Source organism: Streptomyces sp. WMMC500, assembly GCF_027497195.1.
In the GTDB taxonomy this organism is placed as follows: Bacteria; Actinomycetota; Actinomycetes; order Streptomycetales; family Streptomycetaceae; genus Streptomyces.
The window spans coordinates 4,957,800-5,015,470 of the sequence record NZ_CP114905.1; the positions used below are offsets into that span (position 1 = coordinate 4,957,800).

The window sequence follows — 57,671 nt, forward strand, 5'->3', positions numbered from 1 at the left end:
TGGCTGCGCTACGCGGACGCCGCGGAGGGCACCGCCGTCGGGTACGTCTTCCTGGACGCGCCCCGCGTCCGGGTCGGGCTGGAGGACGTCACGCGCAGCCGCCGCGTCGTACGGACCGCCAACCCGGACACGGCGGTGACGCGCACCGTGTTCAGTGCGACCGTCGACCACGAACCGCGGCACGGGGTCGCGCGCCTGGCGTACGCCCTGGTGCCGCACGCCTCCGCCGCGCGGCTCGACGCGTACCGCCGCCGTGGCCCGCTCACCGTGACCGCCAACTCCCCGCGCCTCCAGGCCGTCCGCCACTCCGCGCTCCGCCTGACCGCCGCCAACTCCTTCACCCCCGGCCGCCACGACACCGCCGGGCTGAGCATCGAAGGACCCGCCTCGGTGCTCGTACGGACCGGGGACGACGGGCGCGTCGGCGTGGCCGTCGCGGACCCGACGATGGACCGCGACACGGTCACCGTGGTGCTGCGCGGGCGACCGCTGCGGAAGGCTGCGGGGGACGACGGGGTCCGGGTCGGCCGGGTGCCCGGCGGGACGAAGCTGGTGGTGGACACGCATCACGCGTACGGCCGGAGCCTGACGGTGACCCTGGAGAGGTAGGCGGCACTTCGTCCTGTTCGGGGGCATGTGCACGGGGGTCGGCGGGTCTACGCTGGGGGCACAGGGGCTCGGGCATGGGGCGGCCGGCCGGACCGGGGGAGGACGAGTGTCTGAGTTGTTCTTACGTGGCCTGAGCCGGTGGCAGGCGGACACGCAGCGCGAGGCCGTGGCGGACGTGTACGTCGCGTCGTACAACGGCGCGGCCGGCAGGGCGGCGCCGGAGCGGGAGAACTTCCTGCGGCGGCTGGAGGACCACGTGCAGCGGCCGGGGTTCGAGATGGTGCTGGCCGGGGGCGACCGCCCGGTGGGCTGCGCGTACGGGTTCCGGGCCGACCGCTCGGGCGTGTGGTGGCCGGACTTCCCGGAGGGGCCGCCGCAGGCGCTGGCGGAGATCACCTCGTCCCCGCGGGCGTTCGTGGTGGCGGAGCTGATGGTGGTGCCGGACCAGCGCCGCCGGCACGTCGCGACGCGGCTGCAGCAGCACCTGCTGGCCCGCTGGGCACCGTCCCCCGCGGTGGCGCTGCTGCCGCAGGGCAACGCGGCGGCGGGCGCGGCGTACCACGCCTGGGGCTGGACCAGAACCGGCAGCCTCCATCCCGTACCGCCGACGCCGCCGCTGGACCTCTGGGCGCACCGCCGCCCGCTCCCCTGAGACCCCCCGGGGAGACGGGACGGGAGAGGGAGCGGCGGGAGCGCGGTCCGGTCAGCGCTGCAGCAGCCATGCGGTGAGCGCTTCGGCGGCGCCGCCGCAGGCGGCGGGCGCGAGGAGACGCAGGGCGGTGAGGAGCACCCGGCGGCCCCGGGCGCCGGTGCCCGGGGACGGCTCCGGCTGCGAGGCCGGGCGGGAAGCCGGGGCCGGCTCCGGGCGCGCAGTCGGCTGCGCAGTCGCGCGGGGAGCCGCGTTCGGGTCCGGGGTGGGAGCGTCGGTCATGGCGATGCCTCTCCGGCGGGGTGCCGGCCGCGCGGATACGGCCGGGCGCTGGCGCCATGAGGGCGGTTCCGAGGGGTTTCCGGCGAAGGCGGCACTGCGCCGGGAGCCCGCCGATCCCCTGGGCGGCGGTAAGTTTGTGGTGGCTTCCGGGGGGTTTGCGGCCCGGAGGGCGTCGGAAGATTCCAGGGCACAGGGGGTTCCGGTTGGCCGGGCAGGCGCAGCGGTTCTGGGCGGAGCTGGCGGCGGCGTACGAGGCCGCAGGCCGGCCGACGCTGGACCGGCTCGTGCGCCTGGGCCGCGAGCAGCGCCCGCCCGCGGCGATCGCCGACTCGACGCTCAGCGGCTGGCTGAACGCGCGCACCGTGCCCGGTCCGGCGCACACGCGGTACTTCCTGGCGCTGACGGCCTTCCTGCAGAGCGAGGCCGGACGCGCAGGCCGCGCCGGACACCCCGTGCGGCCGGAGGCGTGGTGGGGGCAACTCCTCGCGCAGGCCCGCCGGGAGCGCAGCGCCAACCGCGGCGGCCGCCCCGCAGCCCACGGTTCGGCGAGCACGCTCGCCGAACCTCCCCTGCCGGCCGAAGCGCGGCCACCCGCTGCCGAATCGCCCCCGGCTCCGCCGGGGCCCTCCGCCGACCTGTCGGCCTTGCCGGCCCCCGGGCCCTCGTTCGTCGGCCGCGGCGACGAACTGGCCACCCTCCTCGACCTGTTACGTCCTACGCCGGAGGGGACCGCCCCGACCGCGTCCCCCGTGGCGGTCTCCGGCCTCGGCGGGGTGGGCAAGACGTCGCTGGCCCTCCACGCGGCGTACGAGGCGCGGCGGGCGGGTTGGTTCCCGGGCGGGGTTTACTTCGTCGACCTGCACGGAGCCGAGGAGAGCCCCGTCACCGCGGACGGTGCTCTCCAGGCGCTCCTCCGCGCCTTCGGCGTCGAGCCCGAGCACACCCCGCCGACCGCCGACGAGCGCGCCGGACTGTACCGGTCCGTGCTGGAGCGGGTCGCCGCCGACCGCGGCCCCGCGCTGCTGCTGGCGGACAACGCGGCGACCTCCTCCCAGGTGCGGCCCCTCCTGCCGGGCAGCCCGGCGCACCGCGTCCTGACCACCTCCCGGAACGTCCTCGCGCAACTCGGGGCACACCAGCTCCGCCTCGGCATGCTCGCGCCGGCCGCCGCGCTCGCGGCGCTGCACGAGGCGCTGACGGCCGCCGACCCCGAGGACCGGCGGCTGGAGCGGGAGGCCGGCGCGGCGGTCGAGTTGTGCCGGCGGTGCGGGCACCTCCCGCTCGCCCTTCAGATCGCCGCCGCCCTGCTGGTCGCCGATCCGGGCAAGCCCGTCGCCGAACTCGCCGACGAGCTGCGGGATATGTCGACGCGCATGCGCTACCTGGACGACGGCGAACGCGCCGTCCGGGCCGCCTTCGACCTGTCGTACCGCCTGCTGACCGACGAGCAGGCCCACCTCTTCAGGCTCCTCGCGCTGCACCCGGGCGCGGACGTGTCCGTGGCCGCGCTGACCGCGAGCTACGGCGGGCCCCTCCCGGTCCGCGGCGTCGACACGCTCGTCCGGGCCCACCTGGTGGAGCCGAGGGACGCGCGCGGGCGCTGGCGCATGCACGACCTCGTACGCGCCTACGCCGTGGCCGAAGTCCGCGCCGACCGGCGCCTGCACGAGCGGCACGAGGAGGCCAGGACCCGGTTGCTCGCCCACTACTGCGACCGGGCGACGGCGGCCAGAAGGCGCCTGCTGACGTCGTCGGCTCCCGCCCCCGCTGTTCCACCCCAGGACCCCGCGGGCTTCGCCGACCGCGATGCGGCCTTCGCCTGGCTCGACGCCGAGCGCGGCTCGCTCGTGGCGGCCGCCCGCTGGGCCGCGGAGCCCGCCCACGCGCGCGCGGCCGTGCGCCTGGCGCTGAACCTCGGCGAGTACTTCGCGCTGCGCCGCCGCTACGACGACGCGGTGACCGTGTACGAGCGCGCGCTGCAGGCCAGCCGCGGGCTGGGTGACCGGCTCAGCGAGGGCAAGTGCGCGAACAACCTCGGAGTCGCCCTGCGCTGGACGCAGCGGCTGGAGGAGGCCGTCGCCGCCTGCCGCACCGCGCTGCGCGCGTACGAGGACCTGCCGGACGCGCACGCCGTCAGCCGCGGGCGGAGCTGGCACAACCTCGCGAGCACCCTGACCCTCCTCCGGCTCTTCGACGAGGCCCTCGCCGCCGAGGACCAGGCGGCACGCATCGCCGCGGCAGCGGGCGACGTGGGTGCCCTCGCCCGTGCGGAGAACGGCCGGGGGCACGTGCTCCTGAAGCAGCAGCGGTACGACGAGGCCCTTGCGGCCCTGTACCGGGCGCGGGATCTGATGACGGACGTCGGCGACCCGCCGCTGGGGGGAATGGTCACCAACAACATCGGCCGCGTGCTGCGGGGGACGGGCCGGCTGGACGAGGCCGCGCAGGCGCACCGGAGCGCCCGGGCCGTCTTCGCCGCCCTCGGCGACCGTGAAGGCGAGGCCACGTGCCGCAACGAAGGCGCCCTCGTCCTTGCCGACCATGGGCTGTTCGCCGCGGCGGCCGGGGAACAGCGCGCCGTGCTCGCCGTCCTGCGGGGGATCGGCGCCAGGTACCGCGAGGCGATCGTCAGCCACGATCTCGGCCTCAGCCTCGAAGGGCTCGCGGAGCACGAGGAGGCCGCCGCGGCGTACGAGCACGCCGCGTCGATCTTCGCGGAGCTGGGGGCCGACTACCAGCGCGGGCTCTGCGACGAGCGGCTGGCCGCGATCCGCGCGCTCTCCGGTCCGCGAGGGCCGGGATGAGCGCCCCGACCGGGCCGAGCGCGCACGCGATGCCGCCCGCGCGGCTGTCGCCGACGGCCTCGCTGCTCTACGTCCAGCCCACGACCCTGTGCAATCTCGACTGCTCGTACTGCTACCTGCCCGACCGTGCGCGCGCCCGCCGCATGCCCCGGGAGGTGGCCGACGCCGTGGCCCGCGGCGTGTCCGCCTGGGCCGGCCGGCACCCGGTTCGCGTCGTGTGGCACGGCGGCGAACCCCTCGCGGCCGGGATCGGGCACTTCGAGGAGCTGCTGGGCGCGTTCCTGCCGGCCGGCAGCCGCCATCCGGTACGCCACGGCGTGCAGACCAACGCCACGCTCATCGACGACTCCTGGTGCGAACTGTTCGTCCGCAGGCGCGTCCACGTGTCGGTCAGCGTCGACGGCCCGGCCGGCCGGAACGGGGCACGCGCCGACCGTGCCGGGCGTGACAGCACCGAACGCACCCTGCGCGGCATCGGGCTCCTGCGCTCGTACGGCATCCCCTTCACCGCCGTCGCGGTGGTCCGCAACCCCTCGGCCGCGACGGCCGACGAGCTGTACGACTGGTTCTCCGGGCTGGGCTGCACCTCGCTCGGGCTCAACCTCGTGGAGCAGAAGGGGGCGTGGCGCGCGTCCGGGACGCCGGAGTACGGCCGGGTGGTGGAGTTCTGGGCGGCTCTCACGGCCCGGGTCCAGCACGACGGACGCCTGCGGGTACGGGACGTCGACGACGCCCTGCGCTGGGTCGGGGACCAACTGGCGGGAGGCGACGGACGAGCCGGGGACCGGCCCCATCAGCCGGTTCCGCTGGTCATGTGGAACGGCGACGTGATCCCCGTGGGGCCGGAGCTGGCGGGCTTCTCGTCCCCCGCGTACGGACGGTTCGCGGTGGGCAGCCTGCGCACGTCCGAACTGGACGAGGTGATGGCGCGTGCCGCCGCGGCCCCGTGGGTCGCGGAGGCGATGCGTGGCGTGTCGGCCTGCCGGGCGGCGTGCGACCACTTTGCGTACTGCCGCGGGGGCAACCCCGCGAACAAGTACTTCGAGACCGGTCGCTTCGACGTCACGGAGACCCGGTACTGCCGCAACAGTAGGAAGGCCCTGATGGACGGAGTGCTTCTCCATGCCGAACGGACATGACGACCCGGGCCGGAACGAGCCCCTGGCGGACCGTGTCGAGCGGCTTCGCGACCCGCTGGCCGCGCTCGCGCGGTCAGCTCCCGCCGCGGAGCGGCGCGACCCGCGCCCCAGCGCGTCGGCGGATCCCCTCGACTGGGAGGGGTGGGAGCCCTGGGAGGAACCGCACGTGACGGAGGAGCCGGAGGACGCCGAAGCACCGGGGGACGCCGAAGCGCCCGGAACACCGGCCGAGGCGTCGGACGCGACCGGGGCCGGCGACCGGGCCGACGGGACCGGAGGTCCGCGGGCCGGCGGCTGACCGCGCGCCGCGCCGCGGCCCGCCGCGGCGCCGCCGGTTCAGGCCGGGGCGCCCCCGGCGAAGAGGTCGACGCTCATGCCCGCCATCGTAGGGACCTCCACTGACACCGCCGCGGGCGCAGCGGTACGGCCGACCCTCGGTTGCCCGGCCGCGGTGGGCTTCCTACGCTGGCGGGATGAGCGACTCCGCGGACCCCGGGTGCCGCCTCTTTCCGGGCAGCGGACGAGGCGCGGGGGCAGGAGCCGGGCGGTGAGGGCCGAAGCCGGTCCGCCCCGCCGTGCGGCCCGGCCGTGACGGCCCGGCCGCCCCGCCGCCGGGCGCGGCGGGCCGCGGAGTCCGCCGAGTCGGGCGAGCCCGTCGGGTTCGACCGTCGGCTGGTGCCGCCGATGGTCCTCGGCTCGATCCTCAACCCGATCAACTCGTCCATGCTCGCGGTGGCGCTCATCCCCATCGGCCGCGCCTTCGGCCAGCCGCCCTCGCAGACCGCCTGGCTGGTCTCCGGTCTCTACCTGGCCACCGCCGTCGGCCAGCCCGTGATCGGCCGCCTCGTCGACGCGTACGGGCCGCGGCTGCTGTACCTGTGGGGCACCGCGCTGGTCGGCCTCGCCGGTCTGGTGGGCGTGCTCGCGCCCAACCTGTGGGTGCTCGTCGTCTCCCGGGTGCTGCTCGGCATCGGCACCTCCGCCGCGTACCCCGCGTCGATGTCCGTGCTGCGTACCGAGTCCGAGCGCACGGGCGCGAAGAGCCCGACCGGCGTCCTGACGATCCTGTCGGCCTCCAACCAGGTGATCGCGGTCGTCGGGCCGACGCTCGGGGGGCTGCTCATCGGCGCGGGCGGCTGGCATCTGATCTTCGCCGTCAACGTGCCGCTGGCCGCCGCCTGTCTGCTCCTCGGCCTGCGGCTGCCCCGCGGCGGCACCATGCCTTCCGGTGCGCGCACCGACGTGCCCGGCATGGTGATGTTCGCCGTGTCGCTGACCGCGTTCGTGCTCTTTCTGATGGACCCGGCGGTCGTCCGCTGGTACCTGCCGGCGATCGGGGCCGTGCTGGGCGTGCTGTTCGTACGGCGCGAACTGGCCGCCGCCGAGCCGTTCATAGACCTGCGGGTGCTCGGCGGCAACGTGCCCCTGCTGGCCACGTACGCACGTCAGTTGCTGGCGTACACGACCGCGTACGCCTTCCTTTACGGCTACAGCCAGTGGCTCCAGGAGGGCCGCGGCATCGACGCCTCGCAGGCGGGTCTGCTGCAGTTGCCCACCGCCGTGGCGGCGCTCGGGGCCACCGCGCTGACCGGGCGGCACGCGCGGGTGCGGGGCAAGCTGGCGGCCGGGTCGCTGATCCAGGTCGGCGTCTGCGCCGCGCTGCTGCTGCTCACCCCGGACACCCCCGTGTGGGTGCTGGTCCTGCTGGCCGCCGGATTCGGGCTCCCGCAGGGTTTGAACGGTCTTGCCAACCAGAACGCCTTGTACGCGCAGGCCGAGCCGGCCCGGATGGGTGCCTCAGCCGGGCTGCTGCGCACGTTCATGTATCTGGGCGCGCTGCTCTCCTCCGCCGCGACCGCCGCGTTCTTCGAGGCGGGGGCCACGACCGCCGGGCTGCACGACCTGGCCTGGCTGATGACCGGTGTGGCGGCACTGAACCTGCTCTTCAGCCTCACCGACCGCTCCCTGGCCCGGATCGGCCGCGAGAGCTGAGTCAACCGAAATCCTCGATGTCGCACGAACGAGGGGGCACGGGGTGTGGGTGGGGCAGAAGTGGCTACGCTCTGTCGCGTGCCGGGTACCCACGCCGCCGTGCTGCGGCGACTCTGCCGCGCCGTGATCGCTCTTCTCGCGGGGCTGGCGATCGTCGTGCTGGCCCCGGTGTTCGCCTGCGCGGACGCCGGCACGCCCCATCACGGGGGCGGCGAGAGCCTGTGGGGGAGCGCGCTCGCGGTGGCGCCGGCACCGGCGGCGTACGCGGAGGTGACGCGGGACCGCCCGGCCGGCCGTCTCCCGGACGACCTCGACCTCCCGGACCACCTCGACGGCCTCGACCACCACGCCGGCCACGCCGACTGCCGCGAGCCGTGCTGCGAGCCCTCGGCCGCCCTCCTCCACCTGGCATGCGTCAGCCGTACGTGACGACACCCCGCGCGCCGCCGCGCGCCCGGCCCCTCACGTCCGTACGCGAACACCCGGCCCCGTACCCACGCGGCCGCGGAAGGACCCCCATGCACTCCGCCCTGCGCTCCGTCTCCCCCGGCGACCTCCGCGGCTTCACCGCCGCCCACCACCTCCCCGCCCCCGTCGACGGCGCCCGCAGCACCCCCGCGGGCCTCGTCGGCAACACCCCCGTCCTGTGGATCGGCGAACCCTTCAGCCCGGCGGGCCACGGCTTCTGGGCCAAGCTGGAGGGCGCCAACCCCGGCGGGCTCAAGGACCGTGCCGCGCTGCACATGGTCGCCGCCGTCCGCCGCCGCGGCGATCTGGCACCGGGCGCGACGATCGTCGAGTCGACCAGCGGCACCCTCGGCCTCGGCCTCGCGCTCGCCGGGATCACCTTCGGCCACCCGGTGACGCTCGTGACCGACCCGGGCCTCGAACCCCTGATGCGGCACCAGTTGGCGGCCTACGGGGCGCGCGTCGAGATCGTGCGCGCCCCGCACCCCTCCGGCGGCTGGCAGCAGGCCCGTCGCGACCGGGTCGCCGACCTGCTGGCCGCGCAGCCCGGCGCCTGGTGCCCGGACCAGTACCACAACGCCGACAACCCCGCCGCGTACGACGCCCTCGCCCTCGAACTCGCCGTCCAGCTCGGCCGCGTGGACATCCTGGTCACCGCGGTCGGCACCGGCGGCCACTCCGCGGGCGTCGCCCGCGCGCTGCGGGCGTTCTCGCCGGGGATGCGGCTGGTCGGGGTGGACTCGGTGCGCTCCACGGCCTTCGGCCAGCCGGCGGGCGAGCGGCTGATGCGCGGGCTCGGCAGCAGCATCCATCCGCGCAACGTCGACCACGCGGCGTTCGACGAGTGCCACTGGGTCGCGGCGCACGAGGCGGTGTGGGCGGCCCGGCGGCTGGTGCGGCACCACTACGCGGGGGGCGGCTGGAGCGTCGGCGCCGTGGCGCTTGTCGCGAGGTGGCTGGCGCGTACGCGGGGGCCGTCGGCGCGTATCGCGGCGGTCTTCCCCGACGGCGTGCAGCGGTACTGGAACACCGTCTTCAGCGACGCCCACTGCCGCGCCCACGACCTGCTCGACCGCCCGCCGGCCGCGGACCCCGACGAGATCGGGCACCCGGCGGAGCGGACCGTCGAGCGCTGGACGCGCTGCGGCAACGTCACCGCCCCGGCGGTGACGGCCGGATGACGGACCTGATGCGGGAGTTCCGCTCGTACGGCGTCGGGGTGCGGCTGTTGATGGTGCAGCAGTTCACCATCAACACCGCGTTCTACATGCTGATGCCCTACCTTGCCGCACATCTCGTCGACGGGCTCGGCATGGCGGCGTGGGCCGTGGGCCTGGTCCTGGGGGTACGGAACTTCTCCCAGCAGGGCATGTTCCTGGTCGGCGGCACGCTGGCGGACCGGCTGGGCTGCAAGCGCATGATCATCGCGGGGTGCCTGCTGCGGACGGCGGGCTTCGGGCTGCTGGGCGTCGTGCAGTCGCTCCCGGCGCTGGTCGCGGCGTCGGCGATGACGGGCTTCGCGGGGGCGCTGTTCAACCCCGCGGTGCGGACGTACCTCGCCGAGGCCGTCGGGGAGAAGCGGCGCGTGGGGGCGTTCGCGTTGTTCAACGTCTTCTACCAGACGGGGATGTTCGTCGGCCCGCTCGTCGGGCTGGCGCTCCTGGCCGCCGACTTCCGGCTGGTGTGCACCGTCGCGGCGCTGCTGTTCCTGGGCATGACGGTGGTACAGGTGCTGGCGCTGCCCGAGCGGGACACGGTACGGGCCGAACGCCCGGGAGCGCGCGGGGTGCTGGCCGACTGGCGCACGGTCGTCTCCAACCGACCCTTCATGCTCTTCTCCGCCGCGATGATCGGCTCGTACGTCCTGTCCTTCCAGGTGTTCCTGGCGTTCCCTCTCCAGGCCCACCGCGCCTTCCCGGCCGCCGGCGACGGCGTGACCACCGCGCTCTTCGCCGTCTCGGCGGGCGTGGCGGCGGTCGGCCAACTGCGCGTCACGGACTGGGCGAGGAAGCGCTGGCCGGGCGAGCGTGCCCTGGTGTACGGCATCGCCCTGATGGGCGGCGCCTTTCTGCCGCTGCTCCTCACCGGCGCCCCACCGGGCGGCGACGGCACGTTGGCACAGGCGGCGGCACTGGCCCCCCTGCTGCTCTCCGCGGCCGTGCTGGCGCTGGGCACGGCCATGGCGTACCCGTTCGAGATGGACATGGTGGCGTCCCTCTCCGGCGGCCGGCTCGTCGCCACGCACTACGGCTTCTACAACACCGTGTCCGGCCTCGGCATCACCCTGGGGAACCTGGCGACGGGAGCGCTGTGGGACGTGACGGAGAACCATCCGCGGCTGCCGTGGCTGGCGCTGACCGTGACGGGCGCGGCCTGCGCGGGTGCCCTGGCGGCACTCGCCCGCGGCGGGCGGCTGCGCGCGATGCGACCGGAGCCGGCGGCGGCGTAGTCCGGGGCGGCGACGGCCCCGGAGCGAGCCGCACCGCGTGCTCGTGGCCTCAGATGCCTGCGCCCTTCGCTCCCGCCCTCCCGGCCGTCAGCCGCCGCTCCAGCGGCCGTACCGCCGCGCTCGCGATCAGCGCCAGGAAGCCGACCACCACCCACGGCAGGACCCGCTCCACGCCGTACAGGAGCCCGAAGAGGCCCGGCGTGACCATGTCCGCCGTCGCGAACGAGTACTGGAACGCCGCCAGATACGTGCCCCGCGCCCCCTCCGGCGCGGCGTCCGCGGAGAGCGCGTTGGAGGCCGGACCGTGCAGCATCTCCGCGAGCGCCCAGAGCAGCATCACGATCGCCAGATAGCCGACCAGCACCGGGCCGCGCGGCAGCAGGACCGCGAGCGCGACGGCCCCGCACCACCCCGCCCACGCCACCCCGCCCCAGGCCATCGCGCCGCCGCGGGAGGTGCGGCGGCGGATGCGGCGGGTGACGGCGGCGGTGGAGGTGGCGACGACGGCGGTGGTGACGGTCAGAAAGGCGCCGACCGCCCAGCCGGGCGCGTCCAGGCCGCGGACGACGTAGACGGGGGTGGCCACGGCGAGCAGGACGGTGCAGATGTTGAACAGTACGTTGACGCCGATCAGCAACAGATAGGCGCGGTTGCGCAGCAGGTGCCGTACGCCGTCGGTGGGCCTGCCGGCGCCGTCGCCGGCGGCCGGCCGCGGGCGGCTCCGTACGAAGAAGGCGACCGCGCCGGCGGCGAGGACGAAGGACAGCGCGTTCGCCAGGATCATCCCCCGGTATGCGTTCTGCGAGGCGAGCCCCAGCAGTACGCCGGCGAGCACGGTCCCGGCACCGGTCCCGGCCGCGCGGATCATCGCGGTACGGGCGAACCACTGGTCCCGGGCGCTGTCGTCGGCCTGCTCGGCGATGAGCGCGAAGACCGACGACCAGTACACGCGCAGCCCGGCCGCCTCGACCAGCGCCGCGGTGAACAGCGACGCCGGCCCGTCCACCGCCAGGTACAGCAGGAACCCGCAGGCCTGCAGCAGTTGCCCCGCGATCACCACCGGGCGCGGGCCGATCCGGTCCACGACCCGCCCGACGAGCAGCGGAAGCAGGAGCGCGCAGGCGGTCGCCCCGGTCATGAGCAGGCCGACGCGCGCCTCGGAGAGGTCGGTGGCGGCGAGGAAGTAGACCATGGAAAGCGGCAGATAGAGCCCGCTCCCGACGGCGTCGACGCCCAGCGCCGCCGGAATCGCCCAGGCCGCCCCGTCCCGCCGCCGAACCTGCCCCCGCACCTGGCCGCCCGTCTGCACCGACTGCCCCCTTCCGCGCCCCGACAGTCGAATGCAACGTTGTAACCGCGCCGCTCGGCGAAGTCAACACGATTTACGGAGGCCGGTTAGCGTGTGCGGATGGCAGTGCTGGACGCGCTCGACCGCTTCAACAGGCGGCATCCCTGGAGCCACAACGACCACTACGGACCCTGGGTCGCCCGGCGGGTGGCCGGGGCCGGGGCGCGGGACGTCCTCGACGTCGGGTGCGGGGCGGGGAATCTGCTGGCGCTGCTCCGGCGGCGCGGGGGTGCCGTGACCGGGCTCGAACCCGACGCCGCCCTCGCCGCCGTCGCGGCCCGGCGGTTCGGCGGCGACCCCGCGGTCACCGTCGTGCGCACCGACTTCGCCGGCCGCGAACCGGGCCGGCGCTGGGACGCCGTCACGCTGGTCGCCGTCCTGCACCACATGCCGCTGGTGCCCACGCTGCGCGAGCTGCGGAGCTGCCTCGCGCCGGGCGGGCGGCTGGTCGTCGTGGGGTGCCACCGCGCGGCCGGGGCCGCCGACGCCGTCGCCTCCCTGCCGGCCGCGGTCGCGAACCCGCTCGTCGGGCTGGCCAGGCACCCGTCCCGCGCGGACACCCTGCCCGTGCACATGACCGCGCCCACCGCCGAGCCCCGGGAGACCCTGGCCGAGATCCGGGCCGCCGCGGCGGCGGAGTTGCCGGGCGCGCGGATACGCCGGCGGCTGTTCTGGCGCTACAGCCTCGTTTACGACGCACCGGCCTGAGGAGTCCGACCTACTCCGCCCAGCCCGCCGTCGCCGCCGCGCGGTCCTCCCACAGCCGCACGCCGGGACCGCCCGGCTCCCACCGCTCGCAGAACTCCCGCATCTCCGCGCACTTCGCGAGCATCGCCGCCCGGCGCTCCGGCCACGGCGGCACCTTCCCGCCGTACGCGCGGAAGAAGCCGCCCAGCGCGCGGAGGTGCCCGGGGTGGTGCGTCCGTACGAGCCATTCGCACCAGGCCAGGTCCTCGACGGGGGCACCGTGGCGGGCGAACTCCCAGTCCACGATCGCCGTCACCGCGAACGTTCCCGGGTCGAGCAGCAGGTTGTTGGGCCCGAAGTCGCCGTGGACGAGGACGGCGTCCGCGGCTCGCGCGCTCTCCGGGAGCACGTCCTGCGCGACCGAGTGGATCCGCCGCAGCACCTCCCCGCACGCCGCCAGCACCGCCGCCGCGTGCCCCCCGTCGAGCAACTCCTGGCCCGGTACGCCCGGTACGAAGCCGAGCGTCAGGGTGTCCGCGGACACGGCCCGTACCGGCGGCACGGGCAGCCGGTCGCGCAGCCCGGTGAGCAGCGCGCGCTCGCGCTGCAGCCGGAGTGCGGCGTCCGGTCCCTCGTACGTCTTCCGCACGACGGCGCCGTCCCCGAGGGTGCGGTTGGTGTAGCCGTGCTTCAAGGGGCGCATGCGCCGATGATCCCCGGTCGGGCCCGGTGCCCGCACGGCGATATTCGCTTGCCTGTCCGGTCGCCGATCAGCATCGTGTGTACGGTGAGTGACGACGACGCACCTGAGCGGTGGACCGAAGCCACCGTCTACCCCGACATGTGGGCGGACCCCGACAAGGACCCCCGGAACAACGACTCCAGCCCCGAAGGCGAGTTGGCCACACTGCAGGACTTCCTGGTCAACTACCGGCTCACGCTGCGGATGAAGTGCGACGGGTTGACCGCGGAGCAGATGGCCCGCCGGTCCGTACCGCCCTCGACCATGTCGCTGCTCGGGCTCATACGCCACCTCGCCGAAGTGGAGCGGGACTGGCGCAACTGGGTCGTGCCGGAGAACCCCGCCCCCAAGATCTACGGCGAGCGCGACGCCGACTTCCACGGCGCCGCCGCCGACCAGGCGCTCGTCGACGCCGCCTTCGACGACCTCGCCCGCGAACAGGCCGCCTGCGACGCGGTGCTGGACGAATACACCGACCTGGCCGCCAGGCTGCCCAAGGACGGCACATCGCTGCGCGAACTCTGGGTACACCGGGTGGAGGAGTACGCGCGGCACTGCGGCCACGCGGACCTGCTGCGCGAGTGCGTCGACGGCCGGGTGGGTCAGTAGCGTCACGCAGTAACAGGCGCGCAGTAACCGCAGTAACTGAAGGCGCGTGGCCGGGGCGAGGCAACCCGGCGCGGACCTCATCGCGTTCGACGAGTGTGCGACGTGAAGTGGGGACCGGATGGCAGGCGCAGGATGCTGAGGCGGGGCGCGGCGCAGCCGCCGGGGTTCGAGGAGTTCGTGGCGGCCCGGGGGCCGCGGCTGCTCCGCGTGGCCTGGCTGCTCACCGGGGACGCCCAGCTCGCCGAGGACCTGCTGCAGACCGTGCTGGCCAAGGTGTGGCCGAAGTGGGAGCAGATAGCGGACGGCAGCCCGGAGGCGTACGTCCGTACGGCCATGGTGCACACCAACATCTCCTGGTGGCGACGCCACTGGTGGGGCGAGGTGCCGCACGGCGAAGTGCCCGACACGGCCGCGCCGTCCGACGCGTTCGCACAGGTGGATCTGGAACAGGCGCTCGCCGGCGCGATACGGCGCCTCCCGCCGCGACAGCGCGCGGTGGTCGTCCTGCGCTTCTTCGAGGATCTGAGCGTCGAGGACACCGCGGCGACCCTCGGCTGCGCGCCGGGCACGGTCAAGAGCCAGTCCGCCAAGGCGCTGCGCACGCTGCGCGGGCTGCTGCCCGCGGCCGAACTGGTGGAGGGCGGTGAGCCGGGTGGCCGGGAACGCGGCTGAGCGGGCGGGGTCGTCGGGCTCCTGGGGGTCGGCGGGGCCCTCGGGGCACTCGGGGTCCTCGGGCGCGGCGTCCGTCGAGGAAGAGCGCGCGCTGCGCGCACTGCTGGAGCGGGCCGTACCGCGGCAGCCCGCACCCGCCGAGCGAATGGAGCGGATACGAGGACGGGTGCTGCGGCGCCGCCGCCGGCGGCGCGGGGTGTGGGGGGCGACCGTGACGGCCGCGGCCGTCGGCATGCTGCTAACGCAGGTGCTCCCCGCCGACGACCCCGCGCCCCGGCACGCGTCCCCGGCCGCCGGGACCGGGACGGCGGAGCAGCGGGAGGCCGAAACCAGGTTGCCGGAGCTGTCCGACCTCACGCTGCAGGTGCCCGCGGGCTGGAGCAGCCGCACGGTGCGTACGGACTCGCCGAAGGGCGAGTACGTCGGCTACGTCGCGAGCCTGGCGCTGCGCCCTTCCCCCGAGCCCTGCCCCACCGGCGCGGACGGCACCTGCACCACGCCGCCGCGGCAACTGCCCCGCCGCGGCACGCTGATCACGCTGCAACTGCTCTACGGGCCGGAGAAGTCCGCCCCCGGTCTGCGGGCGCGTGAGGTGGGCAAGGCGTGCGTCGTCGCGGGCGGCACCGAGGAACTGTGGGCCGTGCGCCGCCCGGCGGGCGCGGCGGAGGGGGTGTGGGTGCTGGCCACGGTCTGCCTCGCCACGCCGGCGACCGGAGACGTAGCCGAGGCCCGGACCGTACTCGGCTCGATGCGCTTCGACCCCGCGGCCCAGCCCACCCATCCCCGCCAGCCCCAGCGAAGCGAGCGCTGATGCTGAGCCGCCGCCACCTGCTGTACGCGGCCGGGCTCCCCGTGCTCGCGGCGACGGGCTGCACGCCCGCGGACCCGCCCCGTACGGGGAACGACGCGCCGCCGACACCCGCACCGACCCGTTCGCCCGTCACCGCGGCCCCCGCGCGCCTGCCGCGGGAGATACCCGGGCTGGGCCCGCGCATCCGCGCCCGCGTCCCCGCCGACGCCCGCCAGGCCCTCGTCGTCACCGGCACCTCCCGCCGCTCGTCCGCCTCCACCGCCGTGCTCTACGAACGCGGCCCCGACGGCTGGCGCGGCGGCCCACCCTGGCCCGCCCACAACGCCCTCCGCGGCTGGACCCACCACCACACCGCCGGCGACCTCCGCACCCCGACCGGCGTCTACGGCCTCAGCGACGCCGGCGGTCTCGACCCCGACCCGGGCACGAGGCTCCCGTACGACCACGGCCCCGCCTTCACCGCCACCGGCCGCGGCTACGAGGGCGAGCCCCTCGCCGGCTCCTTCGACTACGTCGTGGCGATCGACTACAACCGCAAGCCCGGCACCACCCCGCTCGACTGGACCCGCCCCCTCGGCGACGCCCGCGGCGGCGGCATCTGGGTCCACGTCGACCACGACGGCCCGACGAGCGGCTGCGTTTCCCTGGCCAAGCCCCACATGCGCACGCTGCTGCGGAGCCTGGACCCGCGCAAGCACCCGGTGACGGTGATGGGCCCGGAGGACTGGCTCGCCCGCTGACCGGGGCGGTGCCCCGGCCCGGACTCCGATGTCGGTGGCCCGCGTTACTCTTCGGAGTCGTACGGACTCGCTACGGCGCAGGGGGAGGGGTGTGATGACGGATCCGGTGTCGCTGGCCGCGATCTCCGGCGTGCTCGGCGCGATCGGCATGGGGATGGCCAACGAGGTGGGCAGGGCCGCGTGGGAGACCACCGGGGCGCTGGTGCGCAGGGCGGCGGGGCGGGAGGTGCCGGCGCCGCGGCGGTCCGCGGAGGTGGCGCGGGTGGCGGCGCTGCTGCGGGAGGGAGCCGAGCGCGATCCCGAACTCGCCCGGATGTGGGAGCGGTTCGCCTCGACTCTCCCCACAGGGCCCGGCCTCGGCTCCGTGGGTACGCCCCGGCTGCCCGCCGCGACGCGGCACTTCACCGACCGCCGCCCCGCGTTACGGCTGCTGGACCGCGAGGCGGACCGCAGGTTCGACGGCCGCCCGCGGGTGGCGCTGCTGTACGGGCCGGAGGGCATCGGGACCACCGCCACCGCGCTTCACTGGGGCAGCCGGCGCGCCGAAGACTTCCCCGACGGGCAGGTGCACGCCGACCTCCACGGCTGGTCGTCGCGGAGCGCCCGCGGCCCCGGCGTGGTCGCCGGCCGCCTGCTGCGGGATCTGGGGCTGCCCGCGGAGGCGACTCCGCACGCGGCGGACGAGCGGCTCGACCTGTGGCGGCGGCTCGTCGCCGACCTGCGGCTGCTGGTCGTGCTGGACCACACCTACTCCGCGGCTCAGGTGCGTCCCCTGCTGACCTCCGCTCCCGGGGTGTGCACGCTCGTGACGGCACGCCATCCGCTGCCGGGGCTGGACGCCGTGCCCGTGGCGCTGGGACCGCTGGCGGCCAGGGACGCCCGGCGGCTGCTTTCGCACTTCGCCGGGACGGAGGCCGTGGCCGCGGCGCCGGAGGTGGCGAAGGACCTGCTGGTGCGCTGCGCGGGGTCGCCCTACGCGCTGCGTACGGCGGCTCCGTTGCTGACGGCGCACGGCGGCGCGGGGCCGGGTGGGACGGCAGCGGACGGCACGGGGGCGGGCGCTGCGGGCGCCGCCGAACCCGTCGCCGCCCTGACCGAGTCCGCCTACCGCGCGCTCGACACCGACGCCGCCCGGCTGTACCGGCTGCTGGCTTTACGGGACTGGCCCCACGTCGACGCCAGGACCGCCGCATGGGCGACGCAGCAGGACCCGGACCCCGACCCGGATCCTGACCGGGCCCCCGCCCTTGACACGGATCCCGTCCCCGACCCGGGTCCCGTCCCCGACCTGGATCCCGGCCCCGGCCCCGCGCCCGCCGCGGCCCTCCTCGGCCTGCTTGCCGACCGAGGCCTGCTGGAGCCCGTGGGCCCGGGCTCCGACCGGTACCGCTTCCGGCCCGCCGTGCGCCGCCACGCCGAGCTGCTGGCCCGGCACGAGGACGGCCCGCGGGCGTGCGCCGAGTCAATCTCCCGTGTCGTACGCGGCTACGCCGGGCTCGCCGAGGACGCCGCCCGCCAGGCGCTGCCGGAGAGTTGGCGCGTACCGCAGCCGTCGAGGCCCGGCCCGCCCGTGAGCAAGGCCGAGGCCCTCGGCGTCCTCGTGCGGGAAGCGGCGAACCTCTCCGAGGCCGTGCAGGCCGCCGCGGACGCCGGCGACCGGGCCGCCGCCGTGCGCCTCGGGCGCTCCCTCTGGCCGCTGCAGCTCAAGGCCGGCCGGCACGCCGAGGCCGTGCCCGCGCTCCGCACGGTCATACGCCTCCTCGCAGCGGACCCCCGCCCGTCCGCCGCCGACCTCCGCGACCGCGCGGCCCTGCGCTTCCAACTGGCCATGAGCCTCACGGAGCTGGGCGAGCACGGGGAGGCCGAGACCGCGTTCCGGGCCGCGGCCGAGGACGAGCGGGCGGCCGGCCACATACGCGGGCGCGCCTCGGTGGCCGAGGCGCTGGGCCTGCTGCGGCTGCGGCAGTGGGAGTGGCCGGAGGCGCTGGCCTTCTTCGACGAGGCGCAGGCGCTGTACGGGACGATCGCCCCCGGCACCGAAGGGCACGCCGACCTGCCCCGCGCCCTGCCGCTGCTCCAGCGCCACCGTGGGCGCGCGCTGCGCGGCGCGGGCCGCTTCGAGGAGGCGGGCGCCCTGCTGCGTACGGCCGTGGCGTCCTTCGAGGACATCGGGGACGACTACAACCGCGCACGCGCCCTGACCGACCTCGCCGAGACCCACGTCCTCGCCGCCGCACCCGCCGAGGCGCTGCCGCTGGTCGAGGAAGCCATCGCCCTGCTGGATGCGCAGAGGGCGGAGTATCCGCTGGCCTACGCGCGGTCCGTACGGGCGCGCTGCGTCACGCCCTGAGCCGGGTGACGGTCACGCGGTGCTCGCTCGCGCCGGTACGGACCAGCAGGCCGTGCTCGGCGAGGCCGGCCGCGCTCCGCCCCGCCGCCAGCCAGGCGTGCAGGGCGGAGGCGTACGCCGCGGGGTCGGCGTCGGCCGCCCCCGGCGCGGCGGTGAGCACGAGCGTGTCGCCGGCGCGGGTGCGGACCGTGCAGTCGCCGGGGCCGGTGACGTACGCGGCCAGGGCACAGTGCGCATACCGCTCCAGGGTCTCCGCGCACCAGGCGGCGGGTGGGCCGAAGCGCCGGTCGTCGGGTGCGCCGTGGCGGAGGATCACGTCGGCCAGGTCGAGGCGGCCGGGGTCGCGGGTGTCCTCGGGTACGGCGGTGTGCACGGCGCCGTCGCCGCCGGGCTCGTACGCCGGATCGGCCCAGCGGCGCAGCACGACCTCGCCCGGATGCGCCCCGGCGGGCAGCCGGGTCAGTACGCGCATCGGCGCGCTGCGGTGGACCGGTTCGTACGCGGGCAGCGGCAGCGGTTCCAGCAGCGCAGGACGCTCGGGCTCGGGCAGTTCCATGAGCCCGTAGAACAGCTCGCGCAGTCGCCCGGCGGACGCGCCGGGCAGCGACGAGGTGTACCGCGCGGGCCCGGGCTGCGGACGGTGGGCGGCGAGCAGCGCGTCGAGCTGCGCGGGCAGCGGCGCGAACGGATCGAGTCGCGGCGAGTCGGTGAGGAAGCCGGCCAGCGGTGCGCGCGGATCGACGTGGTCGACGGGAGCCGCAGCCAGCGCCACGGGTACGCCGAGAGCCGCGGCGTAATATGTCACGGCCCCGTGATCGCCGATCACCGCGTCCGCCGCGAGCAGCGCCTGCCGCCAGGCGCCCAGCGGATCGACGAGCGCCAGCCCGCCGCGCCGCGCCCCGTCGAGCCAGGCCCGCACCTGCCCCGGGCCGTGTCCCTGCCAGATGTTGGGGTGCAGGACGGCCGCCACCCGGTACTCGTCGGCGGGCAACTCGCCGGTCAGTCGCGGCAGCAGGGCCGGCAGCACGTCACCCGCGCCACCGTCGCCGAACAGCCCCTCGGGGTTCCACGTGGCGGACACCACGACGAGCCGCTGCCCGTCGCGTACGCCGAACGCCCGCCGGAACCGGTCCCGGTGCCCGCGGGCGGCGAGCATCCGGTCGAAGCACGGGTCCCCGGCGAGGACCGCGGCCCCGGCGGCCTCGGGGCACGACTGCCGCAGGCGCGCCACCTGCTCGGGGTGGGAGAGCACGAGGGCGTCGGCCACGGGCCGGCCGTCCTGCAGCAGCCACTCCGGTGCCAGCCCGAAGACGGGTGCCCGGCGTCCGGCGTCCGGCGACCGGCGACCGGCGACCGGCGACCGGCGACCTGAGCCTCTTAGTGTATCCAACGCCGTGAGACAAAACAGCCAACTTGCCCTGCAATGCGCCTATTTGGCCACCCAGGCTTGCCGAGACGGCCAGGTCGACGGGCGTACGGACCGCCTGCTCCCACGGCAGCACCGGCACCCCCACCGCCGCCAGCAGTTCGCCGACGCCTCCCTGGAACGGCGACGACCCCGTGCACGTCGCCAGCATCTGCACCCGCAGGTCGTCGTCGAAAAGCGGCATCACGTCGAGCAGCCGGGTGGCCGAGGTGACGTTGTGCACGACGAACAGCACCCGCCGGCACCGCCCCCGGGAGGCCCACCGCCGAGCACCCTCCCCCACCGGAACCCGTACCCAGCCCTCCCGCGCCTCCGCCAATCCAACCCCCACAGCCTCACCGCCGGCTCCGACGTGACCCGTCACCCTAAACGGCGCGCGCGGCCGTCAGCGGCGGACGTGGCCGAAGAGGGCCATCGCCTCGTCGAGGCGGACGCGGGCCCAGTCGTACTGCTTGCTGTCGGTGTGCCCGCGGAAAACGGTCTCGATGACCATGATCAGCACCAGATAGAGGCAGTACAGGCGCCGGCGCACCTGCTGCGTCCCGGTCAGTTCCGGGTGGCCGTACCCGCGCATGAACGGCACCGCGTGGCCGAAGTCCGCCATCTGGGTGCCCGCGAAGCCGGACTCGATCAACGGGTCGCCGAAGAAGGCGCGTTCGTGGTCGATGACGGCGGCGATCCTGCCGTCGCGGACCATGACGTTGCCGGCCCACAGATCCCATTCCACGAGGCGCGGCTCGGTCACCTCATCGAGGCTGCCGGCGTGTGCGGCCAGGGTCGCGCGGACGGTGTCGTAGTCCCATCCGAGGTCGACGCCCCGGCGTTCGCCGTCGGCGAGGACGTCCTCGACCATGCCGGTGAACACCCGCCGCCAGCTCGGGTCACCGGGGCCGGCCAGCGGGCCGAAGCCCTGCCCGCGCACGGAGTTGATCTCCCGGTTCGCGGCCCCGACCTGTTCCATCAGGGCGTCCCGCTCGGCGGCGGGGAGCTGCTTCGCGATGACGCCGAGGTTGTCGCCGTCGATGTACGGCATGAAGAAGTAGTCGGCGTCGCACACTTCGCGGCTCCGGTCGGCGAAGTCGACGGCGGGCACCGGCACGGAGGTGTGCGTACGGAGGAGATCGAGGGTGCGCAGCTCGGTCGGCATGGCCTCGCGCTCGTACGTCATCACCTCCACCCGCGGCGGCGGCGCGACCTTCACCACGACCTCGGCGCCGTCCCGCAGCCGGATGCGGTACGCGACGTTGAACCAGCCGTTCCCCAGCTCGGCCGCCCACCCCTCCCCTTCGGGGATCCGGTCGGCCCCGTAGGCGCGCCCGATCATGGCGCGCAGCGCGGTGGCGGACTGCCTGTTCTTGGTGATGCTCTCCACACCCGATCCCTTCGGTCGCCGGCGGCCTGTGCGTCGGACGGGACGTGCCCGGCGCACGGTTCGCGGTCACGTGAGCGCGCGGACGAGCCCTAGGCGGCGAGCAGCGCCTGCGCGATCTTCCGCGCCCGCCGGGCCGGGGCCGGGCTGCGCTCCCGCAGCGAGCTGACGAGCGCGCCGTCGAACAGCAGCAGTAGCTGCTCGGGCAGTTCGGCGCCGGGCGGTGCGCCGAGGAGCGCGCGCAGCTCCCGGATCATGGCCTGCTTGTGCTCGACGGCGACCTTACGCGCGGGGTCGTCGGGATCCGCGATCTCGACCATGGTGTTGATCGAGGCGCAGCCGCGGAAGCCGGACGCCGCCATCCGGTCGGCGAGCCCGTCGAACATCGCCAGCGGGTCGCCGCCGGCGTCCTCGACGACCTGGCGCAGCCAGCTCCTGAGCTCCTCGTCGTAGCTGCGCAGCATGGTCGCGACCAGGTCGTCCTTGCTCGCGAAGTGGCGGTAGAACGACGCTCTGCCGACGCCGGACTCGCGCAGCAGCCGCTCCACGCCCACGGCGTGGATGCCCTCGGCGAAGAAGAGGTCTCTGGCCGCCTCGATCAGGCGCTCGCGGGCTCGTGTGGGCATGCGGCGATGGTAACCCGGGATTGACGCCATACGGAACCGATCGGTACCGTCCTCAAAACGGAACCGATCGGTGCCGAAATGAGGAGCGACGTGTCCCGCCCTTCCCGCAAAGCCCCGCCGCCCGCACCCGCCGACCCCGCGCCCCCCGGGGACACCGCAGCCGGCCCCGAGCCCGGCGTCTCCGCGCGCTGGCGCGCGCACGCGGCGGTGCTCGCCTTCGGTACGTTCGCCGTCGGCACCGACGCCTTCGTCATCGCCGGCGTGCTGCCGGACATCGCGGACTCGCTCGGGGTGAGCGTCGCCGCGGCCGGGCAGTTGGTGACGGTGTTCTCGCTGGCGTACGCCGCGAGCGCGCCCGTGCTCGGCGTGCTCACCGCCGGCTGGTCGCGGCGCACGGCCCTCGTCGTCGCGCTGGCGGTGCTGACCGCCGGCAACGTGCTGACCGCCGTTGCGCCGAACTACCCCCTGGTCCTCGGCGCGCGTGCGGTCGCCGCCATGGGTGCCGCGCTCTACACCGCGAGCGCCACGGCGGCGGCCGCGACGCTCGCCGGCCGGCGCCACCACGGCAAGGCGATCGCCGTGGTGATGCTCGGGCTGACGTCGTCCCTGGTGCTGGGCACGCCGATCGGCACGGTCATCGGCGGCGCCTTCGGCTGGCGCGCGACGCTGTGGTTCCTCGTGCTCGCGGGGGTCGCCGCGGCCGTCGTCGTCGCCGTCCGGCTGCCGCCCCTCGCCGGCGCCGCGAGCGCGGGGCTGCGGGTCCGGCTGACGCCGCTGACCGACCGCAGGGTGCTCGCCGCGCTGGGCAGAACCCTCCTCGTCTTCACCGGCGTCTACGTCCCGTACACCTACCTCAGCGCCGTCTACGAGCCCGCCACCGGCGGCGACAGCGGGATGCTCGCGATCTTCCTGCTGGTGTTCGGGGCCGCCGGCACCGCGGGCAACCTGGTCGCCGGAACCCTGGCCGACCGCCTCGGCGCGACCCGGGTGATCGTGGTCGCGACCTCGCTGCTGGCCGCGGCGTTGCTGACGGTCCCGGTGCTGCGGGGGAGCGCGGTGGCCGCGCTCCCCGCGGTCGTCGTGGTCGGGTTCCTCTCCTTCTCGATCACCACGCCCCAGCAGCAGGAGATCATCGCGCTGGCCCCGGCCGCGCGGTCCGTGGTCGCATCCCTCTACCAGTCGGCGCTGTACCTGGCGATCTCGCTGTCCGGCATCGTCGGCGGCCTCGCCTTGGCCCCCCTCGGCGCGGGCCCGCTGTCACCACTGGCCGCGATCCCGGTGCTGCTCACCGCCCTCACGACCCACCGCGCCGCCCGCCGCAGCACGCCGGGGCCGACGGCGAACCCGGCCGCCGGGCCGTAGCCGGGGAAACGGGGCGGAACTCCCGGCGGCTAACGGCGGTCGGGTCTGGTGTGCGGCGCGCCGCGCTCCGCGGACTCCGGAACGCGATCCGCTTCGGTCCGCACGAGCCAGGACAGCAGGGATGCCACCGTCACCCCGGCTTCCGCCGGATGGCGCAGCACCTTGCCGGGCTCGATCCGATACGCGTTGTTGCGACCCTCACGCGTGTGCGAGAGGTAGCCGTCCCTCTCCAGGTCCGCGATGATCTTCTGCACGGCACGCTCGGTGAGTTGGCAGTGCGCAGCCAGGTCGCGGATACGCGTGTGCTGATTGTCTGCAATGGCGGCCAGCACCCGTGCATGGTTCGTCAGAAACGTCCAACCGGTGTGGCCCTCTTCCACTCCCTCCATGTACCTACTCTACTGACTGGCCGTTCACGCATCAAAAAACACGTACTGGTATTCATGTAATGAGGAACGTACAGTGATGCGCAGACGAGCCGCCACCAGGGCTCCACGACGCCTCGCCCGGCACAGTGAGGGAGAGTCATGTCCGACGCGGAGGATCTTCACCTCGCCGCGGGTACGGATCCGGTGATCGTCCGCAGCGAGATGCAGCGCGACCAGGCGCTGCTCACGGCGTGGGGCGAACTGGTCTACGGGTCGGCCGAGATCCTGCTCGAAGCCATGGGGCAACTCCCGAAGCACACCCGCGCGGTGACCCTGGACATGTCGGGGGTGACCTTCATGGACTCCGCCGGGGTGTACGTGCTCTTCGCCCTCGACGACCAGGCCCGCAAGCAGATGATCCCGGTGGAGGTCGTCAACTGGGCGGGTCAGCCCCTGCGGGTGGTCGAACGGGTCGGACTTCACTTCGACGAGGACCACGGGCTGAAGATCTCCCTGGCCGCTCCCGAAGCCGACGAGAACGGGTCGTCGCCGCCGCACCGGCCCTCGCCTCCCGACGAGGTACCGGCACCGTCGGCGATCGCCCTGGAGCGAGCCGAGGCGGTGGAGCGGCTGAACGAGGAGGTCGAGCAGCTCAAGCGGGCGATCGACACACGACCGCTCATAGACCAGGCACGCGGCATCCTCATGGCCGCCCTGCACTGCTCGGACGAGGAGGCGTGGACTCTCCTGGTCGAGACCTCCCAGCGCACCAACACGAAACTGCGCGTCGTCGCCCAGGCGGTCATCGACAGTACGAGCGACGCGCCACTGCCCGAAGAGCTGCTCGCCCAGCTCCGGCAGTCCATCGGCCGGCACAGACACAGACACAGACACAGACACAGACCCCGATCCTGAGACCGCCCGCCGCTGCCGGGGAGCCGGGCGGCGCGCCGGCTCGTCATCGCCTTCCGCAACTCGTCCCGGGCCGCCCGGAGTTCGGGTCCGCTCTCCTCGCGTACGGTCCCGGCCCTCCGGCCCGGCGCGCGACCGCCCGCGCCTTCCGGGCGAAACCCGCCCGGAGCTGCGCAGTGTGTGCCGGTGCGGCCGGGGTACCCGCGGCCCCATGAAGCTCGCATTCCTTGATCCGCTGCTGCACACCCCGGGGCCCTGGGCGTCGGTGTACGCCGGCACGGCCCGGGCCGCCGAGGACGCCGCGGCGCGCCAGGCGCTCGACGCGCGCGCCGCCTGCGACCGGCTGGCGGCCCAGGGCGCCGACGAGGACACGTGCCGCGCCGTGCACACCGAGCTGGTGGCGCCCGCCGCCGGGCCGTCGGGCCGGGCGGTGTTCGCCGCCGGAGGCGAGGTGCGCCTCGTGGTACCGCTCGCCGATCCGCCGGTGCAACCGGAGAGCTGCTGGACCCCGCTGCCGCACACCGGCCCGCTGCTCGACTACGCCACGGCCGGTCCGGCCTGCCTGGTGGCGTACGTCGACCGCGTCGGCGCCGATCTGGAGTTGCGGGACATCGGTGGCCGGCACCCGCTCCGCCCCGTGGAGGGCCGTGACCGGCCGGTGCACCGCACAGCCTCAGCCGACTGGCCGGAACGGCAGTTCCGGCGCGGCGTGGAGGACACCTGGGAGGCCAACGCCGCCCGTACCGCCGAGGAGGTCGCGGCGACCGCCGAGCGCACCGGCGTGGAGCTGGTGGTACTCGCCGGGGATGACCGTGAGCGGCGGGCGGTGCGCGACCGGCTGCCGCAGCACGTGCGTGGCCGCACCGTCGAGTCGGGCCACGGAGGCCGGGCGTCCGGCACGGCGGCGGGCGACCGGCTCCTCGACGCCGAGATCGAGACCCGGCGTGCCGAGATGTCCCACGCCCACGTCGAAGCGGTGCTGGAGCGCTTCCGTGCCGGCCGGATCCCCACCGAGGGCCGCATCGACGCGGCCGAAGGCGTCCCGGCCCTGGTCGACGCGGCCTGCGAGCACCGCATCGACGCCCTGCTGGTCCGCTCCGGCGGGCGCGAGCTGTACCGCGACGTGTGGGTCGGCCCCGAACCGGACCAACTCGCGCTGCGCCGCGGCGACTCCCCGTACCTCGGCGCACCCCGCCCCTGGTCCGCCCGCGCCGACGACGCCCTGATGCGCGCCGCCGCAGCCAGCGATGCCGACGTGATCCCGCTGCCCGGACCGGACGACCGCGGGGCCGTCCCCGTCGGCGGCCTCGGGGCGCTGCTGCGCTGGCCGTACGAAGGCGGCATCCCGACCGGCGGGCTTGCCTCCGGGACTTGAGGACCCGGTGAAGCCCGGCGCCCCCCGCCGAACCGGCGGAGGCGGGGCGCCCGCGTTAACCGCGCCGCTGAGGGGTACTCGCGCGCCATGATGACGGACAAGCAGAGGACGCGCACGCAGCAGGACGAGCGCACCGGGCTCGAGCCCGAGCCGCTGCGCACGGCGGTACGGGAGGGAATCCGCGCCGCCCGCGAGGAGGTGCGCGACGACCTGCGAGCCGAGTTGTGGCGGCCGCCCATGCGGCGCACCGCCCGGCTCTACGCCGCCGCGGGCACCGTCGCGCTCTACGCGGGCGGGGCGGCGGTGGCCCTCCTGGTGCTGCTGCTCGCCCTCGTGATGCCCGCCTGGGCGGCGGCGCTCGTGATCACCGTGGCACTCACCGCCGCGGCCGCGACGCTCCGCAACCTCGCCCGGTCCCCACGACCGCACCACCGGCGGGGAGAGAGCGGCGGCGCAGACGCCGCGGAAGGCCGGGACGAGATGTGGCCGCCGACTCCGCGTATGCCGGACCCGCCGTCGTGACCTCCGTGTGATCCGGTCGCCGGGGTGGAGTGTGAGGGGGACGGTCTCGGCCGGGTCGTCGCAGGCAGCGGTCAGGCCGGACAGGCCCAGCGGTGGGGCGGGGGCGTCGAGCCCTGATCATCCGTCGTCCGCCCTACGCTGGTTGGCCCTCCGGCTCGGTGGGTTTCCCGTGTACTGCCTGAACTGCCGGCTGAAGTGTGCGACGTCCGTGTAGCCGAGTGTTGCCGCGACCTGCGCGACGGACATGTTCGTCTCGGCGAGCAACTGACGGGCGCGGTCGGTGCGGGCGCGGATGACGTAGCGGGCCGGGGGCATGCCGGTGTGGGCGAGGAAGCGGCGCGTGAACTGGGCGCGTGACAGGCCGGTGTGCGCGGCGAGTTCGGGAACGGTCCAGCGTCGGCTCGGGTTCTGCCGGATCTCGGCGGCGATCTCCGCGAGTGCGGCGTCGACGGGTTCGGGGACGGGGCGCGTCGCCTCGTCCCACAGGAGATGGTCCGGCACCGGCAAGGAGACGTTCGACCGGGACGGTTACCTGGTGGCACGCGGGATGTTCGGCACCGAGGAGGTCGGCCGGCTGCGGGAGCACTTCATGACGCTGCGTCGCAGCGGTGCCCGGCGGGACGACTTCGCGGGCACGGCGACGGCCGCGCGGGATCCGCTGCGCCGGTATCCGCGGATGGCGCAGATGCACCGGTGGGACGAGGTCAGCCTGCGGTGGCTCCTCGACCCCCGGCTCCGCGGGCTTCTCACCGTGCTCGCGGGCGAGGAACCGTACGCCGTCCAGACCATGCTGTACTTCAAGCCGGCGGGCTCCCGGGGCCAGGCCCTCCATCAGGACAACTTCTATCTGAAGTCGGAGCCCGGGACCTGCATCGCGGCCTGGATGGCGCTCGATGCCACCGACGAGGAGAACGGCTGTCTGATGGTGGTGCCCGGCAGCCAGCGGTGGCCGATCCTGTGCACGAGCAAGGCGGACACCGCGGTGAGTTTCACCGACGTCACCGTCCCCCTGCCGGACATCCACTCCGCACGGCCCGTGCGTATGAGCCCGGGGGACGTGCTGTTCTTCAACGGCTCCCTCGTCCACGGCAGCCTGCCCAACACCAGCGGTGACCGGTTCCGGCGGGCACTGATCGGCCACTACATCCAGGCCGAGGCCCGCCAGGTGGCCGAGTACTACCATCCGGCACTGCGCTTGGACGGCACGCCGCTGGAACTGGGCGTCAGCGAGGGCGGCGGCCCCTGCGGCGAGTGGACCGAGACAGATGGCACCCCCGTCATCGCCCTCACCGGTCAGCAGACCCTCACCCGCAAGCACGAGTAGTCGCCGCCCTCCCGTCCGCTGACGCACGTACGGCTCAGGGCCGGACGTGCACCTCGATCCCGGCCGGGGCCCGGACCGTGGGCGTGCCGTCGGGCGCGACCGCGATCTCCACGGGTGCCCCGCCGACTTCAAGGCCCGTGACGTGCGGGGGCGGAGGCTCCGGGGCAGCCGCGCCCGGTGCCCAGGAGATGCCCAAAGCCGGAGGTCACGGAGTCGACGGGGCGCTTGTCACGGTCCAGGGCGACGGCCGGGTACGGGCCGCGCGCGTCCTCGACCCAGAAGGCGGCGCGGAAGCGGGACTTCAGCCGCTCCGCCCACGCGGGCGCGGTCAAGGAGTGAGCCGGAGACCACGCACCCGTACTACCCCTGCTTCCCGCACCTCGGATGCGTCCGCATCGTGACGGCCGCGCAGAACCCCCGCTCAGCCGCCGTAGAGCACCGGGTTCCGCGGGGTGTCCGGCACCTCGCCGACGGCGGTGCCGGGCATCCAACCGCGGTCCGCCACCTGGTTGTCGTTGACGGGCTCGGCGACCCGGACGTCGGCGTCCATGTAGATCACGGTCATGACGCGCCGCGGCACGGTGCCGCGGTTCGGCCCGGCGTGGTGGAAGGTCCAGCCGCGGTGGAAGCTCGCGTCGCCCAGCGCGAACGGCTCCACGACGTCCTCGAAGCCCTGCTCGGCCACGGCTTGCCGGAGCCGGGCCTCCGACTCGTCGGAGATGGGCAGGTCGCGCCCGTAGGAGAAGGTGTGGCTGCCGCGCGCGAAAGCCAGCGGGCCCATCTCCAGCGGCGTCTCCTGCAGCGGCAGCCAGACCGTCAGGCACCGGTCCGAGGACAGTGGCCAGTAGTACTGATCGGCGTGCCAGGGGGTGATGCCGCCGCCCGGCTCCTTGTAGAGCGCCTGGTCGTGGTACAGCCGCACCGCGTGCACGCCGAGCAGCCGGGCCGCGATGCCGGCGAGGCGCCGCGAGAACACCAGTTCCTTGACCGTCGCGTTGTGCTGCCAGAGGTTGGTCACCTGCAGGAACGCCCTGCCGTACGTGTCGCGTTCGGCCAGCGGCAACTCCTGGGTGTTCAGCCGGAGGACCTCCGAGGTGATCACGGGTTCGTACGCGGCGATGGTCTGCGGCGAGAGCACCCGCGTCAGGTGGATGAAGCCGTCCCGGGCGAAGTCGGCGGTCGCCGTCGGAGGCAGGGCTTCGTAGGGGAGGTCCAGCTCGGACACGGGTGCTGCCGGGATCGCGGTCATGGGGGCGAGACTCCTCACGTGTCGGGGGCGGGCGGCTGCGCCGGCCGGTGCCGCCTCGTCCTCACGGTCGCAGGAGGATCGCTGCCGTCGCCACGTCACGGTTGCCCACTTCTGGTACTCAGTTGGCACTCTGCAGCCCCGCGTCCTGCCGCTAGGCTGGCGCCGGTGAAGCCGCGATACGAACAGCCGGGCGTTCCCGACGGCACCACGCTCACCTGCTTCATCCGGCGCCAGGAGGCGTTCGACTTCGCGTGGCACCACCATCGCGAGTACGAGCTGACGCTGATCACCGAGGGCACCGGCACCCGTTACGTGGGTACCACCGTCGAGCGCTACCGCGTCGGCGACCTCGTCCTCATCGGCCCGGACCTGCCGCACACCTTCACCGCGGCGCCGTACGCCACCGGCATGGCGGCGGCGGTGGTCGCGCAGTTCCGCCACGACTTCCTCGGCCCCGGCTTCTTCGACCTGCCGCAGTTCCGCGCCACCGCCGCGTTGCTGACCCGCTCCGCGGCCCGCGGAGTGCGCTACACCCCCGCCCCGCCGGCCGTCCACGCCCTCCTCGCCGACCTGCCGGCCCTCGACCCGGCCGCCCAGACCCTCGGCCTGCTCGACGCACTGCACCGCCTCGCCCACGACGCGACCGGCACCCCGATCACCGGCCCCGGCTACGCCCCCACCCCCGGCACCGCCATCCGAGACCGCATCGACACCGTCTGCCGCCACCTGGAACACGCCCACACCCACCCGGTGCACCTCGCCGAGATCGCCGCGCTGGTACACATGTCGCCGACCTCGTTCAGCCGGTTCTTCCGCCGCGCGATGGGCCGCACCCTCACGGAATACGTCAACCAACTACGGGTCGAGACCGCCTGCCGACTGCTGACCGGCACCACTCAGCCCATCACCGAGGTCGCCGCACGCAGCGGATTCCGCAACCTGTCGAACTTCAACCGCCGCTTCCGCGAACTGAAGCGCCTACGCCCCCGCGACTACCGCGCCGCCCACCGACCGCACGACCACGACTGAAAGCGATCCACAAGAGTGTGGAGACGGCCAACGACACGTATACCTACCGGACATTGGTGGAGCACCCTCTCTGATCCTCGTCGACCCGGCTTTGCGGTGGCGCGTGGTACGCGAAGGGCACGAGGGCAGCACCTGTTTCCCGACGAGATCTTCTTCCGGATTTCTCCCAAGCGATCTCCAGGAACCACTCAGGGGCCCGATCCATCTAGCGGATCAAGCCCCTGACCTGATGCTTTGCTGTCGGGGTGGCGGGATTTGAACCCACGACCTCTTCGTCCCGAACGAAGGGCATGCAAGGCCGGTGCCTGCCGATGCTGACGTTTGCACAGGAGCGCAGGAACTTCGTCCAGAACGCCTTGGACTCGCTGTCGCCGACCATCAGCCCAGGGATCTCGCGGTGCCCGGTGACGGAGTTGCCGGTGGCGATGACCACGGCCTGGGAGACGATGCGGTGGTTGACCCGGGCCTTGCAGTAGGTGGCGTCGAGGAACACGTAGGGGAAGATGGTGTGATCCAGCGGCCGTTCCTTGAACGCGGTCAGCTCGGTGTCGAGTTCGCCGCAGATGCGTGAGACCTCTGATTTGGAGATGCCTGAGTCCGCGCCGAGTGCCTTGACCAGGTCGTCCACGCTGCGGGTGGACACTCCGTGCACGTATGCCTCCATCACCACGGCGAACAAGGCCCGGTCGATCCGCCGGCGCCGCTCCAGCAGCGAGGGGAAGAACGACCCGGTCCGCGTTTTGGGGATCTTCAGGTCCACATCGCCGGCCTGGGTGGTCAGCAGCCGGTCCCGGTGGCCGTTGCGCCAGGTCTTGCGAGTCTCGCAGTGCTCGCCGGGGGCGGCGCCGATGGCCTCGGTGGCCTCGGCCTCGATGAGTTCTTGCAGGATGCGTTCCACCAGCATCCTGATCGCTTCAACTCCGTTGGCCGTGCGTAGTGACTGAAGCAGCCGCATCAGGTCAGACTGGGACAAGGCCATCGTGTGCTCCTCCGGTTGAACTGGCTGTTCACCAGGGAGACTGCGCGATTGCCTGCCCCTTGTTCAGGGAGTACGCACCCACAGCGGGTGCACGCCCCCGGCAGGCACCCCACAGGCTCACAACCCCGACCGCCTACACCACTCGGCGGGACGCGATCCTTCGGCGCGCAAGGATCCTCCGTAGCTCGCGGACGTTTCTTGCCCTGCTCTAGCCGTGCCACCGAAGTGGCCATACGGCCCATGTCGCTTCCCTGGTCCTTGCTGCCATGATCTGTCTGTGCGAGCACGTGAGCGGCGAAGCCTGCAGCGCTCATCGCTCCTCATTAGCGGTGTCTCGTGAGCCCGTCCCCGTCCGACGAGCGCACCCGGACGCGAGCGGGTGCGGCTGTGTGCGTGGCTGCGCGACCGTGATTCACCCCGACGACAGACCAGTCACCGGCATCGGGTTACCCAAGACTCTGTTGACGATGCTAACGCATAAAATATTGCATGAATGGTGGCTTCGCGTGTACATTCCCGTGAGTGTTCCCGTCTGCCACGGTGGGCAGGCCTGTCAGCCAGGGACCAGCGGGACGAAGCCGTACGGGAGGCATCGGCAATGAGTGGGGATTCCGGGACGGTTGCGGGGCGGTTCCGGCTGCTGGGCCACCTGGACTCGGGGAACATGGGCGAGGTCCACCGCGCCGAAGATCTGGATGCACCCGAGGGCTCGCCCGCACGCGTCGTCGCACTGAAGCTCATCCGTCGCCGCCGCTCCGGCACGCTGGTGCAGACGCAGGCCGATCCGCACGCGGTGGCGAGATTTGCGCGTGAAGTGCGCATCATGCGTCTGCTGAGCCACCCCAACCTGCCCCGCACCATCGACGGGGGAGTGGACGAGGCCAACGGTGATCTGCCCTACCTCGCCATGGAGTTCCTTGACGGGTACCCGCTCGCCGACCTCATAGACGAAGAGGGCCAGTTACCGGTCTCATGGACCGCCGCCATCGGCGCGCAGATAGCCGACGGTCTGGCAGCCGCCCATACCTCCGAAGTGATCCACCGGGACCTCAAGCCCCGCAACGTGATGCTCACCCGCGGAGGCGCGGTCAAGGTCCTCGACTTCGGGATCGGCCGCATCGTCGACGACCCTGACGGCACCAGGCTGACCAGCACGGGAGCGACTGTCGGCACGGCCCGCTACATGGCGCCGGAACAGTTCGAGGCCAGCCTCGTCACTCAGGCCGCGGATCTGTACGCGCTCGGGTGCGTACTCCACGAGATGCTTCTGGGGAACCCGCCCTTCGTGGGCAACAGCGACTTCGACTTCCGGGACAAGCATCTCCACCAGGAGCCGACTCCGGTGCGGTTGCTTCGCCGGGACGTGCCGGAGGCGCTGGCCCGCCTGGTGGACCTCCTCCTCGCGAAGAACCCCGCCGACCGCCCGGCCGACGCCGTCGCCGTACGGGAGGCGCTGCTGCCCTTCGTGACGGACGTCGTCCCGCTCTCCGTCTGGCAGGACTTCGACCCGGTGAAGTGGCTCCTGCGGCCGGCCGGGGACGCCGTCGGGGCCGTCACGGAGAAGTCCTCCGGGCCGACGGCCCCCGAGCCGGCGAAGCGGCCTCTGTCAGGTTCCGCCATGGACGTCTTCGGTGTGCACACGAAGCTCATCAACGACTACCGCTCCTTCACCGAGGGCGGCACGGTGATCCGCGACGAGCGCGTCCGGGATTTCGTGAAGAGGGACCTCGACGCCAAGTCGCAATGGCCCAACCCCTGGCTGTCGCTCAACCCCTTCTTCGCCTCGTCCGGGACCGTCGCCGAACTGGCCGCCCAGAACGTCCTGCACGGTGAGTGCGCGAAGATCTTCCAGGCGGGTAAGGCCGAGGACTCCACCGTCTGCGACGGCCGCCCGCTCACTCTGCACCGCCACCAGCGTGCGGCGATCGACGCGGCGGCGGCCGGCGTCTCCTACGTCCTGACCACCGGCACCGGTTCGGGGAAGTCCCTCGCCTACATGGTCCCGATCGTCGACCGGGTGCTCAGGGAACGGCAGGAGGCCGGGCCAGACGCCCCCCCCGGACGGGTACGGGCCATCATCGTCTACCCGATGAACGCCCTCGCCAACAGCCAGGTCAAGGAGCTGGAGAAATACCTGCGCAACGGGTACGGCGAGGGCAAAGAGCCCGTCACCTTTGCCCGCTACACCGGCCAGGAGGACGACGAAACCCGCCGCCGGATCCGCCAGAACCCGCCGGACATCCTCCTCACCAACTACGTGATGCTGGAACTGATGCTCACCCGGCCCGACGACCGCGACAGCCTCGTGGCCATGGCCGAGGGGCTCCGGTTCCTCGTCTTCGACGAACTGCACACCTACCGCGGCCGGCAGGGCGCGGACGTGGCCCTCCTCATCCGCCGGGTGCGCGACGCCTGCCGCGCCGACGACGTGCAGTGCATCGGCACCTCCGCAACGATGTCCACCGAAGGCAGCCTGGCGGACCAGAAGAACGTGGTGGCCGACATGGCCACCAAGCTCTTCGGTACGAAGGTCAGCCCCGACCACGTCATCGGTGAGACCCTCGTCCGGGCCACCGGCGAGCCCCCTTCCGCCGTGCCGACCGAGCGCCTGGCGGGAGCCGCCGCACCGAGCGCCTACGCCGACCTCGTGACCGATCCCCTCGCGCGCTGGATCGAGACGTACTTCGGCCTCGGGACCGACGACGCCACAGGGCAACTCGTACGGCAGAAGCCCGGAAGGATCGAGGACGCCGCCGCCGAGCTGGCACAGCAGAGCGGCGTCGAAGAAGAGCGGTGCGCGGACGCCTTGCGGGAAACGCTGGAAGCGGGCTCGCAGGCGTACCACCCCGTCACGGAACGCCCCCTGTTCGCTTTCCGGCTCCACCAGTTCCTGTCCAAGGGCGACACGGTCTACGTCACCCTGCAGAGCAAGGCCGACCGCCACGCCACCCGTGACTACCAGCGGGTGCGGCCCGGCACCGACGGGCATGTCCTGATGCCGCTCGCCTTCTGCCGCGAGTGCGGTCAGGAGTACCTCACCGTGTGGCGTACGGAGAGGGACGGAGAGATCCGCTACGAACCGCGCCGCGACACCGCCGCCACCGGGGGCCGGGCAGGCGACGGCTACCTCTACATCGATACCGACCGCTGGCCGGACAGCGCCCCCTGGCCCCGCACCTCGGAAGAGGCCATCGCCGACCGGCGGCTGCCCGAGTCCTGGCTGGAGATCGACGACAAGGGCCAGGAGGTCGTCAAGAAGTCCTACCGCGACCGGCTGCCGCGAGCCGTCACCGTCGATCCGTACGGCAACGAGTCCAAGGGCGAGCTGCACGCGGCGTTCATCCCCGCTCCGTTCCTCTTCTGCCTGCAGTGCTCGGTCGCGTACGAGCAGACCCGCGGCAAGGACTTCGCCAAGCTGGCCACCCTGGACCAGGAAGGTCGCTCCTCGGCGACCTCGCTGATATCCGCGTCCGTGGTGCGTTCCCTGGACAGCGTGCCGGAAGCGGCGCTCCCCAAGGAGGCCCGCAAACTCCTCACGTTCGTCGACAACCGCCAGGACGCCTCTCTCCAGGCCGGTCACTTCAACGACTTCGTTCAGGTCACCGAGTTACGGGGAGCGCTGTACCGGGCCGTCGTCGACGCGGGACCGGACGGCATCCAGCACGAGGAACTGACGTCCCGGGTCGCCAACGCCCTCGCCCTGGAACCCTCCGTCTACACGGGCGAAAGCGATCTGCCACCGCGCCTGGCGGCTGCCGCGGCCAGGACCCTGCGGGACGTGATCGCCTTCCGGCTCTATCTCGACCTGGAGCGCGGCTGGCGCGTCACCATGCCGAACCTGGAGCAGACGGGACTCCTGGAGATCGACTACGCCGACCTTCCCTGGGTCGCGGAGCGGGAGACCTGCTGGGCGAAGGCCCACCCGTCGCTGCGCGGCGCCGACGCCTCGCTGCGGGCCGAGATCATGAAGGTGCTGCTCGACGAGATGCGCCGGTCCCTCGCCATCGACGTGCAGTACTTCCGCGACGACTTCGACTCGCTCCAGAGCGCCAGCGAGGAACGGCTCGTCGACCCCTGGCGGCTCTCCAGGAGCGACAGCCCTACGGTCGCCACGGCGTACCCTCAGCCCTCCAAGCCCGGCATGGACCGCACGGGCCTGTTCCTCTCCGCGCGCGGCAAGTACGGGAAGTACCTCCGCCGTACCTACCGGGGGTTCCGAGACGACCTGGACCACGCCGAACTCCAAACCGTCATCGAGGATCTGCTCAAGGTCCTCAGGAACGCCGGACTCGTGACCGAGCTGTCCGTGGCACCGCAGCGGGCCCGGTACGTCCGCAGGCCCCCGGCGACCGCCACCGGCTACCGGGTGTCCGCCGCCGCCATCATCTGGCGGGCCGGCACCGGTGAGACCGGGGCCCACGACCCCCTCACCCGTACGTACGCCAGCGGCGACGGGCCGCGCGTCAACGCCTTCTTCCGCCAGCTCTACCGCGAGGCGGCAGACGGCCTCTCCGGCCTGCTCGCCCGCGAGCACACCGCCCAGGTCGCCCCCGCCGACCGGCAGCAGCGGGAGGAGGACTTCGGCAAGGCGGATCTCAAGCTGCTCTACTGCTCCCCGACGATGGAACTGGGCGTCGACATCTCCTCGCTCAACGCAGTCATGATGCGCAACGTCCCTCCCACGCCGGCCAACTACGCACAGCGCAGCGGCCGTGCGGGGCGAAGCGGCCAGCCCGCCCTCGTCACCACGTACTGCGCCACCGGCAACAGCCACGACCAGTACTACTTCCGCCGTTCGCACCGGATGGTCGCCGGTGCCGTCGCCCCGCCCCGCCTGGACCTCGCCAACGAGGACCTGGTCCGCTCCCACCTCCAGGCCATCTGGCTCGCCGAGGCCGGCCTCACGCTGGGCCGCGCGATACCGCAGGTCCTCGACATCGCCCACCACGAGTCGTCGGGCCGGCCGACCCCCGGACTCGACCTCCTCGACGACATCCGGACCGCCTCCCACGACCCCGGCGCACAGGCTCGCACAGTCGCCGCGGCCCGGCGCGTCCTCGGCCCGCTCCTGCCCCGCTTCGGAGAGACGACCTGGTGGGACGAGAGGTGGATCGAGGACGCGGTACGCAGGGCCCCGCGCGACTTCGACCGGGCCTTCGACCGCTGGCGCGACCTCTACCGCTCGGCCCTGGTCGACCAGTACGTGCAGAACAAGAGGGTTCTCGACCACACGCTGACCGAGAAGAGCCGGCGTGACGCCTTCCGCCGCCGTACGCAGGCGGAGACGCAGCTCAACCTGCTCAAGAACGAGAGCGCGGACAACCGGTCCGTCCTGTCCGACTTCAATCCGTACCGCTACCTGGCGTCCGAGGGCTTCCTGCCCGGCTACTCGTTCCCCCGGCTGCCGCTCGCCGCCTACATTCCCACGCGCGGCGGGCGTCAGGGCGACGGCGACTACCTCCAGCGGCCCCGCTTCCTCGCCATCCGCGAGTTCGGGCCCGGCGCGCTCATCTACCACGAGGGCGCCCGCTACCAGGTCACCCGCATTCAGCTTCCGCCGGACTCCACCGGCGACATCTCCACCGGCGAGGCCCGCCGCTGCGCCCACTGCGGGTACCTCGACGAACCCGAGCAGCGCCGGGACACGTGCGAGATGTGCCGGAAGCCGCTGGGCGCGCCCACTTACGGCCTCCTGCACCTGCACACCGTCTACACGCGGCACCGTGAGCGCATCTCCTCCGACGAGGAAGAGCGCCGCAGGGCCGGCTACCGGCTGGAGACGTCGTACCGCTTCCGGCACCATGGCACCCGCCGCGGACGCCAGGACGCCCGCCTCGCGGACTCCGCCGGTGCGCTCGCCACCCTGACCTACGGGGACTCCGCCACGGTCCGTATCACCAACGTCGGCAGACTGCGCGCCAAGGACAACGAGCCGCCCGGCTACTGGCTCGATCCCGCCGACGGGCGCTGGATGAACGAGCGGGACGCCTCCGACGCCTCCGGCGACTCCAGCGAGATGCCCGTCGTCGACGCGGACGGCAAGGAGAAGCGTCGTAAGAAGCGGGTCATCCCGTTCGTCGAGGACCGCCGCAACATCCTCGTCGTCACCCTCGACGAGCCACTGCCGGAACCGGTCGCCCTGACGCTCATGTACGCCCTGGAACGCGGCATTGAGACCGCCTTCGAGCTGGAGGACTCCGAGCTGACCAGCGAGTTGCTGCCACCGGCCGACGGACCGCGCGACCGGATGCTGTTCACGGAGGCCGCGGAGGGGGGCGCGGGTGTCCTACGCCGCCTCCAGGCCGAACCGGGAGCCCTCGCCAGGGCCGCCCGGCAGGCGCTGGCCGTCTGCCACTTCGACGAGCACGGCGAGGACGACGCGGGGCCGCAGTCCGACCGCCCCTGCGCCCGTGGCTGTTACGACTGCCTGCTCACCTACGGCAACCAGCTCCACCACGGCGCAATCAATCGTCACGACGTCACCGACCTGCTGCTGCGGCTCGCGTCGGCTGTTTCCACGAGTGAGAAGCGCGGTGAGACCAGCACGGAACAGCACCTCAGACTCATGACGGCCACCGCCACCGCCGCCCCCAGCTCCGAAAGCGGTCCGGCCGAAGCCGCCGCACCGGTCGAGGCGGAGTTCCTGGACTGGCTCAGGGACCATGGCCTCCGCCTCCCCGACGAGGCGGGGGTCACCGTCTCCGGGGCGGATGCCCGCCCCGACTTCGTCTACCGGATGCCGGGCGTCAACCTTGCGGTCTTCGTGGGCGGCGAGGACGGCCCGGGGCGGGACGAGGACGCCGAGGACCGGCTGGACGTCGCCGGCTGGGACGTCATCCGCTTCCCCGAGGGCGGCGACTGGGAAGCCATCGCCGCCGAACACGCCCACTACTTCGGCCCCGGCCCGTCCCGATGACGGCCCACCCGCACCGCTTACCCCGCCCGGTCACCGAACCGGCCGACACGGCTTTGAGGAAGTCCCGATGACGCGCACCTACACCCCCGGCTCCCTGGTCACCGCCCGCGGCCGGGAGTGGGTCGTCCTCCCCGACAGCGAGCCCGACCTGCTCGTGCTGCGCCCCCTGGGCGGTTCCGACGACGACGTCTCCGCCGTCTTCCCCGCGTTCGAGGAGGTGCGGGACGCCCAGTTCGCGCCCCCGTCGCCCGCCGACCTGGGCGACCAGCGGGCGGCCGGGCTGCTGCGCTCCGCGCTGCGGATCGGCTTCCGCTCCGGCGCCGGCCCCTTCCGCTCCCTCGCGGGCATTGCGGTCGAACCGCGCGCGTACCAACTGGTGCCCCTGCTGATGGCGTTACGCCAGCAGACCGTACGCATGCTGATCTCCGACGACGTCGGCATCGGCAAGACCGTCGAGGCGGGCCTGATCGCGAAGGAGTTCCTGTCCCAGGGCGAGGCCAGAGGGCTGGCCGTGCTCTGTTCGCCCGCGCTGGCCGAGCAGTGGCAGGAGGAGCTGCGCACCAAGTTCGGCATCGACGCCGAACTCGTCCTCGCCTCCACGGTGTCGCGCCTGGAACGCGGCCTGGACCTCGGCCAGTCCCTCTTCGACCGGTACCCGCACGTCATCGTCTCCACCGACTACATCAAGTCGACCCGGCACCGCGACGACTTCGTACGCCGCTGCCCCGACTTCGTCATCGTCGACGAGGCCCACACCTGCGTGGCCGCCGACGACACCGTCTCCACGCAGAACCAGCTCCGCTACGAACTGCTGCGGCGCATCGCGGTGGACACGCAGCGGCACCTGCTGCTGGTCACCGCGACCCCGCACAGCGGCAAGGAGTCCGGTTTCCGCAACCTCCTCGGTCTGGTCCTGCCCGAACTCGCCGACGTGGACCTGGAGACGGACCGCGGGCGGCGGCTCCTCGCCCGGCACTTCGTGCAGCGCAAGCGCGCCGACGTACGCCAGTACCTCACCAAAGAGAGCGGGCTGGCCGACGACAGCCTCGCCGAGAAGACCGCGTTCCCCTCCGACCGCGAGTCCAAGGATGAGAAGTACAAGCTGTCGCCCGGCTACCGGGCGCTGCTCGACGACGCCATCGCGTATGCCGGCGAGCGCGTCCGGGCCGCCGGTGAGCACAGCCGGCGCGAGGCCCGTATCGCCTGGTGGTCGGCGATCGCCCTCCTGCGCTCCCTGGTCTCCTCACCCCGGGCCGCCGCCCAGACCCTCTCGACCCGGTCGGCGGCGGCCGTCGCCGCCAGCGCCGAGGAAGCCGACCGGCTCGCCGCCCCGCTGACCCGCGACTCCGCCGACAGCGACGCTTTGGAAGGACTCGACGCCGCGCCCGGCGCGGAGACGGAAGGCGCCGGCGCCCGGCTGGCCGACCTCGCCGAACGGGCCGCCGCCCTGGAGGGTCCGGAGACGGACCTCAAGCTCGCCGCCCTCATCAGGCACCTCAAGGCGCTCCTCAAGGACGGCTACCACCCGATCGTCTTCTGCCGGTACATCCCGACCGCCGAGTACGTGGCCGCGCACGTGGAGAAGAAGCTCGGTTCCAGGACGGTCGTCAAGTCCGTCACCGGCACCCTCTCCCCGCAGCAGCGTCTGGGCCGTATCGAGGAACTGGCCGCGCTCGCCGGAGAGGACCCCGCCGCCCGCCGGGTCCTCGTCGCCACCGACTGCCTCTCCGAGGGCGTGAACCTCCAGCACCACTTCGACGCCGTCGTCCACTACGACCTGGCCTGGAATCCCACCCGCCACGACCAGCGCGAGGGCCGCGTGGACCGGTACGGGCAGAAGCGCGACAAGGTCCGCGTCATCACGCTCTACGGCATCGACAACGGCATCGACGGCAAAGTCCTCGAAGTCCTTATCGCCAAACACCGTCAGATACGCAAGGACCTCGGCATCTCGGTCTCCGTCCCTGACGAGGCGTCCTCCGGTGTCACCGACGCGATCGTCGAATGGCTCCTCATGCGCGGCCGTGAACCCGAGCAGGAGGGCCTGTTCGGCGTCGAGGCGCTGAAGACCGTGGACGCGAAGGCCGCCGAGCTGGAGAGCCGGTGGAACTCGGCCGCCGAACGCGAGACGGCTTCCCGCTCCCGCTTCGCCCAGCGCGCCATCCACCCCGAGGAAGTCGCCCGCGAGGTCGCCGCCATCCGCGACACGCTGGGCCGCGCGGACGAGGTCGACGGCTTCGTGCGCCACGCGCTGGCGGCGCTCGAAGCACACGTCGTCGAGGCCGGCGACGGCAGCGGGGACTTCACCGCCGAGGTCGGCGGCGTCCCCGCAGGACTGCGCGACGCCCTCGCCCCCGTGGCGGGAGCCGAGGCCGTCGAGTCCGGGTGCCCCATCCCTTTCCGCACTACGGCGGCCGTGGCCCGCGGCGAGGCCGCCCTGGTCCGCACGGACCCCGTGGTCGGCGCCCTCGCGGCCCACGTCCTCGATACGGCCCTGGACGCGGAAGCGCCGGGCCGCCGCCCGGCCCGCCGCTGCGGAGTGGTCTCCACGGCCGCCGTGTCCGTCCGCACCACTCTGCTCCTGGTCCGTTACCGCTTCCACCTCACGCTCCCCTCCAGGCGAGGGACGCGCAGGATCGTCGCCGAGGACGCCCGCCTCCTCGCCTGGGAGGGATCGGTGAAGAACCCGGTCTGGCTCCCCGAGGACAGAGCACTCGCCCTCCTGACTGCGGAGGCCGCCGAGAGCACCGACGACTACTTCCAGAGCAGGACCATGAGCCGCACGCTCGGGCAATTAGGCGCCGTCCAGGACCACATGGCGGACTACGGCGCCCAGCTCGCCGGAGAACTCCACGAGTCGCACCGCCGGGTCCGGCGCGCCTCCGACGAGATCGTGCAGGGCCTGAAGGTGACCGCCCAGCAGCCCGCCGACATCCTCGGCGTCTACGTCTACCTGCCCCCGATCACCGAGAGCGGAGGGACCGCCTGATGTCCGTCACCACACGCAACCAGGTCTTCTCCGCCGTCCACACCGTCGGTGGCCTGCTCCCCGCGGACATGCTCGTCCGGATCTCGGAGAGCAAGGAGGGCAAGGACGTCCCGGGCTCCGGCCCGGCGGACTACCACGTCATCGGCCCCCGCCGCTCCGTACGGGACGAGGCCGAGCGCCACTGGGATTACCTCCTGGGGGTCTGGCGCGAACTGCGCGAGAAGCTGCCCGTCAGTGCCGAGGCCGAGCTGCCCGCGGACGCGACCGGACACGCGATCGGCCAGTGGCTCGAACCGCTCTTCAACGAATTAGGCTTCGGCCGTCTCACCACGGTCGCCTCCGGCGAGTACCGGGCCGACAGCGACCCCGACCGCGTCTTCCCCCTCAGCCACCGCTGGCACCACGTGCCCGTCCACATGGCCGCCTGGAACGCGGTCCTCGACAAGCGGCCGGGCGGCGTCGGCACCGTCCCCCCGCACTCCCTCGTCCAGGAGTGCCTGAACCGGCGCGAAGCCCACCTGTGGGGGGTGCTCACCAACGGCCGGCAGTTGCGCCTGCTGCGCGACTCCAACGCCCTGGCCACCGCCTCGTACGTCGAGTTCGACCTCGAAGCGATCTTCGACGGCGAACTGTTCAGCGAGTTCGTCCTCCTGTACCGGCTGCTGCACGTCTCCCGCTTCGAGACCGGCGAGGCGGGGGCGCCCTCCGTGTGCTGGCTGGAGAAGTGGCGTACCGAGGCGATCGCCTCCGGCACCCGGGCGCTTGACCACCACCGCGACGGCGTCCAGCGGGCCATCACCACGCTCGGCACCGGCTTCCTGCGCCACCCCGGCAACACGGCACTGCGCCAGAACCTCGACGTCGACCGCTTCCACGCGTCCCTGCTGCGTCTCGCCTACCGGATGATCTTCCTCTTCGTCGCCGAGGACCGCGACGCTCTGCTCGATCCCGGCGCGAGCGAAGACTCCCGCAAGCGGTACGCCACCTACTTCAGCTCCGCACGGCTGCGCCGCCTCGCCCTGCGCCGCCAGGGCACCGCACACGCCGACCAGTACGCCGCGCTGCGCATCGTCCTGGACGCCCTGGGCCGCGAGGACGGCCGGCCCGAGCTGGGCCTGCCCGGCCTCGGCGGCCTCTTCGACGACACCGCCGCGGACGCCCCGCTGCGCGACTGCACGCTGTCCAACGCCTCCCTGCTGGAGGCGGTGCGCCACCTCTCGCGCGTACGGGACGAGAAGACGGCGCGCTGGCGGCCGGTGGACTACCGCAACATGGGCTCGGAGGAACTCGGCTCCATCTACGAGTCCCTTCTCGAACTCGTCCCCAAGCACAGCGCGGCCGAGCGCACCTTCGAGCTGGTCAACCGCCTGGGTAACGACCGCAAGAAGACCGGCTCCTACTACACACCGGCCTCGCTCATCGAGACCCTGCTCGACTCCACCCTCGACCCGGTCATCGACGACGCCCAGAAGCGCGGCGAGCAGGCCGCGGCGGCGGCAGGAGAGCCGGACCCGTCGGAGACGGTCGTCGCCGAGCTGCTGTCGCTGACGGTCTGCGACCCGGCATGCGGGTCGGGCCACTTCCTGGTGGCGGCAGCCCGCCGGATCGCCAAGCGGGTGGCGGCGGTACGGGAGAGCAACCCCGAGCCGACGCCGGTCGCGGTGCGCAGAGCACTCCACGAGGTGGTCGCCCGGTGCGTGTACGGGGTGGACCTCAACCCGATGGCGGTGGAACTGGCGAAGGTGTCGCTGTGGCTGGAGGCGTTGGAGCCGGGAAAGGCGCTGGGCTTCCTGGACGCGCACATCAAGCACGGGAACGGGCTGGTGGGCGCGACGCCGGCGTTGATGCTGGACGGCATCCCGAGCAAGGCGTTCAAGGCGGTCGAGGGCGACGACGCGAAGTACGCGAAGGCCCTGGAGAAGAAGAACGAGAACGAACGACGGGGCCAGAGTGGGCTGTTCGACGTGGTGGTGGAGCCGAAGGTCTCCAACACCGTCTTCGCGTCGGGCCTGCGCCGGATCACCAGTGCCCCGTCTGACGAACTGCGTGAGGTACACGCCCAGCAGGCAGCGTACGAGGACTTGCAGGAACAGACGGAGTACGTCCACGCCCGGCATCTTGCGGACGCCTGGTGCGCCGCGTTCATGTGGCGGAAGGCGAAGGACGCGCCGCCGCCGGTGACCCACGAGGTGTTCCGGGCGCTGAGCAACCCGGAGGGCAGCTCGGCGTCGGCGGCGACGCACGAGGAGATCGACCGGCTGCGGGACCTGTACCGCTTCTTCCACTGGCACCTGGAGTTCCCGGAGGTGTTCACGGTCCCGGAAGGCGCGGGGGCGAGGGATGGCGCGGGGGTGGACCCGGCTACGGGATGGTCGGGCGGGTTCTCGTGTGTGGTGGGCAATCCGCCGTGGGACAAGGTCGACTTCGAGGACAAGAAGTACTTCAGTGTGGTCGAACCGTCGATCGCGGCGATCGCAGGGACGGCACGGCGCACGCGGATCGCGGAGTGGGAAGCGGAGAACGAGAAGGCCGGGAACCCGGAGGCGGGGCGGCGGTACCGGCAGGCGCGGCGGATGGTGAAGTCGACGTTCCTCTTCGCGGGTGCGTCGGGGGCGTTCCCGCTGTGCGGCAAGGGCTTGACGATCAAGGGGGTCAACTCCCTTCAGACTGACCAGTTGTTCGCGGAGCGCTTCGCGACGATCGCGGCCCCCCGGAGCCGCTTCGGGTGCATCCTGCCGACGGCCATTGCCACGGGAGCGGGGGCGCAGTACCTGTTCAGCGACTTCACGCGGCGGGGCGCGGTGGCGGCGCTGTACGACTTCGAGAACCGGAAGCAGCTCTTCGTGGGGGTGGACTCCCGCTACAAATTCTGTCTGTTGTCGCTGGTCGGCCGGGAGCTGCGGGAGCCCACGGCTCGCTTCGCCTTCTTCTTGGAAGACCCGACGGATCTGGATGACGCGGAGCGTGTCTTCGCGCTCAGCCCGGAGGAGATCGCGCGCATTAATCCCAACACGGGGACGCTGCCGATCTTCCGGACGCGGCGGGACGCGGATCTTACGGCAGCGATCTACGGGAATCTTCCGGTGTTGTGGAATGACGCGGATAAGGTAGATAACCCGTGGGGCGTCGTCTTCAAGAATCTTTTCAACATGTCCGATGACTCCGACCTCTTCCGGACTCGCGAGGTGCTGGAACGGGAGGGGTGGGAGCTGCATGGCAATGTGTTTATTCGAGATGGTAAGCGGATGCTTCCCCTATATGAGGGCAAGATGGCTCACCACTTCGATCATCGTTGGAACACCTACTACGGCAAGGGAAACGAGGACCGTCGTCGGCTCAGTATTGCTGAGAAGCAGGAAGCCGCCCGTGCCGCAATGCCTCGGTATTGGGTTGAGGAAGAAGGAGATATCCCTACTGTACGGAACGGCAGGGAGGTCAAAGTTCCTGGTGTCGCACGTCGGCTGAAGGAACTCGGCTGGGAACATGAGTGGCTGTGTGGTTGGCGAGATGTCTGCCGTACAACCGATGAGCGCACAGCGATCGCCGCTCTGCTGCCGCTTGGGGCCGTCGGACATACCTACCCGCTGATGTTGCCGCTCATGTCCGCCGATCTTGTGGGCGTTCTAGTGGCGGCCCAGAGTTCCCTCGTCTTCGACTTCGTTAGTCGCCAGAAGATCGGCGGCATCCACATGGCTCTCATGACATGGAAGCAGCTCCCTGTCCCCGCTCCGCGTGACATGGAGTCGCACTCGCCGTTTATCACCCCCCGCTTCCTGGAACTCGCTTATACCGCCTTGAACATGGCCCCACTTGCCCGGGACCTCGACGACAGCGAAGCCCCCTTCCGCTGGGATGAGGATCGTCGAGCGCAAATCCGCGCCGAATTGGACGCCTACTTCTTGCATCTCTACGGAATTAGCCGCGACGATGCGGACTACATTCTGGAGTCCTTTCAGTCGGAGACGGGCGGCCTCAAGAACAACGAGATCGCCAAGTACGGTCACTACCGCACCAAGGACCTCGTCCTCGCCGAGTACGACCGCATGGCCGCCGTCGGCGTAAGCCTCATCACGCCCCTCGTAGACGGCGAGAGCTACACCTCCACGCTCACCCCGCCCCCCGGCCACGGGCCGCGTCACCCCGCCGAGCCGGAGACTGCCTGACGGAGATGGTCCGGGGCAGGCAGGCGATACACGAGCCTGCTCCGGGGGCTACAGCAGATGGTCGGCCTTGCCCGCCTTGATGTCCTGGATAAGCATGCGCAGTGCTTCGCGTGAATCCGTGAGGTAGGTATCCTCTCGGCCAGCTACGGCTATGTACCCATTGCCGTCAGCGTCCGTGCCAATGCGGAAGCAGTTGGAGCTCTCTGCGCAGAACGGTTCTTCCCAGGCGATGTCAGGCACTCTCTGTCTCCCATCAGGCTTTGGCGAGGGCGAGTATGAAGTCTCGGGACTTGCTGGAGTCGAAAGATGCGGCCTCCATCCAGTCCAGTTGCGCACGATACTTGTCGAGTTGGGCTGGTGCGTGAGTGAACCCAGGTCCATGGGCGGAGTCGAGTTGCACCGTGTCGAGCTGGGGCACGACCCCTGTCGCGTAGCTGAGCGCTTGCCCTGCCCCGGGAAATGCACCGGACGAGAACGGTACGACTCTCACGTCCACGTGGCCCAGCTCGCTCATCTCGCCAAGATGGTTCAACTGAGCCCGCATGACCTTGGCCCCACCGAACTCGATCCGCAGCGCTGCCTCGTGGATGTAGGCGGTGTACGAGATCGGATCGCGCCGGTGCAGCACCTGCTGGCGTTGTAGGCGGAGGGCGACGCGCAGTTCGATCTCGTGGTCCGAGAGAGCCGGAAGCGCGGCGTTGCCCACCGCTCTGACGTACCCGTCGGTCTGGAGCAGCCCTGGCGCGTGCAGGAAGACCCCGGCCCGTACCGCAGTGGCATGCCACTCCATCTCGGTGATGTCGAGCAGCCCCGCTGGCAACTGACCACGGTAGGTCTCCCACCAGTCACGCGGCCGAGGCTCAGCCATGGCGACGACCGCCTCGACGTATCGCTCGTCGTTGCAACCGTAGTTCGTGGCGAGCGTACGCACACGCTCGGGAGTGATAGCACGAACGCCGGACTCGATGTTCGAGATCTTCGCTCTGTCCAGACCGAGCAACCGGGCAGCGAACTCGGTGGTTTCGCCCGTGTCGTTCCTCATCCTCCGCAGTTCCGCACCGAGACGCTTCTGACGCTCGCTGGGGATGCTCCGTGGTGGCATGGCGTGATTCTCCCGGGTTCGGCGGCAGGCAGACCTCCCATCGGCCGTCCAGCCGCGAAGGGGGTAGTTTTCTCGACAGAGTGGCAATTGCCACCGCTCATACCCTACCGTAAGTCACGCGAAGCTCACGCAAGGTACTTGAGAAGAGCGTCGCGCGAGCCTGCCCGCATCCTCCTGCCCTGGGAGGGGTGTGCCCGCGCCAGGGAGACGAGCCACTGCCTTGCCGCGTCGCCGAGCTGATCCGTGCCACACCGGCCCTGTCCCGACAACTCACCCGTGCCGCCAACGACACGGCCCACTTCCAGTGTTCACGCCGCCGAACGGAGCCGTCATGCCCGAAAACGCACCGCTGACCCCCGCAACGCCGGAACCAGCCCCCGCCGCAGCCTCGACCGCCCGCCGCGCTCCCGCAGGTCGTCCCGGTCACCAACTGGCCGCAGGCGGCGTGCGGTCCAGCCTGCCCGCGTACACCCTCGGCTCGCCCTACGCGCTCCAGTCGGCATCGGCGATCACTCACTGCCCGCCGCCTCCCCCGGGCCTCAAGGAGCCCTCCGCCTCCCACTTCGCCTACGGTCTGACGCTTCCCTCGGCCACCGGGACGCCGGTGATCGCGCACGACTCGGCGGGGGCCGTCCTCGACGTGCACGGTGTCGAGGACGAACTGATCGACCCGGCGCTCAGCCTCGTCCACGAACTCGCCGTGCACGCCTGCCGCTTCACCGGTGCCGGGGAGTTGGTGCACCTCGTACTCCGCCGCTCCGACGGCGGTGCGCTCCAGGTGGTGGCGTACGACACGCACACCCCGCACCTCAACTCCCGCCTTGCCGGTCAGTGCGCAGAACGCCGCCGGGTCTCTCTCGCGGCGGTTCGTGAACTCACGGAAGCCGGCGGCGGGGAGTGGGGGTTCGCCGCCTCGCATCCGCCCGCCGCCGGCGTGTGCACCTGGGCCACGATCGCGCACGGCGTGCAGGGTGCGTCGGGCGCGGCGGGCGTCGCGCATGGCGAGGTCGCTTGACCGGATGCGAGGCGAACTCTGGTCAGTTGACGTCCGGGTGGGGCGCGGCGCCGTGCCGAACGGAAGGCGGAGAGTAGTACACACAGTCGGATTCACGGCTTCAGAAAGTCTGTTGACGTCGCCAACATGCTTACATCATAATGGCATTGTGAACGGCCCGGCCTTCTGCCGCGCCCCCGGCCCGCCCCTTGCGAGGACCACCGCCATGACCGAAGAGATCCCGCTCCGCAGCCTGATCGCTGCGCGCATCGATGCCGCCGAAGGGTCCGAACTGGCCCCGGGAGCCGCCGCTCTGCTGCGTGACGTGCTTCCGGAGCCCGTTCCGGAGCAGGCCGGGCACGCAGGGCCCGTGTACCTGCGCTCCGTCACCGCGGCCGGCTGGCGGGGTGTGGGCGCCGAGGTCACGCTCGACCTCCCGCCCGGCCCCGGGCTGACCGTGATCGCGGGGCGCAACGGCACCGGGAAGTCGAGCTTCGCGGAGGCCGCCGAGATGGCGCTCACGGGATGCAACGCCCGTTGGGACGGCCCCAACGGCGGCAAGGCCCGCCCGGTGGTGTGGCGGCAGGGGTGGCGCAACCTGCACGAGTCCGCGGCGCCCCGGATCTCCGTGACGGTCACCCTGGGCGGCAGCGCCGCCCCGGTCACGGTCCATCGGACCTGGTACGGGGCGGAGGTGAAGGACGCGCGCACGACGGTGGAGCGGGCGGACGGCACGGAGATGAAGCTTGAGGAGTGCTTCGACCCCTCGATGCTCGACCTCTACCGCCCGTTCCTGCCGTACAGCGAACTGGGCTCGATGGTGGACGGGCCGCTGAGCGAGCTCTACCGGAAGATCTCCACCTTCATCGGGCTCGGCCTGCTCAGCGAGATGGACGCCCGGCTCGCCGCCCTGCTCAAGGAGCACAAGGACGCAGAGGCTCTGCCCGGTCCCCTGCGGACCGCGGCCGTCGAGGCGCTGACCGGTCTCGACGACCCCCGTGCCGACGCGGCCAGGCGGGCGCTCGACGGGCATACCCCGGACGTCGCCCCCGTACGGGACCTGCTCGACCGGGACGCGGTTCCGGACAAGGGCGAGAACGATCGCCTCCGGGTCCTCGCCGCCCTGTCCGGTCCCGACGAAGCGGAGGTTCGGGGGGCCCTGGCACGGCTGCGGGAGGCGGCTGCGGCCGTCGAGGACGTACGGCACTCCGACGCCGAGGACGCGCGCCGGCTGGCCGCACTGCTGGAAAGTGCACTCGAACACCGCCGTCGTTCCGAAAGCTTCGGACCCGACTGCCCGGTCTGCGGCACCGCGGGCCGTCTGGACGAGGAGTGGGCCGAGGAGGCGCGGGATGAGATCGAGCGGCTCCAGTGGGAGGCGGCCGGGGCCGAAGACGCACGCCGGGTCCTCATCGGTGCGCGGCGCGCTGTCCACGACCTGGTCCAGCCGGTGCCCGAACTGCTCCGCTCCGAGGAATCGGACCTCGCGCGGCTGTGGCGCGAGTGGACGCTCTGCCGGAGCCTCACCGACCCCGCCGAACTCGCGGACCGGGTCGGGCACCTCGCGCCGGCCCTGAGCGCGGCCTGCCGGCAGGTCGGAGCCGAAGCGGCTCGCAGGCTCGCCGATCGCGACGCCGCCTGGCGGCCCGTGGCCGTGCGGCTCGCGGAGTGGGTGACGGCGGCGGAGGAGGCGCAGGAGGCGACCGGCCGGCGCAAGGTGGCCCAGGCGGCCCGGACGTGGTTCAAGAAGCTGACGGACGAGCTGCGGAACGAGCGGATGAGCCGCTTCGGCGCCCACGCTCAGGGCGTGTGGACGAAGCTCTGCGAGAGTAGCAGCGTGTCGCTCGGCCGCGTCGACCTGAAGGGCACGGCCCAGCGGGGAAGCGTGCAGCTCGACGTCTCCGTAGACGACCAGGAGGCGCCCGCGTACAGCGTGATGAGCCAGGGTGAACTGCACTCGCTGGCACTGTCGTTGTTCATCCCGCGCGCCACGCACGAGGGCAGCCCGTTCGGATTCCTCGTCATCGACGACCCGGTGCAGTCGATGGACACGCAGAAGGTGGAAGGGCTGGCCGCCGTCCTGAGCGAGTGCGCCCGCCACCGCCAGGTCGTCGTCTTCACCCACGACACCCGGCTGGAACAGGCCCTCACGCACCTCGGTATCAACTCGACGATCCGCCACATCTCCCGCGAGGAGAACTCGCACGTGACCATCGAGGACCGGAGCGATCCCGTCGCGCAGGCGCTCGACGAGGCCAGGGCGGTCTCCCTCGATCCGTCCCTGCCGCAGTCCGTGGCCGACCGGGTCGTCCCGACGATGTGCCGCGCCGCCCTGGAGGCCGCCTGCGTGGAAGCCGCCCGCCGCACCCTGCGGGATGAACGGGGCCACCTCCTGGGCCTCACCGAGTTCGAGAAGCGGGTCTCCGGGCTGGTGCGGACGAAGGAGTACGTGGCCCTCGCCGTCTGCGGGGACGCCTCGGCGGCCCCGCAGACGGCGGTGGAGAGCCTGCACACCGGAGGATGGGGCTTGATCAACGAACTCAACGCGGGCGCGCATCCCGGGCTGCCGACCGTGGACTCCCGGAAGCGCCTCGTGAGGCGTACGGAGCGGCTGGCCGACGCGATCCGGCGGGGGACTGCGGCCACGGCGGCGCAGGGGGGTGCCTGATGACCGACGACGTGCGCGCACTCGTGTCCACCGCCCAGGCCCTGCTGCGGCCACCGGCGGGCACGGCGGAAGCGCTCGGGCCCGGGGTCCGGGCGCGAGCCGCCGCCATGCTGCTGCGCCTCGCTCTCGACCGGAGCCTGGACGACTTCTGGTGCCGTCTCGCCCCCGGCATGACCCGCAACGGCAAGCACCGCATCCTGTGCCTGGAGGCGTACACGGACCGCGGGACTGCCCGGCGCTGGTATCTCACCTGGAACGCGCTCAGCACGGCCTGTCACCACCGTGCGCACGAACTGCCGCCCAGCCCTGTGGAGATCCAGGGCCGCCTCCTGGAGGTCAACGGCCTGCTGGACGCGATCGGCGGGGGCACGGGCTCCACGGCCACTGCCGCCGAGGCTGTGCCGTCTCCCGGCCCTGGACGTGGCCGGCCGATTCCTTCCCCCGGCACTCCCACCACGTTCCTGCCGGGGGCCCGGCACGGGAGCAGCCCTGTTCCGCGGCCCGGCCCGCCGGGCGCCGCCGGCCCGTGAGGGTACGGAGTGCCGGGTTCCCTTCGGCACCAAGCCGTCCCGTCGCAGAATGAACTCATTGATGACGGTCGTGCGACCACGCTCCTTCACCACGGGGGTGCCACGCCGTGCTTCCTGGCCGGAGATCACGGCTTTGACCACACGGAGAGCAGGCATGAGTGAGACCGGGGACGGGCCCCGCAGCCCCGACGAGATGCCCGAGTTCCTGCTGCGTCTGCCCAACGGGGGTGAAGTGGACCGGGCCCGCGGCGTCCTGATGGACGAGGTCGGGACCAACGGAAGCCGCAAGTTCCGCATCCTGGCCGGCTCGCCCGCCCGGGACGCCGAAACGCCCGCCTTCTCCCAGCACCAGCCCCGCCCCGCCGCCGTGCGTGGGATGGCGAAGAAGACGGGCGTGCTGCGTCCGTCCACGCGCTGGCCGGGGTGGCTGGAGATGGCCCAAGACCTCGACTGTGACTCGCCGTCCCAAGCGGCCTCACTACTGGTCGGATCCTCGCGCAACGGATGGACCGACTGGAAGACCGAAGCCGGCGTGCCGCTCTCCGACTTCATGGAGGGCGTCTGGGCCGGCCCCGCGAGGGCCTGGCTCGTACGCGGCAACAACGTGTCCGGAACGGATCTCGTGCAGAGGATGTGGCTTCCCGAGGGACGCGTCTCCCTCGCCGCCCCGCGCATGCGGCAGGGGATCGGTCAGGGAGTCAGCAAGGAGCGTCTGCGCAGGGTCGTCGAGGAGGACTGGGGCACCACCGCCACGTACAACCAGAAACTCGAACTCGTCGAGGAACTGCACGCGTTCTTGTCCCGGATGAAGCCCGGAGACACGGTGTGCACCCTCTCCGGCGGGCGGTTCTACGTCGGTCAGATCTCCGGTGCGGCCGAGCAGACCGCCTCCGACAGCGGCCTGTCCAACCTGCGGCGGCCCGTCGAGTGGCAGGGCACCGGCCATCCGTACGACGTGCTCCCCGAGGAGATCCAGCAGCGCCTCAACGCGCAGTACGACGTGGTGGACCTCACCGCGGTCCAGGCGCACATCGACGGACTCGGCCTCTCCGACGAGGAACTGGTGGACGAGGCCGAGGTGGCAGAGCGCGACCCCGGCGGCACGACGCCTGCGCTCGCCGCGCGCCGCGAGCTGGAACTGCCCGTACCGGAGCAGTCCTTCGCCGACGCCCTGCTCGTGCACGAGCTGGAGTGGCTGCACGGCATCCGCGATCTGCTGTGGGACGAGCGGCAGATCATCCTCTACGGGCCGCCGGGAACCGGAAAGACGTACACCGCCCTCAAACTTGCCGAGTACCTGGCGGGTGGAGCCGAGAGGGTGAAGCTCGTGCAGTTCCATCCCTCATACGCCTACGAGGACTTCTTCGAGGGGTTCCGCCCCCGCGAGGACCCTGACACAGGGGACGTCGCCTTCCGCCTCACTGCGGGCCCCCTGCGCGAACTCGCCGACCTGGCATCTCGCGAGGGCAACCGCCACATCCCGCACTTCCTGGTCATCGACGAAATCAACCGGGCCAATCTGGCGAAGGTCTTCGGGGAGCTGTACTTCCTCCTGGAATACCGCAAGAAGTCCGTGCGGCTCACCTACTCCGGTGACGACTTCGCCCTCCCGCGCAACCTCTTCGTCATCGGCACGATGAACACCGCCGACCGGTCGATCGCACTGGTCGACGCGGCGATGCGCAGGCGCTTCGCCTTCGTCGAGCTGTCCCCCCGCACCGAGCCCACCAGCGGCCTGTTGCGGCGCTGGCTCGACCGCGAGGGATACGACGGCCGGGCGGCGGACCTCCTGGAAGCACTCAACTCGCGAATCGAGGACCCCGACTTCCACATCGGCCCTTCCTACCTGCTGAAGCCGAGCGCGCACCGGAAGGGCGGACTGGAGCGGACCTGGCGGACCAAGATCCTCCCGTTGCTGGCGGAACACCACTACGGGGAGTCCTTCGACATCGAGAAGCGCTACGGCCTCGACGCCCTCTCCCGGTCCCTCGGGGACAGCGGACCGGACGCGGCGGCTTCGTGACGACCGTCGACCTGGACGAGTACGGCGCAGCCGTCACTGTGCCGCTGCCCGCCGTGACCGGCCGGGCACTGGCCGCCGCCAGGATCGTCGAGGCCGCACCCGACCCGTACCTTCCCGGTGATTGGCGGCTGCGCGCCGGCGGCAAGGTCGGAGCGGTATCCCTGAAGACACCCGGACACGATCCCGTCACCCTCCGGATCGCTCCCAAGGTGCCGGTGGCACGGCTGTTCTTCCTCATCGGCTACGCCGCCGATCCTCGCGTTCACCGCGACGGCGAGGTGGGCGTGGCCGAACACGACGAGGTGCTTCCAGCGCTGGCGGAGGGGTTCGAGAGGTCGCTCGAACGGGCGCTGCGGCAAGGCGTTCTCCAGGGCTACCGGCACACGGAGGAGACCGCGTTCGTCGTCCGTGGCCGTATCAGGGAGGCCGACCAGGTCAAACGGCATCACGGGCGGGCCTTCCCCGTCGAGGTGGCGTACGACGACTACCGGACCGACATCGCGGAGAACCGCCTGCTGCGCGCCGCCGCGGAGCGGCTGCTCAGTCTGCCCCGGGTGCCCGACGGCGTACGCCGTCGGCTGCGGCATCACCGTGGCCGGCTGCTGGACGCCGAGCCCTTGAGGCGGGGCGTGCGTGAACTGCCGCAGTGGCGGGCCAGCCGGCTGAACCTCCGCTACCAGCCCGCGCTACGGCTTGCCGGGACGATTCTGCGGGGCTCGTCGGTGGAACACGGAGCAGGGCCGGTCTCCGTCGACGGATACCTCATCGACACACACAAGGTCTTCGAGGACTTCGTCTGCGTCGCGCTGCGCGAGGCACTCGCGGAACACGGCGGACGTAGCGCACTCCAGGCCCGTGGCGTCCGCCTGGACGAGGACGGGAGGGTGCGTATGCGCCCTGACCTGGTCTGGTACGGGGACGGCGGCGACCCGCGAGCCGTCGCGGACGCCAAGTACAAGGCGGAGAAACCCGAAGGCTTCCCGGACGCCGACCTCTACCAGATGCTCGCCTACTGCACGGCTCTCGGCCTCCCGGACGGCCACCTCGTGTACGCGAAGGGCTACGAGCCGAGCGTGACGCACCGGGTGCGGCACGCCGGAGTCCGCATCAACCAGCACGCCCTGGCCCTGGACCGCCCGCCGGGCGAACTGCTGGACGCGATCGCCACCATCGCCCGTTCGATGGTGGCGGACGCGGCGGAGCCGGGCGAGCAGTCCGTCAGGCAGCGTCCTCCGGGGGCAGGAGGGTTCCGTTGGTGAGACCGTCACGGGCGAGAGCGCTCACCTGCTCCGCCAGCCGGGCCACCTCTCCCACGTGTTCCTCGAACTCCCGGAGAGCACGGAATGCGGCGCCGTAGCGGCGTTGCTCCTCCACCGCCATCTGCGGGATGCGCGCACCTTTGACGTCGAGGCGGTAGGTGCCGCTGCTGCTCGTCGAGCGGCGCCTGTTGGCCGTGCTCCGCAGGAACCCCCGCAGGAATTCGGTGTCCAACTGATCGCTGGTGGAGCGGGGTTCGGCATCGGTGAGGTCAACGAGTCCGGCGCGGGAGAGGTCGGCCAGGCTGATGGTCGCACCGCCCAGCGTTCCCGGTCCTTCGCCCGCGGAGAGAGCGGGCAAGAGGGCGGTCAGCAGCCTGAGCCGCTCCTCGACGTTCCGTTGGAGGGCGCGGTACTCGGCGGGAAGGTCCCCGTGCGACGCGTCCACGTAGGCGCTCGGGGTGAGGTCGACGGAGTCGTTGAGGAGATCGACCAGTGCTACGCCGACGGCCTGCTCGGCAGTCGGTTCCATGGAGCCGTCGGGGTCGTTGGCGGTGAGGTCCACCATCCGGACCGAAGAGGGGCTGGCTGAGGCGCCGGCAGGACGGCGCAGAATCCACAGATGCACGGGCTGAGCGTGCGAAGCAACCATGCCCGGAGGCAGCGCAACCACATCCGTGAGGATGCCTCTGCGAACGACCTCGGCCCGGATGCGTCTGCCTGCCCTGCGGTATGCCACGGAAGCTGGCATGACGGCGACTACCCGGCCGCCGGGTGCGGTGTGGGAGTAGCAGTGCTGGAGCCAGGCGAGATCCCCTTCCGCCTTGGAAGGGACGCCCAGCTCCCAGCGGGCGTCGAGGAGAAGTTCCTCCCGGCCCCAGTCGGGCCCGGCGGCCGGGGGGTCACACAGGACGAGGTCGGCACGCAGCTCGGGCCAGCGGTCCTGGCGGAGAGAGTCCCCCGCTTCGACGGCGGTATCCCGGTGTCCCGCGAGATCGGCCCGCGCCTGCGTCAGCTCCGCGGCTGCCGGATTGCTCTCCTGGCCGCGACGTTCCGGTCCGTTCACAGGCCCGACGGAGAGGAGCAGCGTTCCGATACCGCACGCCGGATCGAGAATGAGGGAGCCGGCGGACACCGGCCCCGCGAAATGGCTCACAGCCCTGACGAGGCGTGGCGAGGTGATCTGGTCGGAGCCGGTGCGACGCGAGGAATCCAGAAAACGTTCGACCAGCTGATCCACGACACCGGCCGCCGATTCTTCCCCGGCCAGGCGAGTGGCCAAGTCGGCCAGGTCCTTGTCCAGCGTGGAGGCGTCGTCATACGCCAGCAAGCAGGCGACACCCGCGATACCTGCGACCATGTCCTCGCCGAAGGCACCCCGAAGCGTTTGCCACAGCCGGACGTCGTCCGAGAGGTCCACACCCTTCTGCTGTTTCGCAAGCCAGGAACGGACCTCGGTGAGCGAGAAGAGCGGCGTGGTCGCACCACCGTCCGCAGGAGCGGGAAAGTCGCTGTACCGCCGCCTCCAATTGGAGACAGCAGCCCGCGTCACCCCCGCCAACCTGGCAATCTCTGCTCCTGTGACCAGCGATTCGGCGGCTGGCGGAGTCGAATCCGTCATGCCCTCACCGTACACGCAGGCACGAGAAAGCTCGATACCTCACTTGTTGGCAACGTCAACATAGAACGCAGAATGCGGTTGGCCGCGCAAGAGGAGTCAGGCAGGTGCTCTCCGCTGTGTGCGCTCTCCGCGCGGTCGCCACGCACACTTCGCGGACCCCAGTGGCGCGGGTAGCGCGGCAGTTGCGCCATGTGCGCCTGGTAGGGGGGTGGTACGGCAATCCCGTGACAGGCGGTCCGGATACCTGCGGGCCAGGGACCCCAGCGGTGGCTTGCGCGTGATGTGGATCCCCTTGGTGACCCAGCCGGCCCTGGACAGGCGTGCGGCTGGGCGTGTGACCTGCTCACCTGCCCCTCGAGGGGTGCGGTGCGTCGCCAGTTCCTGCGTCAGTGAGCGTGCTGAAGGATCTCTCGCGAGGCATGCATCCGTCCCGTGTGTAGCCACACCGCGAACGTGCGAAGCTAGCTTCGCTGTCCGCGTGATACTGTGCTCGCATCGGAGCTTGAGAGGAGCTTCGCCAGTGGTGACAGGGTGGGAGGAGCGCGTCGCTTCCTGTCTGGCGCCGCGGGCAAGGTCAACCGACGGATTGCTGCCGCACCGCCTCACGTGGTTTGAAGGGCCGGCGAGGCGGTGCGGCACTACCGTCCCCGTGCATGGCGCGGGGGCAGGAAGGACAACCCCAATGAGGATCGTCGATGTCCATCATGCATGGCCGCTGCCGCCTCGGGCCAGGAGAGCGGTGCTGGTCCTGCTGTGGACCACTGCGGTGGCGTGTGCGGCGGTCGTGGCGCACGGAAAGGCGGTATTGCTAGTGGTCGCCACCGTGCTCCTGACCGTTGTGGTGGAGGAAGTGGTGCGTACGGCGATGCGCTACTGGCTGCGTACGGTCTGATCAATCGACAGCAGCAGGCGAGGAGCCCTTGGCTCCCCGCCTGGACAAACAAGAAGTCCGTGTGGGTGGAATGGGGTGGAGGCGCTGTGCCGGTTGGCGACGTCGTATCTGTAGCTCACGGTGAGCAAATTGCGCTCCGGAGTCTCTGCGAGGTGACGGCCGGCCCGTCCGGGTCGCGGCTTGACACCCTGCATGACGGCCCCGAAGGGGTGCCGGTGATTTCACCGCCGGATCTCACTGACGACCACACCGTGGACACCCGGCGTTTGCGCCGTGTGTCGGAGAGCGAGGCCGAACGCCTCTCCCGGTTCGCTCTGAAGGAGGATGACATCCTCCTCGTACGGCAGGGCACACTCGGTCGGCTGGCGCTGATCGAGGGGGGGCAAGCCACATGGCTTTACAACTCATCCTGTCTGCGCCTCAGGCCCCGCCTTGAGCGCATCATCCCCGCGTACCTGGCGTCATACCTCTCGTATCCACCAGTGCAACGGTACTTGCTGGGACGTTCCCTCCCGGGGACAGTGCCGTCGCTCAACTCAGCCATGCTCAACGAGCTGCCCGTCACCGTGCCACCCATGAACCGCCAGCAGGCCGTCGTCGAAGTCTTGGCCGACGTTGACGCCCGGATCAGGAGCCAGCGGCAGTTGACTGATCGTCTTGAAGCGCTACGGCCGGCCATCTTCGGAGAGATGATCCAGGGAACGAGGTCCGCGTGAGTCCGCTCAGCGCCCAACGATTGGCAAGTACCCTCTTCGACGCAGCCAGCATCCTGCGCGGTCGGATCGATGCCTCTCAGTACGGTGACGTTATCTCTGGGATACTGCTCCTCAAGCGAGCCTCAGACCAGCCCGGTATTCTTCGAGTGCCTGAGCGGGCACAATGGTCCTTCATCAAGGGCTACGAGGGAAAAGCACTGGGGCATGTCCTCAACGAGGCTTTCTGGGAACTTGAGCGAAGCAACCCCGACGTATTGAAGGGTCTCTTCGACGCCCTGGATTTCGACAGGAGGCTGGGTCGAGCCGATTTGACGGCGCTGGTCGAACATTTCGACCGAATTCCGCTGGGCGACGACGACATGGAGTTCAGAGACGAGGTTGGCCGCGCCTATGAAGGGATGCTCAGTAACTTCGCTGATATCGCTGGAAAAAAGGGCGGAGAGCACTTCACCCCCCGCTCCGTAGCTCAGCTGATGGTACGGCTGGTGCGGCCTGAAGGGGGGCAGTCGGTCTACGACCCGTTCGCTGGTTCTGGCGGCCTACTGATCCAGGCTAGTCAGTATGTCGGCGAACATGGAGCGGACGGCGCGAACCTCAGCCTGTACGGACAAGAGGTGAACAGCGCGACTTGCTCGACGGCCCGGCTGAACCTCCTGTTGCACGGTGTCACTGACGGGTTGGTGCTCTGCGGCGACACCTTGGTCGACCCGCTGCATGTGGAGGAGGACGGGAGTCTCACCCGCTTCGATCGTGTACTGACGAATCCACCCTTCTCCATCAACTATTCCGCGGAGGAGGTGAGGCATCCGGAGCGCATGAAATACGGCTGGACCCCGGGGCAGGGCAAGGCCGACCTCATGAACATCCAGCACGTGCTGGCTGTGCTCAGCCCGGACGGGGTCGGAGCGG

Annotated in this window: 45 protein-coding genes and 1 pseudogene (2 of these 46 cut by a window edge); 32 read left to right on the forward strand and 14 right to left on the reverse strand. The window is 72.0% G+C overall.

The window, feature by feature from the left end:
* Positions 1-609, forward strand: partial view of a polysaccharide lyase family 8 super-sandwich domain-containing protein gene (locus tag O7599_RS21365; RefSeq protein ID WP_281617205.1) — the final stretch only. The gene continues 1,950 nt to the left of window position 1, outside the view; 609 of the gene's 2,559 nt are visible here — the last part of the coding sequence; its start codon lies beyond the left edge, outside the window; its stop codon occupies positions 607-609.
* A gap of 106 nt (positions 610-715) precedes the next feature.
* Entirely contained in the window at positions 716-1,261 is a 546-nt protein-coding gene (locus O7599_RS21370) for a hypothetical protein (RefSeq protein ID WP_281617206.1), read from the forward strand.
* 51 nt (positions 1,262-1,312) lie between these two features.
* Here the strand turns inward: O7599_RS21370 and O7599_RS21375 are convergent, their stop codons facing one another.
* Positions 1,313-1,540 carry a hypothetical protein gene (locus O7599_RS21375; protein WP_281617207.1) on the reverse strand — a complete coding sequence of 76 codons (228 nt, stop codon included), beginning with the start codon at positions 1,538-1,540 and terminating at the stop codon, positions 1,313-1,315.
* A 203-nt stretch (positions 1,541-1,743) separates the two neighbouring features.
* Between O7599_RS21375 and O7599_RS21380 the strand changes: the two genes are divergently transcribed.
* The 7 genes from O7599_RS21380 (at position 1,744) to O7599_RS21410 (ending at position 10,392) form a co-directional block, all read left to right on the forward strand.
* The gene (locus O7599_RS21380; RefSeq protein ID WP_281617208.1) at positions 1,744-4,344 is read left to right on the forward strand and encodes a tetratricopeptide repeat protein; all 2,601 of its coding nucleotides are present in this window, start codon (positions 1,744-1,746) and stop codon (positions 4,342-4,344) included.
* Positions 4,341-5,483 (forward strand): cyclophane-forming radical SAM peptide maturase AmcB, encoded by a 1,143-nt coding sequence (amcB, locus tag O7599_RS21385; protein WP_281617209.1) that lies wholly within the window; start codon positions 4,341-4,343, stop codon positions 5,481-5,483. Before O7599_RS21380 ends, amcB begins: the two co-directional genes overlap by 4 nt.
* Entirely contained in the window at positions 5,467-5,781 is a 315-nt protein-coding gene (locus tag O7599_RS21390; RefSeq protein ID WP_281617210.1) for a hypothetical protein, read from the forward strand. The genes amcB and O7599_RS21390 overlap by 17 nt, the downstream gene beginning before the upstream one ends.
* Before the next feature lie 290 nt (positions 5,782-6,071).
* Positions 6,072-7,475 (forward strand): MFS transporter, encoded by a 1,404-nt coding sequence (locus O7599_RS21395; protein ID WP_281617211.1) that lies wholly within the window; start codon positions 6,072-6,074, stop codon positions 7,473-7,475.
* 78 nt (positions 7,476-7,553) lie between these two features.
* Entirely contained in the window at positions 7,554-7,904 is a 351-nt protein-coding gene (locus tag O7599_RS21400) for a hypothetical protein (protein WP_281617212.1), read from the forward strand.
* A gap of 89 nt (positions 7,905-7,993) precedes the next feature.
* Positions 7,994-9,124: a PLP-dependent cysteine synthase family protein gene (locus O7599_RS21405; RefSeq protein ID WP_281617213.1), complete on the forward strand. Its 1,131-nt coding sequence runs from the start codon at positions 7,994-7,996 to the stop codon at positions 9,122-9,124.
* Entirely contained in the window at positions 9,121-10,392 is a 1,272-nt protein-coding gene (locus O7599_RS21410) for an MFS transporter (protein WP_281617214.1), read from the forward strand. Before O7599_RS21405 ends, O7599_RS21410 begins: the two co-directional genes overlap by 4 nt.
* Positions 10,393-10,441: 49 nt before the next feature.
* On the opposite strand, the gene O7599_RS21415 is transcribed toward O7599_RS21410, so the two are convergent.
* On the reverse strand, positions 10,442-11,701 hold the full coding sequence (locus O7599_RS21415) for an MFS transporter (RefSeq protein WP_281617215.1): 1,260 nt from the start codon (positions 11,699-11,701) through the stop codon (positions 10,442-10,444).
* A gap of 99 nt (positions 11,702-11,800) precedes the next feature.
* Here O7599_RS21415 and O7599_RS21420 point away from each other — a divergent pair, with 99 nt between their 5' ends.
* A complete protein-coding gene (locus tag O7599_RS21420) occupies positions 11,801-12,448 on the forward strand; it encodes a class I SAM-dependent methyltransferase (RefSeq protein ID WP_281617216.1) in 648 nt (215 codons plus the stop codon).
* A gap of 10 nt (positions 12,449-12,458) precedes the next feature.
* Here O7599_RS21420 and O7599_RS21425 read toward each other — a convergent pair whose 3' ends face one another.
* Positions 12,459-13,130: a phosphotransferase gene (locus O7599_RS21425; protein WP_281617217.1), complete on the reverse strand. Its 672-nt coding sequence runs from the start codon at positions 13,128-13,130 to the stop codon at positions 12,459-12,461.
* A gap of 84 nt (positions 13,131-13,214) precedes the next feature.
* On the opposite strand from O7599_RS21425, the gene O7599_RS21430 reads away from it, so the two are divergent.
* The 5 genes from O7599_RS21430 to O7599_RS21450 all read left to right on the forward strand — a co-directional run bounded on the left by O7599_RS21430 (position 13,215) and on the right by O7599_RS21450 (position 18,351).
* Complete coding sequence (locus O7599_RS21430; protein WP_281617218.1) at positions 13,215-13,778, forward strand: DinB family protein; 564 nt, start codon at positions 13,215-13,217, stop codon at positions 13,776-13,778.
* Between the two features lie 132 nt (positions 13,779-13,910).
* Positions 13,911-14,450 (forward strand): SigE family RNA polymerase sigma factor, encoded by a 540-nt coding sequence (locus O7599_RS21435; protein WP_281617219.1) that lies wholly within the window; start codon positions 13,911-13,913, stop codon positions 14,448-14,450.
* Complete coding sequence (locus O7599_RS21440; RefSeq protein WP_281617220.1) at positions 14,431-15,261, forward strand: hypothetical protein; 831 nt, start codon at positions 14,431-14,433, stop codon at positions 15,259-15,261. Before O7599_RS21435 ends, O7599_RS21440 begins: the two co-directional genes overlap by 20 nt.
* Positions 15,261-16,001, forward strand: coding sequence for a L,D-transpeptidase family protein (locus tag O7599_RS21445; protein WP_281617221.1), 741 nt, complete (start codon positions 15,261-15,263; stop codon positions 15,999-16,001). The genes O7599_RS21440 and O7599_RS21445 overlap by 1 nt, the downstream gene beginning before the upstream one ends.
* Before the next feature lie 94 nt (positions 16,002-16,095).
* A complete protein-coding gene (locus O7599_RS21450; RefSeq protein WP_281617222.1) occupies positions 16,096-18,351 on the forward strand; it encodes a tetratricopeptide repeat protein in 2,256 nt (751 codons plus the stop codon).
* Here the strand turns inward: O7599_RS21450 and O7599_RS21455 are convergent.
* The 3 genes from O7599_RS21455 to O7599_RS21465 all read right to left on the reverse strand — a co-directional run bounded on the left by O7599_RS21455 (position 18,341) and on the right by O7599_RS21465 (position 21,772).
* Positions 18,341-19,618, reverse strand: coding sequence for a hypothetical protein (locus O7599_RS21455; protein ID WP_281617223.1), 1,278 nt, complete (start codon positions 19,616-19,618; stop codon positions 18,341-18,343). The two genes, O7599_RS21450 and O7599_RS21455, sit on opposite strands and share 11 nt — an antisense overlap.
* A gap of 544 nt (positions 19,619-20,162) precedes the next feature.
* Positions 20,163-21,149 (reverse strand): aminoglycoside phosphotransferase family protein, encoded by a 987-nt coding sequence (locus tag O7599_RS21460; RefSeq protein ID WP_281617224.1) that lies wholly within the window; start codon positions 21,147-21,149, stop codon positions 20,163-20,165.
* A gap of 89 nt (positions 21,150-21,238) precedes the next feature.
* Positions 21,239-21,772, reverse strand: coding sequence for a TetR/AcrR family transcriptional regulator (locus O7599_RS21465; RefSeq protein WP_281617225.1), 534 nt, complete (start codon positions 21,770-21,772; stop codon positions 21,239-21,241).
* 90 nt (positions 21,773-21,862) lie between these two features.
* Here O7599_RS21465 and O7599_RS21470 point away from each other — a divergent pair, with 90 nt between their 5' ends.
* The gene (locus O7599_RS21470) at positions 21,863-23,134 is read left to right on the forward strand and encodes an MFS transporter (protein WP_281617226.1); all 1,272 of its coding nucleotides are present in this window, start codon (positions 21,863-21,865) and stop codon (positions 23,132-23,134) included.
* A gap of 29 nt (positions 23,135-23,163) precedes the next feature.
* On the opposite strand, the gene O7599_RS21475 is transcribed toward O7599_RS21470, so the two are convergent.
* Positions 23,164-23,523, reverse strand: coding sequence for a helix-turn-helix domain-containing protein (locus O7599_RS21475; RefSeq protein ID WP_281617227.1), 360 nt, complete (start codon positions 23,521-23,523; stop codon positions 23,164-23,166).
* Between the two features lie 138 nt (positions 23,524-23,661).
* On the opposite strand from O7599_RS21475, the gene O7599_RS21480 reads away from it, so the two are divergent.
* The 3 genes from O7599_RS21480 (at position 23,662) to O7599_RS21490 (ending at position 26,311) form a co-directional block, all read left to right on the forward strand.
* Positions 23,662-24,417 carry an ANTAR domain-containing protein gene (locus tag O7599_RS21480; protein WP_281617228.1) on the forward strand — a complete coding sequence of 252 codons (756 nt, stop codon included), beginning with the start codon at positions 23,662-23,664 and terminating at the stop codon, positions 24,415-24,417.
* 208 nt (positions 24,418-24,625) lie between these two features.
* On the forward strand, positions 24,626-25,789 hold the full coding sequence (locus O7599_RS21485; RefSeq protein ID WP_281617229.1) for a Vms1/Ankzf1 family peptidyl-tRNA hydrolase: 1,164 nt from the start codon (positions 24,626-24,628) through the stop codon (positions 25,787-25,789).
* 87 nt (positions 25,790-25,876) lie between these two features.
* Positions 25,877-26,311 (forward strand): hypothetical protein, encoded by a 435-nt coding sequence (locus O7599_RS21490; protein WP_281617230.1) that lies wholly within the window; start codon positions 25,877-25,879, stop codon positions 26,309-26,311.
* A gap of 117 nt (positions 26,312-26,428) precedes the next feature.
* Here the strand turns inward: O7599_RS21490 and O7599_RS21495 are convergent, their stop codons facing one another.
* Positions 26,429-26,812: a helix-turn-helix transcriptional regulator gene (locus tag O7599_RS21495; RefSeq protein ID WP_281617231.1), complete on the reverse strand. Its 384-nt coding sequence runs from the start codon at positions 26,810-26,812 to the stop codon at positions 26,429-26,431.
* Here O7599_RS21495 and O7599_RS21500 point away from each other — a divergent pair.
* Positions 26,739-27,635, forward strand: coding sequence for a phytanoyl-CoA dioxygenase family protein (locus O7599_RS21500; protein ID WP_281623465.1), 897 nt, complete (start codon positions 26,739-26,741; stop codon positions 27,633-27,635). The genes O7599_RS21495 and O7599_RS21500 overlap by 74 nt on opposite strands.
* 128 nt (positions 27,636-27,763) lie before the next feature.
* Here O7599_RS21500 and O7599_RS21505 read toward each other — a convergent pair whose 3' ends face one another.
* The gene (locus O7599_RS21505) at positions 27,764-27,967 is read right to left on the reverse strand and encodes a hypothetical protein (RefSeq protein WP_281617232.1); all 204 of its coding nucleotides are present in this window, start codon (positions 27,965-27,967) and stop codon (positions 27,764-27,766) included.
* An 89-nt stretch (positions 27,968-28,056) separates the two neighbouring features.
* A complete protein-coding gene (locus tag O7599_RS21510; RefSeq protein WP_281617233.1) occupies positions 28,057-28,884 on the reverse strand; it encodes a phytanoyl-CoA dioxygenase family protein in 828 nt (275 codons plus the stop codon).
* A 165-nt stretch (positions 28,885-29,049) separates the two neighbouring features.
* Between O7599_RS21510 and O7599_RS21515 the strand changes: the two genes are divergently transcribed.
* Positions 29,050-29,913, forward strand: coding sequence for an AraC family transcriptional regulator (locus O7599_RS21515; protein ID WP_281617234.1), 864 nt, complete (start codon positions 29,050-29,052; stop codon positions 29,911-29,913).
* A gap of 334 nt (positions 29,914-30,247) precedes the next feature.
* Here O7599_RS21515 and O7599_RS21520 read toward each other — a convergent pair.
* Positions 30,248-30,892: pseudogene (locus tag O7599_RS21520) on the reverse strand (transposase); the annotation flags it as partial.
* A 598-nt stretch (positions 30,893-31,490) separates the two neighbouring features.
* On the opposite strand from O7599_RS21520, the gene O7599_RS21525 reads away from it, so the two are divergent.
* From O7599_RS21525 to O7599_RS21535, 3 genes are all read left to right on the forward strand, one after another.
* Entirely contained in the window at positions 31,491-37,808 is a 6,318-nt protein-coding gene (locus O7599_RS21525; protein ID WP_281617235.1) for a protein kinase, read from the forward strand.
* Between the two features lie 67 nt (positions 37,809-37,875).
* The gene (locus O7599_RS21530) at positions 37,876-40,797 is read left to right on the forward strand and encodes a DEAD/DEAH box helicase (RefSeq protein ID WP_281617236.1); all 2,922 of its coding nucleotides are present in this window, start codon (positions 37,876-37,878) and stop codon (positions 40,795-40,797) included.
* A complete protein-coding gene (locus O7599_RS21535; RefSeq protein WP_281617237.1) occupies positions 40,797-44,960 on the forward strand; it encodes a DNA methyltransferase in 4,164 nt (1,387 codons plus the stop codon). Before O7599_RS21530 ends, O7599_RS21535 begins: the two co-directional genes overlap by 1 nt.
* 48 nt (positions 44,961-45,008) lie before the next feature.
* Here the strand turns inward: O7599_RS21535 and O7599_RS21540 are convergent, their stop codons facing one another.
* The gene (locus tag O7599_RS21540; protein ID WP_281617238.1) at positions 45,009-45,200 is read right to left on the reverse strand and encodes a hypothetical protein; all 192 of its coding nucleotides are present in this window, start codon (positions 45,198-45,200) and stop codon (positions 45,009-45,011) included.
* A 13-nt stretch (positions 45,201-45,213) separates the two neighbouring features.
* On the reverse strand, positions 45,214-46,062 hold the full coding sequence (locus O7599_RS21545; RefSeq protein WP_281617239.1) for a helix-turn-helix transcriptional regulator: 849 nt from the start codon (positions 46,060-46,062) through the stop codon (positions 45,214-45,216).
* 331 nt (positions 46,063-46,393) lie between these two features.
* Between O7599_RS21545 and O7599_RS21550 the strand changes: the two genes are divergently transcribed.
* The 5 genes from O7599_RS21550 (at position 46,394) to O7599_RS21570 (ending at position 53,536) form a co-directional block, all read left to right on the forward strand.
* A complete protein-coding gene (locus O7599_RS21550; protein WP_281617240.1) occupies positions 46,394-47,077 on the forward strand; it encodes an ATP-binding protein in 684 nt (227 codons plus the stop codon).
* A gap of 205 nt (positions 47,078-47,282) precedes the next feature.
* Positions 47,283-49,724 carry an AAA family ATPase gene (locus O7599_RS21555; protein ID WP_281617241.1) on the forward strand — a complete coding sequence of 814 codons (2,442 nt, stop codon included), beginning with the start codon at positions 47,283-47,285 and terminating at the stop codon, positions 49,722-49,724.
* Complete coding sequence (locus tag O7599_RS21560) at positions 49,724-50,254, forward strand: hypothetical protein (RefSeq protein ID WP_281617242.1); 531 nt, start codon at positions 49,724-49,726, stop codon at positions 50,252-50,254. Before O7599_RS21555 ends, O7599_RS21560 begins: the two co-directional genes overlap by 1 nt.
* A 154-nt stretch (positions 50,255-50,408) precedes the next feature.
* Entirely contained in the window at positions 50,409-52,277 is a 1,869-nt protein-coding gene (locus tag O7599_RS21565; protein WP_281617243.1) for a DUF4357 domain-containing protein, read from the forward strand.
* Complete coding sequence (locus tag O7599_RS21570) at positions 52,274-53,536, forward strand: restriction endonuclease (RefSeq protein WP_281617244.1); 1,263 nt, start codon at positions 52,274-52,276, stop codon at positions 53,534-53,536. The genes O7599_RS21565 and O7599_RS21570 overlap by 4 nt, the downstream gene beginning before the upstream one ends.
* Here the strand turns inward: O7599_RS21570 and O7599_RS21575 are convergent.
* A complete protein-coding gene (locus O7599_RS21575; RefSeq protein WP_281617245.1) occupies positions 53,496-55,154 on the reverse strand; it encodes an N-6 DNA methylase in 1,659 nt (552 codons plus the stop codon). The genes O7599_RS21570 and O7599_RS21575 overlap by 41 nt on opposite strands.
* 682 nt (positions 55,155-55,836) lie before the next feature.
* Here O7599_RS21575 and O7599_RS21580 point away from each other — a divergent pair.
* The 3 genes from O7599_RS21580 to O7599_RS21590 form a co-directional block, all read left to right on the forward strand.
* Entirely contained in the window at positions 55,837-56,046 is a 210-nt protein-coding gene (locus O7599_RS21580) for a hypothetical protein (protein ID WP_281617246.1), read from the forward strand.
* Between the two features lie 86 nt (positions 56,047-56,132).
* The gene (locus O7599_RS21585) at positions 56,133-56,762 is read left to right on the forward strand and encodes a restriction endonuclease subunit S (protein WP_281617247.1); all 630 of its coding nucleotides are present in this window, start codon (positions 56,133-56,135) and stop codon (positions 56,760-56,762) included.
* Between the two features lie 20 nt (positions 56,763-56,782).
* Positions 56,783-57,671, forward strand: partial view of a class I SAM-dependent DNA methyltransferase gene (locus O7599_RS21590; RefSeq protein WP_281617248.1) — the 5' portion only. The gene runs 1,091 nt beyond the window's last position; the window shows 889 of its 1,980 coding nt (coding positions 1-889); its start codon is at positions 56,783-56,785; the stop codon falls past the right edge of the window.

What these genes read in the sequence shown, in the direction of transcription:
- O7599_RS21375 (WP_281617207.1), bottom strand. Translation starts at nt 1,540, where the DNA reads ATGACCGACGCTCCCACCCCGGACCCGAACGCGGCTCCCCGCGCGACT.
- amcB (WP_281617209.1), top strand. Translation starts at nt 4,341, where the DNA reads ATGAGCGCCCCGACCGGGCCGAGCGCGCACGCGATGCCGCCCGCGCGG.
- O7599_RS21390 (WP_281617210.1), top strand. Translation starts at nt 5,467, where the DNA reads ATGCCGAACGGACATGACGACCCGGGCCGGAACGAGCCCCTGGCGGAC.
- O7599_RS21405 (WP_281617213.1), top strand. Translation starts at nt 7,994, where the DNA reads ATGCACTCCGCCCTGCGCTCCGTCTCCCCCGGCGACCTCCGCGGCTTC.
- O7599_RS21410 (WP_281617214.1), top strand. Translation starts at nt 9,121, where the DNA reads ATGACGGACCTGATGCGGGAGTTCCGCTCGTACGGCGTCGGGGTGCGG.
- O7599_RS21420 (WP_281617216.1), top strand. Translation starts at nt 11,801, where the DNA reads ATGGCAGTGCTGGACGCGCTCGACCGCTTCAACAGGCGGCATCCCTGG.
- O7599_RS21425 (WP_281617217.1), bottom strand. Translation starts at nt 13,130, where the DNA reads ATGCGCCCCTTGAAGCACGGCTACACCAACCGCACCCTCGGGGACGGC.
- O7599_RS21435 (WP_281617219.1), top strand. Translation starts at nt 13,911, where the DNA reads ATGCTGAGGCGGGGCGCGGCGCAGCCGCCGGGGTTCGAGGAGTTCGTG.
- O7599_RS21445 (WP_281617221.1), top strand. Translation starts at nt 15,261, where the DNA reads ATGCTGAGCCGCCGCCACCTGCTGTACGCGGCCGGGCTCCCCGTGCTC.
- O7599_RS21450 (WP_281617222.1), top strand. Translation starts at nt 16,096, where the DNA reads ATGACGGATCCGGTGTCGCTGGCCGCGATCTCCGGCGTGCTCGGCGCG.
- O7599_RS21465 (WP_281617225.1), bottom strand. Translation starts at nt 21,772, where the DNA reads ATGCCCACACGAGCCCGCGAGCGCCTGATCGAGGCGGCCAGAGACCTC.
- O7599_RS21475 (WP_281617227.1), bottom strand. Translation starts at nt 23,523, where the DNA reads ATGGAGGGAGTGGAAGAGGGCCACACCGGTTGGACGTTTCTGACGAAC.
- O7599_RS21480 (WP_281617228.1), top strand. Translation starts at nt 23,662, where the DNA reads ATGTCCGACGCGGAGGATCTTCACCTCGCCGCGGGTACGGATCCGGTG.
- O7599_RS21485 (WP_281617229.1), top strand. Translation starts at nt 24,626, where the DNA reads ATGAAGCTCGCATTCCTTGATCCGCTGCTGCACACCCCGGGGCCCTGG.
- O7599_RS21490 (WP_281617230.1), top strand. Translation starts at nt 25,877, where the DNA reads ATGATGACGGACAAGCAGAGGACGCGCACGCAGCAGGACGAGCGCACC.
- O7599_RS21510 (WP_281617233.1), bottom strand. Translation starts at nt 28,884, where the DNA reads ATGACCGCGATCCCGGCAGCACCCGTGTCCGAGCTGGACCTCCCCTAC.
- O7599_RS21525 (WP_281617235.1), top strand. Translation starts at nt 31,491, where the DNA reads ATGAGTGGGGATTCCGGGACGGTTGCGGGGCGGTTCCGGCTGCTGGGC.
- O7599_RS21530 (WP_281617236.1), top strand. Translation starts at nt 37,876, where the DNA reads ATGACGCGCACCTACACCCCCGGCTCCCTGGTCACCGCCCGCGGCCGG.
- O7599_RS21535 (WP_281617237.1), top strand. Translation starts at nt 40,797, where the DNA reads ATGTCCGTCACCACACGCAACCAGGTCTTCTCCGCCGTCCACACCGTC.
- O7599_RS21545 (WP_281617239.1), bottom strand. Translation starts at nt 46,062, where the DNA reads ATGCCACCACGGAGCATCCCCAGCGAGCGTCAGAAGCGTCTCGGTGCG.
- O7599_RS21550 (WP_281617240.1), top strand. Translation starts at nt 46,394, where the DNA reads ATGCCCGAAAACGCACCGCTGACCCCCGCAACGCCGGAACCAGCCCCC.
- O7599_RS21555 (WP_281617241.1), top strand. Translation starts at nt 47,283, where the DNA reads ATGACCGAAGAGATCCCGCTCCGCAGCCTGATCGCTGCGCGCATCGAT.
- O7599_RS21560 (WP_281617242.1), top strand. Translation starts at nt 49,724, where the DNA reads ATGACCGACGACGTGCGCGCACTCGTGTCCACCGCCCAGGCCCTGCTG.
- O7599_RS21565 (WP_281617243.1), top strand. Translation starts at nt 50,409, where the DNA reads ATGAGTGAGACCGGGGACGGGCCCCGCAGCCCCGACGAGATGCCCGAG.
- O7599_RS21575 (WP_281617245.1), bottom strand. Translation starts at nt 55,154, where the DNA reads ATGACGGATTCGACTCCGCCAGCCGCCGAATCGCTGGTCACAGGAGCA.
- O7599_RS21580 (WP_281617246.1), top strand. Translation starts at nt 55,837, where the DNA reads ATGAGGATCGTCGATGTCCATCATGCATGGCCGCTGCCGCCTCGGGCC.